This window comes from Streptomyces sp. CB01635, assembly GCF_002803065.1.
GTDB lineage: Bacteria > Actinomycetota > Actinomycetes > Streptomycetales > Streptomycetaceae > Streptomyces.
Genome location: NZ_NNBL01000017.1, coordinates 110097 through 167767, shown reverse-complemented (window position 1 = coordinate 167767; position 57671 = coordinate 110097). Strand labels below are relative to the sequence as shown.

Sequence of the window (57671 nt, the reverse complement as noted above, 5' to 3'; positions counted from 1 at the left end):
GATCGGATTCCTGCTGATGCCGGTGGTCACCCGTGGCCACAGCGCGGCCCTCAAGCTCCAGAGGAGCCTGCTTCCACGCCGCCTGCCGCCGCACGCCGCCATCGACTCGGCGAGCCGCTACCTGCCCGCCGACAGCGGGTCCGGGGTGGGCGGCGACTGGTACGACGTCATCCCTCTCTCCAGTACCCGGGTCGGCCTGGTCGTCGGTGATGTGCTCGGTCACGGCATACGAGCCGCGGCCACCATGGGACGCCTGCGCACGGGGGTGCGTGTCCTGGCCCGGCTGGACCTGAGCCCGGACGAGCTGCTGTCCCGCCTGGCCGACCTGGTCGAGCAGACCACGCACGAGGACGAAACCGGCCGCGGCCCGGGCCACCTGAAGGCGCACGCCGACGCGGCTCTGGGCGTGAGCTGCCTGTACGCGGTGTACGACCCCGTCTCGGGGGAGTGCAGCATGGCGCGAGCCGGGGAGCCGGTGCTGGGGCTCGTCGAACCGCACACGGGCGTCGTCGACTATCCCCAGCTGCCGCCAGGACCGCCGCTGGGAATCGGCGGCCTGCCCTACCAGAGCACGGAACTGGAGCTCGCGCCGGGCACTGTTGTCGCCCTCTTCACGGACGGCCTCCTCCAGGCGGCCGACGACCGCGAAGCCGGGCTCGCGCAGCTCTCACAGGTACTCTCCGACGACCGAAGATCCCTGGAAGAGCTGTGCGACCGGGCGGTGGCCACCATGCTGCCCGGGGCGGTGGACGTGGACGCGACAATGCTCCTGGTCCGCACGCGCCTGCTCGCCCGGAATCGGCTCGCCCAATGGGCACTGGCCCCGGACCCGGCGGCCGTGGCCGCCATCCGCTCCGCCGTCGGGAAGCAGCTCGGCGACTGGGGACTGGACGACGCGGCGTTCACCACGGAGCTCATCGTCAGCGAACTGGTCACCAACGCCATCCGCTACGCAGGTGGCGGCCCGATCCAGGTGCGCCTGATCCGCGACCGGACCCTGACCTGCGAGGTGTCCGACACCGGCCACACCGCGCCCAATCTGCGGCACGCCGCGAGCGACGACGAGGGAGGCCGGGGCCTGTTCATCATCGCCCAGATGACCCACCACTGGGGCACGCGCTACACGTCCACCGGCAAGACCATCTGGACCGAGCAGGACCTGCCGCAGCCGGACCGCCAGTAGCACCCAGGGGGTCCATGGGACGGCCGAGTCGCCGACCGCGGCGCCTGGCGTCGCGGGTCAGGTGCTGACGAGTTTCCGTGTCTTCGCTCCCGTGGCCAGCGCAGCTTGGAGCGCGCGAAGTCCCTGTTCTCGATGATGCGTTGGCGATGCTCTTCGGGCAGTTTGCCGTTGTCGAGGAGCTTCTCGGACACTCCAGTGAGCTCCTTGCGCGGCAGTGTTCCTCCCGCGAGCAGGGCGAGTCCCTCGGCCGCCAAGGCCGCCGCGTCCAGGCCGCTGCTGTTGCGGGTGAAGTGGGGCGAGCCGGCCGTGCGGTCGAGCACGGGCTGCAGCATTGGCCGCAGGCGACGGAAGTCGTCGGCCGCGGCGAAGTGCTGGGTGCTGCGCAGCAGACCGGAGCGGACCACCTGTCGGTCCTCCAGCAGTGCGGTGAGCTCGGACTGTGTGAAGCCGTGGATTCTGCTCCACAGGCCGACATAGGCCCAGTTGGGTTCCTGCGCCTGCAGGGCAACCAGTCGTCCGATCACCTCCAGCGGGGGTGCGATCGGTGCGCCTCAGCAGGAACTGGCGGTCCATCAGCGCCTGGTTCAGGGCCTGGTGGGAGAGTGTGGTCACGGCAGCCGCACCGAGACATTGCCCCGGTAGGAACCTTGCAGCAGGGAGAGGAACGCCTGCGGCACGTCCTCGATCCGGCCCTTGAGGACTGTCGGCGGGTAGACGAAGCGGCCTGGCTCAGCCGGGTGCTGAAGTGCTCGCGCCAGGCGGCGATCTGTTCGGGCGTGTGATGGCAGGAGAAGGGCAGCAGCTCGACGCCTTTGGCCTCGGCCGGCGTGCGGTCGGGCTGCGAAAAGCGCTCCGACGCGTCGCCGAGCTGGCTCGACAGGGAGCCGCACAGGGCGAAGCGCGCCCCGGGCCGCCTGCAGCGCAGCGTCGTACTGCTCACCGCCCACGATGTCGAAGAACACAGAGACCCCTTGGGTGCGAACTCGTTGAGCCGTTGTGCTGCCGGGCCGTCGTGGTGGTCGAACGCGGCGTCGTAGCCGAGCTCGTTCACCAGGTAGTCGGCCTTCGCCGGGCTGCCGGCGCTGCCGATCACGCGTGCCGCGCCGAGGCACTTGGCGATCTGCTCGGCCAGCGAGCCGACCCCGCCCGCGGCGCCGGAGACGAAGACCACGTCGCCTTCGCCGGCGGCCGCCACATCGGCCATCCCGTAGTAGGCGGTCGGTCCCTGGCCGAGGTGGTAGCCGGGGTCGGCGAAGAGGTCACGGTCGAGCTTGAGGTACGAGCCGGCCGGGCCGGCCGAGTACTGGCTCCAGCCGGTCATCGACTGGACCAGGTCGCCGACCTCGAGGTCGGGGCTGTCGGATCGGATGACGGTGCCGATGGCGGTCACCCTCACCCGCTGCCCCGGCTGCCGGGCCGACACCGGGATGGTGCAGTCGGCCCGCATCAGCTCCAGGTTCGTCGCGGCGAGCCCGACCTGGTGGCTGATCAGCTGGAGCCAAACCTCTTGCCAAGCAGAAACTTTAGTGTAAATCATTTCAGCGGTTAGATAGATGCTGGCCGAGGTTCCAGGTCGGTCCCAGAGCTCGACGCGCTCCGCGCGGCAACGACCGAGAGTGGTGCAAACCGGTTGGGCGCGGCCGGGTCCGCGCCCTGAGCCGCCGCTCGCGCCTGCAGTGACGCCGACTGACCGCCCCCGGACTGATCGAGGTCCGGGGGCGGTCCGCGTGCGCGGGGTGGGAACGGGGAGCTTGTGAGGAGAGGACATTCATGCTTGAGGCGCTGGGTCTGAGCACGGCCGAGTCGCAGGTGTACCAACTGCTGGTGGGGTCCGGGCGCTGCCCGGTGGACAGGCTGGAGCAGCGGACCGGCCTGACCGGGGCCCAGCTCGAACAGGCGGTCGCGGCACTGGCCGTGAAGGGGCTGGTCGCCCTCACCGACGACCTGCCCGCGCAGCTGATTCCCGCCCCGCCGGACATCGCCGGGGAGACGCTGTTGCTGGCGCGCATGAACGAACTGCAGTCCGCCAAAGGCGTTCTGCAGCGACTCACCAAGGAGTACCGCGAGGCGCTCCGGCCGGCAGCCCTGGAGGAGATCGCCGAAATCGTGCCGGCCGAGGCGTTGGCACAGCGGTGCGAGCAGCTCCAGCTCCGCGCCCGCCGGGAAGTACTGCGCTTCGACGCCCCGCCCTATCTGCTGATCGAGGAGTTCAACGTCGCGGAGCTGGAGCAACTGGCAGCGGGGGTGCGCTTCCGGACGGTGTACGACCGGGCCGCGATCGAGGGGTACGCGGAGCAGCTGGAGATCCGCCGGTACATGGACGCAGGTGAACAGGCCCGCGTGCTGGCCAGACTCCCGGTCAAGTTGATCATAGTAGACCGGTCCACGGCCATGCTCGCGGTGCGGACGGAAGACGGGCGGCCACCGGGCGCCGTCGTGCAGATCAACCAAGGCCCCCTGCTCGACGCTCTCGTCACACTGTTCGAGCTGGTGTGGGTCACCGCGCTCCCCCTGGATCCGTCAACCGGCGAGACGCACCGCGGCGAACTCTCCGGCTCGGACACCCATCTGCTGCTCCTGCTCCTGTCCGGTCTCACCGACGACGCGATCGCCCGCCTCATGGGGATCGGCAAGCGGACCGTCAACCGCCGGGTACGCGGCCTGATGGATCTGACGGGCGCTTCGAGCCGGATGCAACTCGGGTGGCACGCCTGCGAACACGGCTGGGTCACGGCCGGAGACCTGGACGGGCTGCAGCCGCCGGGCATCGGCCAGGACACATAGGGCCGCATCGGCGGCCCGACGCCGCCCACATTGCGGACCTACGTGGCGGGTGTGCGCCATGTGGCGCGTATCCGCCACACCATCTCTGGAAGACGCACCGGCCGGAGAGCTAGGTTCCGAGCGGCACGCGGAATCGGCCGGACGTTCGGTCGGTCCCCCTCGGCATCAATTGCCCCGCAGCGCCCACCAGTTGAACGTGAAAGGACAACCGATGCAGAAGGCCCGCCCCAGACGGGGGCGCACCGCCCTCGTCAGCGGGATCGCGGTGACAGTCGCCCTGTCACTGACGAGCCAGCTCGGAACCGCGACAGCCGCCACACCCCAGGCGCCTCTCGACCTGAGCAGCCGCCCGACGCTGCAGAAGCAGGCGGCGACGACGGCGGCGGTGACTCTGATCACCGGCGACACGGTCTCGCTGACCACCGAGCCCGACGGCAGGCAGGCGGTCTCCGTCATCTCTGGGGCGGGGACGTCCAAGACGTTCGAAACCGTCAGCGGACAGAACGGCGACCTGTACGTCTACCCGGACGACACCACGGCCGCGGTCGCCTCGGGCACGGTGGACCGTGAACTGTTCAACGTCAGCCGGATGGTCCGGGACGGGTACGGCGACGCGAAGACCGACGAGGTCCCCGCCATCGTCGACTTCCAGGGGAAGCCGACCGCCGCTGCCCTGACGCAGAAGACCGAGGGCCTGCCGGGCAGCGACAACGAGCGGGTCATGCCCCGACTGGGGCTGTCCGCGGTGCATGTCGACAAGCACAGCGCGAAGGGCTTCTGGCAGGCTGTCAAGCCCGTCCACGCACGCAGCAGAGGCGCCCAGGCCGCCACGGTCCCCGGCACTGCCGGGGTCTCCAAGCTGTGGTACGACGGCAAGGCGAAGGTCGCACTGGACAAGAGCGTGCCGCAGATCGGCGCTCCGGAGGCATGGGCCAAGGGGTACGACGGCAAGGGCGTGAAGGTCGCCGTGCTGGACACCGGTGCCGACCTGAACAACGCCGACGTCAAGTCCGAGATCGTCCAGAGCCAGAGCTTCGTCAACGGCCAGACGGTCCAGGACGGTCACGGCCACGGTACCCACGTCGCATCCACCATCGCGGGCAGTGGCGCCAACTCCGACGGCAAGTACAAGGGTGTCGCCCCCGGAGCCGACCTGCTCATCGGTAAGGTGCTCGCCAACAGCGGGCAGGGCCTGGACTCCGGCATCCTGGCCGGCATGGACTGGGCGGTCGGGCAGGGCGCCGACGTCGTCAGCATGAGCCTCGGCGGTACTGACACCCCCGGCGAGGACGTCCTGACCAACGCGGTCAACTCGCTCAGCGCGTCCTCGGGCACCCTCTTCGTCATCGCGGCAGGCAACGACGGCAGGAAGGGTGAGTCGACAATCGGCACCCCCGGCGCCGCCGACGCGGCCCTCACCGTCGGCGCCGTCGACAAGTCCGACGCGCTCGCCGACTTCTCCAGCCGCGGCCCGCGCCTCGGCGACATGGCGATCAAGCCGGAGATCACCGCCCCGGGCGTGGACATCGTCGCCGCCCGCGCGGCCGGCACCACCATGGGCACCCCCGTGGACGCCAACTACACCTCGGCCAACGGCACATCGATGGCCACCCCGCATGTGGCCGGCTCCGCCGCGATCCTCAAGCAGCGCCACCCCGGCTGGACCGGTCAGCGCATCAAGGACGCGCTGACCGCGCACGCCAAGTCCGCCGCCGACCAGACCGTCTACCAGCAGGGCTACGGCCGGGTCGACATCCCCGCCGCCCTCGACCCGTCGCTGGAGCTGTCCGGCACCGCCGACTTCCGCGTCATACCGTGGCAGAAGGGCACCTACCCCACGCGCAGCCGCACCCTGACGCTGCACAACAACGCCGCGACCGACACAGTGATGACCGTGACGGCCGGCGCCAAGGACGCGAGCGGCACCGCGGTCCCGGCCGGCACGCTGTCGCTGTCGGGAGCGGGCCTGTCCGACGGCCGGGTCACCGTCCCGGCCGGCGGCACCGCCGAGGTCACCGTCACGCTCGACAACAACGGCCTGAAGACCGGCCAGTACGGCGGATCGGTCACTGCCACCTCCGACAACGGCGAGTCGGTGCACGCCGCACTCGGCTTCGTCACCTCCGTCGAGCAGCACGACGTCACGCTGAAGGTCACAGACCGCTTCGGGAAGACCCCCAGTGCGCTCAGGTTCACCCTGCACGGGCTGGACAACACCGTGTGGCAGAGCCAGACCATGTACGCCAACGGCACCGCGACCCTGTCGGTACCGCTCGGCAAGTACTCCATCGAGGGCTCGCTCTACTCGGCAGACCCCGCCGGGGGTGCGGTCTCCTACGCGGCCGACCTGTTCACCGTGCCCAACATCGAGGTGAGCGACCGGGACCAGACCTTCACCGTCGACGGCACCACCGCCACCGACCTCAGCGTGAAGATCAAGGGTGAGAAGCGGCCACTGGAGAACGGCCAGGTGACTACGTTCATCGTCCGTGACCCCGGCACCGCAGGCGGTTACTCGAGCTTCGCCGGCATCGGCAACCTGCTCAACCTCACCGACATCAGGCAAGGCGCCATCCCCAGTGACGGCGCCACCAGCGGCGCGCTGCGCCTGGAGACCGCCCTGGCCCGTCGCGAACCGCTGGTCCAACTGGAGGTGACGGGCCCCGGGCACGTGACCATCCCGCTGAAGTCCTCGGTGAACGCGAAGCGCTTCGAGGGCACCAAGCACACCGAGCTGATCGACCTGGGCGCCGGCACCGAGCAGGACTTCGCCGCTGCCGACGTCAAGGGCAAGACCGTTCTGGTCTCCGTGGCCGACGTCACCAAGGCCGACGACCAGGCCACCAGGGCCGCGGCTGGCGGAGCCGTCGCAATGATCGTGGCCCCTGCCGACCCCGGGCCGAGCGGAAGCGGCGTCCCCGCCGGACAGGCCATCCCGGTCGCCCACGCCACCTACGACAACGCCGCAACCCTCAAGGGCTTGCTGGCCAAGGACAAGGTCCGGATCGCCCTGAAGGGCGTCCTCGAGTCGGGCTACAGCTACAACCCGCACTTCACCGACGACCGGGTCCCCGCCGACCTGGCCAAGACCGTCGACGTCAAGGAATTCGCCAAGGTCACCAATACGTTCCACTCCGACGGCGCCCGGCGCCTGGGCGCCGAGAACATGAACATCTGGGGCCCGTTGCAGGTGAGCACCGGCTCCGTCGGCCAGCCCCTCTACCAGGGCACCACCCGCGACGACTACTTCCTCGCGGGCACCGGGGTGACGTACCAGCCGAGCGTGTCGGCCAACTTCAACGACTCGACGTGGCGGATGAACGGCCAGCGCGCCTCCTACCTCACCCCGGGCAAGGCCTACACCCGGAGCTGGTTCGACGCGCCGATGCGCCTGTCCCAGTACGAGTTCGGGCCGTGTGTGTTCTGCCGCGCCGACGTCTGGCAGAACCTTCCGGGCAGCAACGGTGCCGACAACGATCCCACCCACACCCTGTCGGGCCTGACCGGCACCTGGAGTTTCTACCTCAACGGGAAGCCGATCACCGGCTTCGGCCAGCTGGCGCAGGAGAAGGCGGACTACCGGTACGTCCTCGACCAGAAGCTGACCACCGACGTCCCGGGCGTCACCTTGGGCCGCCACATGCGCACGGAGTGGGACTTCAGCCAGGCGGCACCGACCACCATGGCGATCAAGGACTGCGACACGGCGTTCATCCCCACGCCCAAGGTCTGTGAGTCCATGCCCGTGATCCTGCTCGACTACGACCTGCCGCTGAACGTGCTCAACCAGGCACGGGCCGGACTGCCGTACACCTTCACCGTGGACGCGGGTCGCCCCAAGGGCTGGACCGGCTCCACCGCGATGGCCGGCGCCAAGGTCTCCGTCTCGTACGACGACGGCGCCACCTGGAAGGAGGCGAAGGTGCTCCGGAAGGACAGCAACTCCTTCCAGGCCCTGCTGCGGCACCCGAAGCTCGCGGACACCAACGGATACGTGACCCTCAAGACCGAGGCCTGGGACGCGGGCGGCAGCCGCACGACCCAGACCATCACCCGGGCATACGCCCTCAAGTGAGGCGCTGAGCACCTCGTACGACAGAGCGGCCCCCGCCGGGTGGTGACATCCGGCGGGTGGGCCGCTTTCCGGCATCACGGCGAGACTTTCGCGCGCCGGACGCGTCTTGGACACGCAACCCGGCCGGCTGGTCGTCGAAGAGATACAGGGGCCAGAAGTCCGGCTCCGCCATTCGGGCGGCTAGATCGTCGCCAAGCGGGCTATCGCTAGATGGTCGATTCCAAGGGGTCGGTGGTCATGGGCGGTCAGTGGGCGCAGGACGGGCTGCCCTGTGTGGTCGTTGTGGCAGATCGCGGCGGTCAGCGCGAGGACGCGCCGGCCGTCCGGATGGAAGTGAAGCAGCTCACCTGGGCAGCTTCGGAGCGGTAGGCCCGGCCTCGCAGGCCCGAAGCCCGCCGTGAGCCCGTGAGCCCGTGAGCGCGCCCCGAGCGACGCTCGCCTATCCCGCTTGACCTGAGTAGACCTGTCTGTCTAATGTAATCCGCGACTAGACAGACAGGTCTACTCGCACTTCGGACGGGAATGGTCATGACGAATCGCTCGGTCGTCCCGGCGTCCAAACCGGCGCGCACCTCGGATGCGGCGCCCGCCGACGCCGGATCCACTTCCGGATCCGACTCCGCCGGCGTATCCGCGCGGGGCCGGCGGCTGCCGCCGAACGTGGCGCTGTACGTACTCGCCTCGATCACCATCTCGTTGCTGGCGGCCTCCAGCGCGCCGACCCCGCTCTACGCGATTTACCAGGCTGAATGGGGCTTCGACCCGATCACCACCACCGTGGTCTTCGGCGTCTACGCGGTGGCCGTGCTGCTTGGGCTGCTCACCATGGGCAAGCTCTCCGACCACGTCGGCAGGCGGCCGGTGCTGCTGGCCGCGCTCGCGGCGCAGGCCACCTCGATGGTCGTGTTCGCCACCGCCGACGGCGTGTCGGGGCTGGTGATGGCCCGGATCGTCCAGGGACTGTCGACCGGCGCCGCGCTCGGCGCGATCGGGGCGGGGATGATGGACATCGACCGGCCGCGCGGCACGATCACCAACGCGGTCGTCCCGGGCATCGGCACGGCGACCGGCGCGCTGGTCTCCGGCCTCGTCGTCCAGTTCCTGCCCGCCCCCACGCATCTGGTCTACCTCGGGCTGCTGGCGGTCTTCGTCCTCCAGGCCGTCGCCGTCGCGCTGATGGCGGAGACGGTGATCCGCAAGCCGGGGGCGCTGGCCAGCCTGGCGCCGGAGATCAAGCTGCCGCGTGCCGTACGCCGCCCGATGCTGGTGGCCGCGCCGGTGCTGTTCGCCGTCTGGGCTCTGGCCGGGCTGTACGGGTCGCTCGGCCCGTCCCTCGCACGGCAGTTGACCGGTTCCGGGTCCGAAATCCTCGGCGGGCTGAGCCTGTTCGTGCTCGCCGGGGTGGCCGCCGTCTCGGTGCTGGTCCTGCGCAAGGCGGCGACCCGGACGGTGATGCTCACCGGCATCCTCGCGCTGATCGCCGGGGTGGCCCTCACCCTCGTCTCGATCCGCGGCTCCTCCTCCACCGGCTTCTTCGTCGGCACCGCCATCGCGGGCGTCGGCTTCGGCAGCGGGTTCCAGGGCGGCATCCGTACGGTGATGCCGCTGGCCCGGCCGCACGAGAGTTCCGGGGTGCTGTCGCTGCTCTTCATCGTCTCCTACCTGGGCATGGGGGTGCCCGCCGTGATCGCCGGGTTCCTCGTCGTCCACGGGGGCGGACTGACCGCCACCGCGCAGGAGTACGGCGGCGCCGTGATCGTCCTCGCGGCGTTCGCGCTGCTCAGGCTGGAGCGCGGCGGCCGAGACGGGGCGGCGGTCCTACCGGGCGAGCGGGTCGGCGGCAACGCCTGAGGGGCGTCCTCCGGCCGGGACTCGGCCGGGGCATAATGTAGACAGATCTGTCTGAAGGAGTGACCGTCATGGCGAGTGTCCAGAGCACCGCGAAGCCGTCGGCGCGTGAGCGCCTGCTCGCCGCCGCGAACGAACTGTTCTACGCCGAGGGCGTGCAGAGCGTCGGGATCGACCGGGTCATCGAGCACGCGGGCGTGGCCAAGGCGTCGCTGTACAACACCTTCGGCGGCAAGGAGCAGCTCGTCCGGGCGTACCTCGACACCCGGCACGCGGGCACCGCCGACCGGATCACCCGGGCCGTCGCGGAGCGCGACACGCCCCGCGAGCAGATGCTGGCGGTCTTCGAGTCCCAGGGGCGGCAGTTCGACCGGCCCGACTTCCGTGGCTGCGCTTTCATCCGCGCCGGCGCCGAGGCCAGCCCCGGCGGGCTGGTCCAGGAAGCGGCGGACGCCTTCCGTGGCTGGCTGCGCGAACTCTTCACCCGCCTCGCAGACGAGGCCGGCGCCGCCGACCCCGACGCCCTGGGCCACCAGCTCCAACTCCTCTACGACGGCGCTGGCATCTCCGCCCTGATGGACCACGACTCCACGGTGGCCGCGACCTCCCACGCGGCGGCGATCGCCCTGATCGCGGCGGCGACGGGCGCATCCGCCGAGGCATGAGCGGCGCTCGGCACGCGGGTCGGGACCGCGAGCGTGAACCACGCGGTGCGCCAGGGATACTGACGCGGCGTCGGTAGGGCGGCCTGGGCCAACGTACCGGGCCGTCGGCTCCGGTCGGGCCCGATCCGCGGACGGTGCGCCGCAGCCTGCTCGGCCGACGTCTGTCCGCTGGTTTCCCGACGCAGCACCACGAGATGATCGATTCCGAGGGATCGGCTGCGCGCATGGGACGCGTCCAACGTCAGTGTGTGAAGACAGAGTTGGACACCCTCGCGACCGCACTCTATGTGAAGACCGACGACCTGCTGAAGGCATCCCCGCATCTCGCACCATGGCGGCCGGCCGTGGGGATCACCCCGCGGCTCACCGAAGCCGAGCTGGTCACCCTGGCGATGATGCAGGCCATGCTCGGCTTCACCTCCGAGGCCAGATGGCTTCGCCACGCCCGTTCCCACTTGCGGCACCTCTTCCCGTACCTGCCGAAACAGCCCGGCTACAACAAGCGGCTTCGCAAGGGCGCCGGACTGCTTCGGCAGGTCACCCGGCTGCTGGCCACCGATACCTCGGTGTGGAGCGACGACGTGTGGATCGTGGACTCCGCGCCGGTGGAATGCGGACGCTCCCGTGAGACCGTCAAACTCTCCGACCTGGCCGGATGGGCCGAGTACGGCTACTGCGCCAGCCACAGCCGCTTCTTCTGGGGACTGCGGCTGCACCTGGTGTGCACCCTCCAGGGACTGTCGATCGTCTTCGCCCTGACCGGCGCCAAGGCCGACGAACGCGAGACCCTGCTCGATCTCTTCTCCGCCGAGCCCGGCGTCGTCGCCGCGCGTCCTGCCCAGACGCTGATCGGCGACAAGAACTACTTCGGCCGGGCTTCGAAAACGAGCTGGCCGAGCAGGACATCCGGCTACTGCGGCCGGCCCGAAAGGGCGAGCCGGGGCGGCCGGGCGCTCCACTGTTCAAGCTGTTGCGGCAGGTCATCGAGTCGGTCAACGAGACATTCAAGGGCCAGCTCGATCTCGAACAGCACCGAGGGCGCACGCCCGGCGGTGTCGGTGCCCGTGTCTTGCAGCGAATCCTTGCGCTGACCGCCGCGATCTGGCACAACGGCCACACCCGACAGCCCGTCCTACGCTCACTGACGGCCTACGACCACTGACCCCTTGGAATTGATCATCTAGGGCGGCGCCGGTCTCTCTGCCGTGGTGTCAGGAGTTGTCGAGGTGGAAGGCGCCTTCTCTGAACTACGAGGTGACTGGCGCGGTGTTTTCGGCCTTCGGCGGTGCTATCAAGCCGGTTACGAATCAGGACTCGCACCTAGGGTGATTGTGGGCGTCTCGCGACGCCGGTGATGGTGGTCTGATCAGGAGGTGCGAGTACCTCAGCAGTACAGGTCGACTGCCGCCTGGGGCGCCCCGAGCGATGGCTGCGGGCCCCGTTGTCAGAGGCAGTTGGCAAGATCGCGGCCATGAAGAGCATCCCGACAACTCCGCCGCGGCCGTTCGATGTCACTGCGGTCTTCCCTCAACTGGCTCCGCTGGCGCGTACGGCGACGCGGTTGCATCCTCGCCCCGGGGCTCCGTCTCCGCAGGACAGTTCCATCGGGGGACCGCTGCTGTGGCCCGCTGATGAGCCGTGGCCACACTGCGACGGACCTCATGTAGTGGACGGAATAAACCCGGCCCTGTCCCCAACGGACGTGAGGCTGGAACGACGGATCCGTGCCGCCTCGCGCGGCAGGAGCCTGACCCCGCAGGAACGAGAGACCCTTGAGCGCATCCGCCCCCTCGGAAGTATCCGGTGTGGCTGGCGATCGGTCCGTATGAGGGTTCCATAGCGATGCTGCCGGTCGCACAGTTGTACACGCGGGACGTGCCCGATCTGCATACGCCTGAAGGAGCAGACCTGCTCCAGGTTCTGTGGTGCCCCTTCGACCACCCGATCATGCCCAGGACCGCGCTGTTCCGGCGCGATGCGGCCACCGTCATCGACATCCTCACCACGCCCCCCGAACCGCCCGCGATGCAGTTCGACGGCTACCTGCCCGAGCCGTGCCTGCTCAACCCCGAGCAGGTCACCGATTACCCCGACCACCTGGAGCTGAGTGAGGAACTCCAGGCCCAGCTCGGGGACTGGAACGTGTGGCAGACCGCCGACACGCATGCCGACCGCCCCTACGCGTCGTACCTGGAGGAGTCCTTCGACCGCACCTACGCGTCAGGTCAGCAAGAGACCCGTGACCTTGAGCGCGCGTCGTATTTGCCGCAGTATTACGACAATGAGCTGGCCGGCGCCCCCGGCTGGAAAGTCGGCGGCTGGCCCCGCTGGGGCGCCACCGACCCCACTCCCCGGCTCTGCCCCGCCTGCGGCCACGATATGGACGCCCTGCTGACCATCGCCACGTTCGAGGACAACGATGACAGCAGCTGGCTCCCACACGAGGAACCAGTGGATGCACCCTCCACGGGCTCCACCTACTACGATCCCGGGCAGCCCACGGTGGTCCAGATCGCCAGCGGCTACGACCAGCAGCTCTACGTCTGCCCGGCGTCGCCGGAGCACCCCCACGTGGAACTGATGCACTAACCGGCCACACGGCACCGCGTCGGCCCCCTCCCGAACCTTCCATGCCCGAGAAGACAACTGGGCTGATCGGCGCGCAACAGGGCGAGCAGCGAACGTCGCGGACTGTTCCACCAAGCACCGCCTGAAGCGGACGCAGTCACCGTTACGAACTACCGTCACGGTGACGGCTCCGAAGGACGGCGACTCCTTCCCCAGACATCACACAGCAGCGTCGACCTGCACTTCTGAGGTACTCCAACACTCACTCAGGAATGGGATGAGGGGTCCGTCACGTTGCTGGTGCGGGCGACGATTCGTGCCGTGACCGGGAACGTTCGCCGGGTTGGTGGTTGGGGCGGTTGGATGGGCGGTGACGTCGGTTCCGACCGCTGGAGGTGTGGTGGCTGACCTTGTGCGGGTGCGCAGACTGACCGATCAGGAAGGGTAGAAGCTGCAGCAGATCGTCCGCCGGGGAAGTACCAGATCGGTGTGCTATCGGCGGGCGATGATGTTGCTGGCGTCCGCCGGCGGAATCCGCGTCCCGGTGATCGCCCAGCTGGTCCAGGCCGACGAGGACACCGTCCGGGATGTGATCCACCGGTTCAACGAGATCGGCCTGGCCTGCCTGGACCCTCGATGGGCGGGAGGCCGTCCCCGCCTGCTCACCCCTGACGACGAGGGCTTCGTCGTCCAGACGGCCACCACCCGCCCCAACAAGCTCGGCCAGCCCTTCACCCGCTGGTCGATCCGCAAACTCGCCGCCTACCTGCGCCGAGTCCACGGACGCATCATCCGCATCGGCCGGGAAGCCTTACGGTGCCTGCTCCGCGGCCGCAGCATCACCTTCCAGCGCACCAAGACCTGGAAGGAATCGCCCGACCCCGAGCGTGACGCCAAGCTCGACCAGATCGAGCAGATGCTGGCGCGCTTCCCCGACCGGGTGTTCGCCTTCGACGAGTTCGGGCCGCTGGGATCCGGCCCACCGCGGGCTCCTGCTGGGCGAAACAGGGCAAGCCCGACCGGCTGCCGGCGACCTACCGCCGCACCCACGGCGTCACCTACTTCCACGGCTGCTACTCCGTCGGCGACGACCGTCCGTGGGGGGGCAACCGCCGCCGCAAAGGCACCGCCAACACCCTGGCGGCGCTGAAGTCGATCCGCGCCGCCCGACCCGACGGCGCCCCGATCTACATTCTCTTGGACAACCTGTCCGCCCACACCGGCGCGGACATCCGCCGCTGGGCGAAGAAGAACAAGTTCGAGCTGTGCTTCACCCCGACCTACGCCTCCTGGGCCAACCCGATCGAGGCCCACTTCGGACCGGTGCGGCAGTTCATCCTGGCCCACTCCCACCATCGCAGCCATCCCGCGCAGACCCGGGCCCTGCACCGCTGGCGTGATCGGCCGGGGCGTCAAGGGGGTCAGCCGTGGTGCTCACCAGCCGGACGAAGCTGCTTGTCCGGCTTGAGCTTGTCGAGGTCTGCCGGGGTGAGCAGGCCGGCCCATTCTTGGGTCCCGGCGTGGGCCGCGTCCTGGGAACACAGGCCCTGGAGCAGGCGCAGCGGGCCTACGAGGGCAACAGAGCCGTCGGGGAGGCGGTCGCGGACGCCGAAGCTGCCGGAAGCCGAACTGCAGCATCACCACCCGTCGTTCGTGGCCGGAGCGGGTTGAGGCTACGGGCGGCCAGGTGCGGTCCTCGAAGGGGGCCACGTCGTTCGGGCCGGTGTCCGCCGGTGGGGGCTTCGGGCGGATCGAAGTCTTCCTGGGGAGCAGTGACGGGCCTGGTGAGGGTGTGGCTGCCGGGTACGAACGTGGTGAACCCCGCGTCCAGTCACGGGCCGGTGAGAAGTACGCACCTTGATCGCGAGACGGGGCGTGTGCTCGGGGCCGAGGCCGGCCATGGCGCAGACATGCCGCGGTGCCGGCCGTGCCGGGACGGCACGCGGACGGTGCGCTGCTCGTCGAGGAGGGACCCCCTCGCGTCGGCGTGACCCGGGCCACGCATACAGCCCGCCTCTGGAGGCGGTCCGGCCGCCCACTGCGAAGAATGAGAGCCGTCCGCGTCGGTGCCGCAGCCCGCGGCTCCCGCAGCCGTCCACAGAGAGGCTCCGCCCATGCCAGGTCTCTTCCGGCGCCGGAAATCCGATCCACCGGGGCGGACCGCTCCGCGCGCGTCGCATCCGGCCACCGACCGCATGCTGCGTACGCTGCTGCGCCGCCGTAAGAAGGCGCTGACGGCCGAGGACGTGACCGTCGCCGACCGGCCGCAGGTGCGCAAGGCCGTCACCGCGGCCGCTCTGGGCAACACCATGGAGTGGTTCGACTTCGGCGTCTACGCCTACCTGGCGGGCACCCTCGGCAGAGTCTTCTTCCCGTCGAGCTCCCCTGGAGCGCAGGTCGTCTCCACCTTCGCCACCTTCGCCGCGGCTTTCGTCGTGCGCCCCCTGGGCGGGCTCGTCTTCGGGCCCCTCGGCGACCGCGTAGGCCGGCAGAAGGTGCTCGCCGCCACGATGATCATGATGGCGGCCAGCACCTTCGCTGTGGGCTTCCTACCGACCTACTCGGCAGTCGGTTTCCTCGCCCCGGTCCTTTTGCTGGTGTGCCGTCTCGTCCAGGGCTTTTCCACCGGCGGCGAGTACGCGGGCGCCACGACCTACATCGCGGAGTACGCGCCCGACAAGCGCCGGGGCTTCCTCGGCAGCTGGCTCGACTTCGGCACCTTCGTCGGCTACTCGCTCGGCTCCGGTCTGGTGACGGTGCTCACGCTGGCGCTCGGCAGCGACGGCCTCGAGGACTGGGGCTGGCGTATCCCCTTCTTCGTAGCGGGTCCGCTCGGTCTCATCGGCCTGTACATGCGCATGAAGCTGGAGGAGACGCCCGCGTTCAAGCAGGAGGCCGCGTACGCGCACTCGCAGGCGTCGGGGAAGGGGGCGGACGAAGACCCCGTGGAGCAGGCCCGGCAGTCGGGCAAGGGCCGCGTGAGGGAGATCTTCGCGCGCCACTGGGAGGCGGTACTCATCTGTATGGGCCTCGTCCTGCTCTACAACGTCACCAACTACATGGTGACGTCGTACCTGCCGACCTATATGACCGTGACGCTCGGTGAGAGCGACACGACGGCGCAGTTGCTGGTCCTCGGCACGATGCTCCTGGTCGTCCTGTTGATCACAACCGTCGGCAGGACGTCCGACCGGTGGGGACGCAGACCCATGTTCATGGCCGGGAGCATCGCGCTCATCGCGCTGTCCTATCCCGCGTTCCTGCTGATCAGGGAGGGCGGCATCCTGTTTCCGGCGTTCGGGTGCGTGATCCTCGGCATGCTGCTCGTCATGTTCGCGGGAACCGCAGCTGCCACACTGCCGGCCCTGTTTCCCACCCGGATCCGCTACGGCGCCCTGTCGATCGCGTACAACCTGTCCGTGTCGCTCTTCGGCGGCACCACACCCCTGTTCGCCTCAGGCCTCGTCGAGGCGACGGGTAACAACATGGTCCCCGCGTACTACCTGATGGTCGCCGGATTGATCGGCCTCATCTCGACGTTCTTCTTGCACGAGACCGCGGGGCGACCGCTGCGCGGATCTGGCCCCATGGTGGAGACGCCGGAACAGGCCCACAGACTCGTGGCCCGCAGCCGCACCGCCGCCGGACGGCAGGCGCGCGACATCTGGGTGCGCCTGCGCCATCCGCACGCGCGTCACTCGCCGTCGGACGACGAGTGACGCGCCCCGACGAGTTCGGGATCCACGCCTACCAGTGGACATGACACCGCTGCACGCCGGCACGGCCGGGTGGGTGGAATCCCTGGCCCTGGCTCACCACGCGAGACAGTGGGCCAAGACCACCACGAAAATCAAGGGTGACGCCGTTGAAGCATCGGACCTCGACGGATACGAGTCGGTGCCCGAGGTTCAGGGACTTGCCGACACCTGGTGGCGAGGCAAGAGCTCGCTCATCGCCATCTACCTTTGATCTTGGCCAGTGCTCCGCCGTTTACGGCGGGGGTGAAGGCCATCTCAGGGCTGCTCTGACCCGCGCGTTCGCACGGGTCCGCAGTGTTGTCCTCAGCCGGTGGGGCGCTGCTGGTTTTCGATGTACTGCTTGACGACGGTCAGCGGTGCGCCGCCGCAGGATCCGGCGAAGTAGGAGCCGGACCAGAAGTGTCCGCCCCACAGGTAGCGGCGGACGTGGTTGTCGTATTCCTGGCGAAGCCTGCGGGAGCTGACGCCCTTGAGGGAGTTGACCAGTTTGGAGAGCTGGACCTTGGGCGGATAGTGCACGAGCAGATGCACATGGTCCTGCTCGCCGTTGAACTGCTTGAGTTCGGCCTCGAAGTCGGTGCAGACGTCGCGCATGATCTCCTCGGTGCGCGTCAGCATGGCGTCGGTGAATGCCTTACGCCGATACTTGGTGACGAATACCAAGTGGACGTGAAGGTTATAGACGACGTGACGGCCGGTGCGTACATCAGGATTCGGGTTCCATCGTGGTGACATAAGCCAACGGTAGTAGGGTGATTGTCATGGGCGAACTCGTGTGGGAGAAGCGGCAGTTCGGGCACCGCGCCCGGCTGGCGCTGACGCCTGCACAGGTCCGGCTCATGGATGACCAGGTGCACGCGGCACGCGCGATGTGGAATCAGCTCCACGACCTGTGGCAGATGACGCCGAAGTGTCAGCGTGCTCTGACGCGCATGGATCAGGCGTTGCGGCAGGCCCGCAAGGAGATCGACTGGTACGCGGTGCTGCCCGCGCAGGCCGCGCAGGCGGTACTCAAGACGTACTTCCAGGCGTGGCGGAACTGCTGGGACGGGCGTGCGGACGAGCCGAACTTCAAGGCCCGCTTCCGCACGGCATTGTCGGTGGACATCCCGCAGGGCCGGGACTTGCAGATCAAGCGAGTACACCGACGGTGGGGCATGGTCAACATCCCCAAGGTGGGCCGTGTCCGGTTCCGCTGGACCAAGGATCTCCCCGTCGGCAAGCTCGCCAACAAGGAGAACCGGATCACCGGGGCACGGCTGGTCAAAGACGGGCTCGGCTGGCACATCGCCTTCCGTATCCAGACCCTTGAGCTCAAGCCGGAGCCTCACCAGGGTCCCGAGGTTGGTATCGACGCCGGGGTGAACCTGCCGCTTGCGCTGTCCGACGGCAACCACCAGGACCACGACCGGCCGCCCCGACTCCCGGACGGCACCGCCGACCGGGACAAGTGGCTGAACCCGGATGAGAAGGCCAAACTGCTCCGCCTGGAACAGCGGGCCGCGCACCGCAAGAGCTTCCGCAAGCCGAAAGAGCGCAGCTCCAACCGGCTGCACGCCACCTACGACCAGATCAAGCAGCTCCGCGCAAGAGCCACGCGCCGAGCAATCGACTGGCAGCACAAGACCACCACCGCCATCGCCAAGCAGTACGGCACGGTCGTGGTGGAGCAGTTGCAGATCACGAACATGGTCAAGTCCGCCAAGGGAACCATCGAGAACCCGGGGAGGAACGTCGCGCAGAAGTCCGGCCTGAACCGTTCCATCAGCCAGGAGGCGTGGGGCCGCACCGTGACACTGCTGACGTACAAAACCGCTCGCAACGGCGGAACCCTGGTCAAGGTACCCGCCCCGAACACCTCCCTGCGCTGCTCCGCGTGCGGATTCATCACGCCCGGCAGCCGCAAAGACCAGGCCACGTTCGTATGCAAGAACCCGGACTGCGGATGTTCGGCGAATGCCGACTGGAACGCGGCCCGGAACGTCTTGCACCTGTACCGGATCGGCCTCGTGGCGATCCCGGCTGCCGGGAGGGCAGTCGTCAGGCGCATTTGTGGCGTCAAGCCCGCTGCCGCAAGGTAAGCAGGAATCTCCTTCCTGAGCCTGCGAAGGGAGGAGAGCACTTCAAAAGAAGGATCTGGTCTGAGCCATGCGACCAAGTCCGAGCCAGCCGCCCCGGCTTCGGACTGGTCGCCGCCGGGGAGCATGGGAGCGTCATCGGGATCATTGACGGCACTGTCGAAGACGACACCGTCGCCGTTCACCCCGACCACCAGAACCAGGGCCTCGGTCGCGCCCTTCTTGCCGGGGCACGCGCCTGTGTCCGCGCGCTGGGTGTGCCGATTCTGGACGCTTGGACCAGGGACGATCCGGTTGCGCTGGTATCGGGCTATGGGCTTCATCGAGAGCCAGCACTACGTCCGCCGTCTCTTGGCCGTGCTGTTCCTTCAGAATCGTGCTGCCGATGTTGCCGAGCTCGGTTTTGAGTGAAGCCGTGATCTCGGTCTTCGTTTTTCCGTTGGCGAGCAATCGTTGCACGTGGTTCTGGAGGTGAGTGTCGAGGCGGTTCAGGTCCTTGCCTCGGTGTGTGTAGTTGTGCGGCGTCGGGTGGTTCAGCGGAATGCCGTTGTTGTGGTCGACGGACTGCGCTCGGATCATGCCGCCCTGCAGATACATCACCTGCGCTCCCGACACCAGGTGGTCGCAGGCTGCGGATGTCGTGCTCGCTGGAAGCCCGGTCGCGGACGTCTTCGACGGTCAACAAGCCCGCGTACAGGCTCAACCCGATCCCGCCCACGGCCATCGTCTGCCACAGCGGGCGCCAACCCGCACTCATCATGTTCCCTCGTCGATCCCCTTCGAAGCGGCAGCCACGTCGGTCACCGAGCGTAGAGGGGGTGCGTCTGAGCACTGCAGTTGGCCCGACAGATTGCCGAGGCCTGCGGTGCAACACCTACAGAAGCCGGCGCCGCAGGTCGTCGAGCGGAATCGCGCGATCGCCTCTCCGCGCCGCCGCTACCGCCGCACCGAAGTCGGGCCGTTGGCAGACCTTCGCGCCCCGCTGCAGCACCCGCCGCAGGAGGCCACCGGCGCACGGACGTCGCGCTCGGGGCTCGCGGAGCCTGCGTCGCCGTGGGCAGCTCTCATCAGACTCATGCTGCCCCAATGCTGACTTTCCTGACGCTACGTCAGGACCCTGTCGGCGCAGAGGCCCGGTCGACGCCCGACCATCTGAGCTCCCGTTTCAGGGCCCCTGTGGCCGGGTGCCTCAACGCAGGGCGCAGGCGCTCATCCCCATGAAGCGCGTTCCTTGCGGAGCTTTGTCGACTCGAAGGGGCGTTTGTGCGGTCCCCACAGATCGCTGCACCTCCATCCCGTTCCGTCGGCACTCTTCACGAATGGCACTCGTGCCAGGTGAGATCCTCCCAGTCGGAGAGGATGTCGGTCTCGTACTGATCGTTGATCTGCTGCGGGGTGTGGCCGGTGTGACGGGCGAGGTCATGGCACCGGCACCAAGCGCTTCCATCACCGTGCCGTCGGCAAGCTGACCCTCGCCTACGAGATGGCCGCCGAACCCGGCCTCGCCCTGACCATCTACTCCGCCGAACCCGGTTCCCCGTCCGACGAGGGCCTGAGGCTCCTCGCCTCCTGGGCGGCCACCCGCGAGGACAGCGCGCCCGACCCGCAGCCACAGGCGCGCTGACGACGGCCTCGTGCTTCGCGGGGCCTCTGGGTGCCCTACTCGGGATGCGCTGTCCGACTCTGATCGTCGGCGCGGGGGAGGGGCACGACATTGCCTTGAGCGGCGGGCCTGATGCTGCAGGCGAGTTCATCGGTGCGGACGGCGCCAGCGAGAGCGAGGCGGGTGGTGGGAGTGCGCGGCTCTTCGAACTCGTCCTCCTGCCGGGCTACGGTCTTCTCAGGTCGGAGACAGCCTTTCGCAGCCGACGCTCGGTCTCCGGCACGTGCGGTGTCTCCGCACGGACGCGCGCGTAGAACTCGCTGTTCAGGTCGGTGTGTCGCTTGAGCAGAGCCATCCGGTGGAACCCTGATCCCGCGGCCAGGGCGACATCGATGAGGCTCCCGTCGAGCCGGTGCCCGACGCGCCAAGAGCCGGTCCCTCGCCGCACGGATGCGGTCGCCTTCGCCACCTGGTTGTTCGCTCATGTCAGGTCCTGTGCGGTGTGGGCGATGGTGGAGTGGCTGACTGCCGGTGGCGCGTAGCCGTTGGGCTCTGGCTCGTAGGTGACGGCCAACCCGTTGGGCGTTTCTCGGCCCGGCCGTCGTGGTTGGTGCCGCGCTGGCGTAGTGGGAGTTGCAGCAAGCCATTCGTTCGTCGACGTGCACCAGCTGGCCACCAACCTGGTGCTCACCCGCACCTATCTCCTCTTCGTCCTGTCGTCGTTGTGCGTCTACACCGTCCTCTGGGGCATGACTCAGTGGCTCCAGGTCGCCCGGGGCATGTCCTCCAAAGAGGCGGGACTGCTCCTGCTGCCCATGAGCGCGCTCCTCGCCCTGCTTGTTCGACCCATCTCGCGGCGGAACCTGATCCGCAGCACGGCACCGGGCCGCGCAACCGGACGCAGTATCGAGGAGCGGGCGGTCGGTCGGCCCCTTGTGACGGCAGGTTGTACGGGGTGAACCTGGAACCCGAGAAGTTTTGGACGCGAGGACTTCGGCAAACCGTGAACCATGGTGCGATTCGGCTACACGATGATGACGGAGCAGGCTGGTCCGAGGACTCTGGTGGACAACGTCGTCGCGGCGGAGCGGGCAGGGTTCGAATTTTCCGTGACGTCGGATCATTACTCCCCCTGGCTCGCCTCGCAGGGGCACGCACCCTACGCCTGGAGTGTGCTCGGCGCTGCGGCCCAGGCCACCACACGCATTCAGCTCATGACCTTCGTGACCTGTCCGACGATTCGCTATCACCCGGCTGTGGTGGCCCAGAAGGCGGCCACGATGCAGTTGCTCTCCGAGGGCCGATTCCGTCTAGGTCTCGGGTCGGGAGAGAACCTCAACGAACATGTGGTGGGCGAGAGCTGGCCGTCGGCCGGTGTCCGTCTAGACATGCTGGAAGAGGCGGTCGAGATCATCCGCGCTCTCTTCGCCGGCGGTGAGCTGAATCATCACGGCACTCATTTCGACGTGGTGAACGCGAAGCTGTGGGACCTGCCGGCCCAAGCTCCTCCGGTTGGGATCGCGGTCTCCGGGGAACGCTCCTGTTCACTCGCCGGCCGGCTCGCCGACCTGGTCATCGCCACCGAGCCGAAGGCCGAACTGCTGGACGCCTTTGACCGGCACGGAGGGGCAGGCAAGCCGAAGATCGGTCAGCTCCCGGTCTGCTACGACACCGACCGGCACGCCGCGGTGCTCCGTGCCCACGACCAGTTCCGCTGGGCTCTGGGAGGCTGGCCGGTCAATGCCGAGTTGCCGGGCCCGTCCGGCTTCGAAGCCGCGACAACCTACGTCACGCCTGACGACGTCGCTAAAACGATCCCCTGCGGGGACGATGTCGGAGCCTTCGCCGACGCTGTCCGGCCTTACATCGAGGCGGGATTCACCGAAATCGCACTCGTCCAGGTGGGAGGCGACCGGCAGCGCCCCTTCATCGACTGGGCGGAGAAGCATCTGCTGCCCGCACTGCGAGAGCTTTGAACGGGCCAACCCGTGCCTCCGGCCGTTCGCCCGCCCCGACTGCACCGGTGCACCGTTTTTCACGCCCGTGAACCTCTCTTCCCCGGTCCTGGAAGGCAACGCTCATGCCACGCGCAGTTCTGTTCGACGTCGACGGCACCCTCACCGACACCAACCATCTTCACGTCATCGCGTGGTGGGAGGCGTTCCGGCAAGCGGACCACCATGTGGCGATGCGGGAGATCCACCGGGCGATCGGACTCAGCGCAAGCGATCTCATCGCCCGTCTGCTGGGCGACAGCCGTGACGGGGACGAGGACGAGGCCCTCGCAGCCGCCCATGACACGCTGTACGGCACATGGTTCGACCGGCTCCCCGCTCTCGACGGTGCCCAGGACCTGCTGCGCACTCTCGCAGACCGGGGCTGGAAAGTCGTGCTGGCCACCTCTGCCGGGGGAGCGGAACTCAAGGCTCTGCGGCGGGCCATCGACGCGGATGACGTCATCGCCGGCGTGGCCTCGGCCGATGACGTTGCGGCCGGTAAGCCCGCACCCGATCCGGTTCACCAAGCGCTGAAACTCGTCGGAGCGGCCGTCACGGAGGCAGTCTTCGTCGGGGACACGGTATGGGACATGAAGGCAGCCACCGAGGCGGGCGCAAGGCCCGTAGCGCTACTGTCGGGCGGCATCCCCCGCGCGGATCTCGAAGAAGCCGGAGCAGCCGCCGTCTACCAGGACCCTGCAGACCTTCTCTCGCATCTGGATTCCAGTCTGATCGCGGAGTACGAGAACCGCGCCTGACACATTGTCTCGATCGAGACGCTGCTACGAGTGCCGGGGGTGCCTTTATGTTCTTCATCAAGGGTGTGGGCAGGTTCGGCCCGGGGTTCGATCTTCTCCGTGGGCATGAGACTGTCTGGTCGTGCCAGAGATGATGGGAGGGTTGGAGGCGGCCTTGGCTGAGGCGTCGTCTCCCTCGTGGACGCAGCGTGTTCGTGCCGGGCGTGACCTCGCTTCCTTCGCTGATGTCCCTGAGGCTGCCGAAGCGCTGGTGGGGCTGCTGCTTGACGTCGAGGACACGGCGGTGACTCGACAGACGACAGAGGCCCAGGCTCGGGTGGGGACGGTGGGCGCCATAAGGCTCATCGCTTTCGCGGTTGCAGAGGCTGACGACAACCAGGCCGACTGGCTGCAGACCGGTATATATGACGCGCTTGTGGGACCGGACGGTGTGCCGGACATCGCAGCGGCCTGCGGAAAGCTCGCCCTGGACGCGGAAGAAGCTGTCCGTCGGAGTGCCGCAGATATCTCAGCGTGGACAGACGGCACAGGGTGTTGATCTGTGTCAACCTGCCTGTGGGCTGGTTCATGTAGCCGTCGCCTGAGGGTGGCGGGGTTCGTAAGAGGTGCCGTCGCGGAGCATCGCGAACAGCACGCTGATCCGCTGTCGGGCGAGGAGAAGTGCCTGCGTGTGGGTCTTTCTGCGGGACGGGCAGCGGCCCTAGGAGATGCGGGATCGTGCAGGGCGGCGAACGCGGAGAGGAACATCACCCGCTTGAGCTGCCGGTTGCCGCCTCTGGGCGCATGTTCGCCGTCGATCGAGGTCCCCGAGGAGTTCGTCGTCGGGGCGAGGCCGGCGTAGGGGCAGACGCTCCTGACCGTGCCCGACTCGACGGTGAACAACGACGCCTTTGGCAAGTCGCGTTCACAGCGCAGCCCGATGGGCTATCCGCAGGCCCGAGTTGTCGCGGTGGCCGAGTGCTCGTCCCACGCCGTGCTGATGCCGTGATCGGCGGGTTCAAGGAGTCGGAGCGCATCTTCTCCGACGCGCTGGACGCTCACGTCGGGAAGGGCACCCTGTTGCTGGCCGACCGCGGTCTGTGGGGCCTGGCCGGCTGGCACCGGCTGCGAGAGCAAGGCACTCATCTGCTGTGGCGCATTGAGCGGGCGCAAAGCCCGCCGGGTCCAGGACGTCCTGCCCGAGGCAGCTACCTCGCGCGGATCGAGGCGAACAAGCACCGCCTTCGGCGTGCGCGCCACCAGGTTCTTCGAAGAGCGCCTGTCGACAGAGCTGTTGGACGGGTGGCGGCAGGGGCACGGCGCCCCGCGTGAACCTCTGGCCTCGCACACCGTCTCCTGAGCACCCTGCATCCTGCGACCCAGGGGAAGCGGTTTGCCCCGTCGTCCTAAAGGAGGTTGCAGAGCGCGCACTGAGTGCGGGGACTTCAGCAGCGTCACGTGTGTGGGACCCGGAGGGTCTGCGTATTCGGAAAGGGGGGTGCGGGTGGCTTCAACGTATTGGTCGCGTTGCACACCGGAGGCCGGTTCCGCAGGCCGGCTCCGCCACGCGCAGTTCGAGCAGGCCGGGAGGATGCCGGCTTGGCGCGGGGTGACGGGTTGTCACCGCAGGATGCTGACTGCTCGAGCGATGACCAGGAGGGACGTGAGGAGCGCGGAGACGCTCTCCACGGTCATAAGCAGCTTGGCGCGGGGAGACAGGGGCATGGTGTCCGTGGGGCTGAATGCGGTGGAGTTGGTGACGGAGACATAGAGGTAGTCCACCAATGTAGGGACCCAGTCCGAGGTTTTGCTTGCTCCATCGGCTACTTCCTCGACGGCGTCGGCGTTCTCGTCTTGGGAGAAGCGGAAGTCGGCCAGGGGGAGTTGGGCGCGGGAGGTCTGGGTGCGGTTGACCGGGCCGCCGCGGTCCAGTTCCCAGTAGGCGAGTCCGAACACGATGATGTGGGTCAGCCATACCTGAAGGGCGGCGACCAGCAGTCCGCGTCCGTCCTTCACGCCCGCGTAGACGAGTTCGTGAATGAGCAGGCCGAGCGCGACCAGGTTGCTGGCGGCGATGACCGTGACGAGGGTGAGTGACAGAATCCGAAATCCTCTGGTCTGCCGGGTCAGTCGCCGCGGGTTGATGGCGATCAGCGGGACCAGGAGCAGGAATTCCAGAGCCGGCACCACGTAACGGGGCGCGATGAGCAGCCGCTGTGGCAGTAGCAAGTAGAGGGCAATCGCAGCCAGCGTTGCGAGCACGCCCGGCAGTCGTGCTTCGCCACGCCGTTGGTGACGGGGGTGCCGGACGGGGGCGTCAGCACGCCCGTGAGCAGGCAGAGCCACCGCCCCCTTGTCATCGTGCGAGGTGGAACACATCGAGGGCTCCTCTCTCGACAGTCTCGGATGTCAGACTCATCCTGCGGCGTAGCGGCCGTGTCCGTCCCGCTCCGTGGGCGAATCAGTGCAGTCGTCCGTTCTGACCCGAGCCGGTGTGCGCGGTGCCGTCACGGTCTCGGTATACGGCGGAGCGCATGCCGTTGATCCGCACCTTCGCACCGGTGGCCGGCGGGATACCTGGCACCGGTGGCCGGCGGGATACCTGCGACTGAGTCGACTTCAGTAGGGGGGCCGGCGCCGGAGAGATCCACGCGCGATGGTCATCTGCGGAGCACTCCCCAAAGTCGGCCTCCGGATGCATTCAGGGGAATGCCCCTCTGAAGGCTTGCCCTCGGGCGCGCTGGGTATCGCCGTTATGACGAACGCACGGCCACCCAACTGGGTGAGGGTGGTCAGATCCTGATCGACCACTGGGGCGGAGACCTGTGCAGGATGCGCGACCAGGCGGACGGCGACGTGGACGATCTGCGGACTCTGTTGAGAGAACTGCCAGGGATCGGCCGCGTCGGAACGGACATCTTCCTCCGTGAAGTCCAGGACATGTGGCCGGAGTTCAGTCCCTTCGTGGACTCCAAGGCGCCGAGGGCCTCGGTCCTGGACAACGGCGTCGTGGCGGAGTGATTGGATCACGCAGGCTGAAGGCAGCCCGGAAAGCCATGCCGTCATTCCACGCTCTCCAGAGCCGACGAGGGACCCGTCCGAGGAGGGTCCTCGCAGAGGTGCGACAGAAGCCCGCGTCGAACTGGGCATTCTGGGCATTCTTCCGCCCGGGCAGCGAAACCCGGCAGCGCGGAGACTCTAGCTTCCCCAATCACGGTCAGGGACGCGGTCCTACCCGTGGGCCTCATCATCCAGAACTCCCGCTACATGCACAGCAGTTGCGGCTTTCGTGAAGGCGCTGCGCCGGTGTCCAGGACGAGGGCCGGCCACGGCGGGCAGGGCTGACCGGAGAGCGGCCGGGGTTACTCAGTGGCTGCCGTCCAGTACTAGGTACGTACTCGACCTTCACCGCGGAGGGGCCGCCGGCACTGCCAGGAACCCGCCGCATTCCCAGAGGGCAGCTCCGCTCCGACGGCCGCTGTTCAGGCAATTGCGTCGGTTGGTCGGCGTCGGTTCCTGACGCGGAGCAGACAGAAGGCCCCGGCTGAGCTGGGGTCCTTCTGCTCGCGCACGCTGTCCGCAAGGCAACGGCCGGTGCTCGACCTGCCTTCATCGCCCCCGCAGCCGGTTCTCCTCGCGCGCTGGAGAGGGCCGACTGGCGTACCCCCAGGTGCCGTGGGTGGCGGGCTGTGTCAGGCCCGGCTGTGGGCTGGCCGTCCGGGTTCGCCGTGCCGGGAGTCCGGTTCAGGGGCGGGGGCGGGCGGCGGTGTCGAGGTAGAAGGCGTCGATGCTCTGCACGGCCTGCTCGAACTCGTCCAGGTTCACGGGCTTGGTCACGTAGGCGTTGGCATGGCTGCTGTAGGCGTCGGTGACATCGTCCGGGGCGGTGGACGTGCTGAGGACGACCACGGGGATGGTGTGGAGGTCTTCGTCGTTCTTGAGGACCTTGAGCAGGTCGCGGCCGTTCATGCGGGGCATGTTGAGGTCCAGGACGATGAGGTCCGGCCGCGGGTTGCCCGGGCGGCGCAGGTGCTCCAGCGCGGCGACGCCGTCGCTGACCTGGACCAGGTTGCGGGCTCCGCGCCCGGAGAGGGCCTCCTGGATGAGCATGGCGTCCGCGATGTCGTCTTCGACCAGCAGGACGTCGAAGGGACGGGCGGGGGTTGTCATCATCGGACGCTCCGTGGGTTTTTCGTCTGGATGGTCGAAGAGTCCCGGCCAGCGGCGGCGGGCACCCTGGCGGGAAATGCCGCAGGCGGCGCCGACCTGCGGATAGCCCGCGCCCGCGCGGGCAGCGGCGGCGGCAGCGTCCAACTGGAGCCGCTCGGTGGCGTGCTGCAGATGGTCCAGCAGGTAGAGCAGGGCCAGGGCCGGTGCAGGGTCGTCGGCCGCCGCCGGGACGGCCGGCTCCTGCAGCAGCTGGCGGGCCAGACGCTGCGCGAGGCCTGCGACCGCGGCGTCCGCGATCGCTGCTGTCTCCTGCGGGCCAGCCCGCAAATGGAAGTTCTTGCCTGGCATGCCCAGAACTCTAGGCCACCGCAACAATGGTGACAACAACAGTTGTCGGCCCTATAGAGTGTGCGGGCCGCGCTTCCAAGCGGCCACACAGCGGGGGGCGTTGAAGATGAACGGCGATGTACGGCACCCCCGAGGGCGGGGACCCTCCGCGTGGACGACGCGACGCTGGCTGCGGCTGGGGGTGGCCCTTTCCCTGACCGTGCTGGCCGTGCTCGGCACGCTCGGGGCGTGGGTGCTGGGACGCACCACGACGCTCAGCGAGGAGCTCGTGGATGTGCGCTCACCGGCGTTGACCACCGCGATCCGCCTGGAGTCGGCTGTTCTCAACCAGGAGACCGGGATCCGCGGCTACGGCCTCACCGGCAGCAAGGACTTCGTCACCCCCTACAAGCGAGGACTCACCGAGCAAAAGACTTACGCCGCGAACCTGACCGAGCTGCTGGACGGCGACCGGGCACGCCTGGACGATCTCACGGCCGTACAGGACGCCTTGGAGCAATGGCAGGAGCGGTTTGCCCGGCCGATCGCCGCCGAGCCGCCCGGCGCACCCTCGCCTCTGGCGACCGAGCGGGCGGCGGAGGGCAAGGAGACCTTCGACCAGGTCCGTGAGGCGATGGCCGGTCAGCAGGAACGGCTACGCCAGGACCGGGTGCGGGCCAGGGATGATCTGATGGCCACCATGAAGGTGCGGAACTGGGTGTTCGGCGCCATCGGGATTCTCATCGTCATCCTGACCGCCATCATTTTCGAAGGTCTGCGCCGCGGTATCACCCGCCCGCTGGAGCAGCTCGGCGCGGATGCCCGCACCATCGCCGGCGGCGACTTCGACCACCCCATCACCCCGACCGGCCCTGCCGATCTGCGCCGCCTCAGCGGCGAGATCGACTTCATGCGCCGGCGCCTGGTGCGGGAACTGGCCTTCGCAGAAGAGGCCCGGCTGCTCCTGGACGCGCAGACCGGGGATCTGCAGCGCTCCAACGCCGAGCTGGAGCAGTTCGCCTACGTCGCCTCCCATGACCTGCAGGAGCCGCTGCGCAAGGTCTCCAGCTTCACCCAGCTCCTCCAGCGCCGCTACGGCGGTCAACTCGACGAACGGGCCGACCAGTACATCGAGTTCGCCGTCGACGGCGCGAACCGCATGCAGGTCCTTATCAACGACCTTCTCGACTTCTCCCGCGTCGGGCGGCTGCACAACGCCCAGCAGGGCGTCGACCTTGACAAGAAGCTGGAGGAGACCTTGTCCGCGCTGAGCGTCGGCATCGAGGAGGCCGGCGCGACAATCACCCACGATCCGCTGCCGACGCTGATCGCCGACTCCACCCAGATGGGGATGCTCTGGCAGAACCTCATCGGTAACGCTGTGAAGTTCCGCCGTCCCGAAGAGGCGCCGAAGGTCCATGTCACGGCGGCCCGGGAGGGCGAACTGTGGCGGTTCAGCGTCACCGACAACGGCATCGGCATCGCACCGGAGTACGCCGAGAAGGTCTTCGTCATCTTTCAGCGACTGCACACCAAGGACGCCTACTCCGGCAGCGGCATCGGCCTGGCGATGTGCAAGAAGATCGTCGAATTCCACGGCGGCACCATCGCCGTCGATCCCGACCACCAGGACGGCGCGCGCATCACCTTCACTCTGGCCCCCGAACCGCCAGAAACCCCCGGCCCCTCCACCCTGCCGGAGGCCACCCGCGCCGAAGCGGAGCTGCCGTCGTGACCACCACCGTGGCCGCCACCCCCGGCGAGGCCACCGATGAACCGCTGTACCGCATCCTGCTCATCGAGGACGACCAGGGCGATGCCCTGCTCGTCGACGAACTCCTCCAGGACACCGGGCTGCGCTTCGAGCTGGCCACCCGCACCACACTGGCCGAAGCCCGCCCGGATCTGGACGCCGGCGCGATCGACTGCGTGCTCCTGGACCTGCACCTGCCCGACGTGTCCGGCATAGACGCCGTCACCGCCGTCCGTACCCGGGCCCCGCACACCGCCGTCATCGTCCTGACCGGCCTGTCCGAAGCCCAGGCAGGCGCCGAGGCTATGGCCGCCGGCGCCCAGGACTACCTTGTCAAAGGCAAAGTCGAAGCCGAACTCCTGCGCCGCACCGTCCGCTACGCCGTCTACCGCAGCCAGACCGAACGCGCCAGCGCCCAGGCCCAGGCCGCCCGGCTGCGCGCCGAGGAAAACGCCCGCCTCGAGCGCGGACTGCTGCCCCAGCCCATCCTCGACACCTCCACGGTGCGCGTCACCACCCGCTACCTGCCCAGCGCCGCCATGGCCCTGCTCGGCGGCGACTTCCTCGACGTCGTCGAAGGAGACGACGGCCTGCTGCACGCCGTCGTCGGCGACGTCAGTGGACACGGCCCCGACGCCGCCGCACTCGGCGTCTGCCTGCGCATCGCCTGGCGCTCCCTCATCCTCGGCGGACACCGCGGCCAAGACCTGCTCCACCTGATGGAACGCATCCTGCTCGCCGAACGCGGCAGCCAGCCCCTCTTCGCCACCTGCACCCTGCTCACCCTCGACCAGCACACCGCCACCGCCACCCTCCTCCTCGCCGGCCACCACGAACCCCTGCTCACCACGGCCGACGGAACCCACGAAGTGGCGGCCACCCACGGCATCGCCCTCGGTATCGCCCCGGGGCGACGCACCTGGCCCTCCACCGTCATGCCCCTCCCGGCCACCGCCGCCCTGACCCTCTACACCGACGGCCTCACCGAAGGCCACAACGGAACCACCGGCCAGCGACTCGGCGTCGAAGGACTCCTCGCCCTCATCGAGCAGCTACCGCAGACCGACCCGGCCGCCCATGTCGACCGCCTCATCAAGGAAACACACGCCCTGAACGCCGGACGCCACTCCGACGACCTCGCCGTGCTCCGCCTCGACTGGAGTCAGACGCCTGCCCGCAGCGCTCGCAACTGACAACCCCGGGGGCGCTATCGAAGCGATGAGAAGCGGTGCGACGGTCCGCAGCCGCACGGGGGGACCGGGCAGGCAGTGCAGATGTCGCCCGGCTGGCGCGAGGACAGCGGTCCCCTGTGGCCACTTCGTCGGCGGCGGTCCCTGGCAGGACGGGCCGGCCTTGTGCGCCGCCGACCGGGAGGCCCTGCAGGACGCCGAGCGGGAGGAGGTGGCCGAGTCGCGGCCCGCTACGCCGCCCGCTCCAAGGAGCTGGGGAGCCAGCCGTAGGGATCCTGTCGGAAGAAGGGGACGGGCAGCAGCGCCATGGGATCGTGGAGACGAGGGTGCGCGGCTGCAGGTGGCCGGGCATCAACGGCCACGCCTGCGCGGCGATGTCGACGAGATCCGAGCGGTACTGCGGCAGCTCGCTCGGCACGCGCTGAAGGGTGGCGAGGAACTTTGCGGCCTCGGCTGTTGTGTACGGGTGCTGCTGCTCAGCCTCCACCACGTGTCCGCCCTGCTGCGCACGCGGCATAGTTGGACGGCATTACGGCCGACCTAGGGTCCGGCTATGGGGGATCCGTCGGCCCCCTTACCGTTGGGCGAGAACTGCCCCGCGGCGCTGCCGCTACCATCTGTGCTGACGCCGATAACGCTGACCAGCACTCTTGTCCAATACTGTGTGTGCAGGTCATTCTGAGCGTCCCCGCGCATGTTTTCGACGGCGTGGACTCAAGTGATTGAAGGATGCATGTCCGAGTCTCAGCAGAACCTCCGTCGTGGCACGCAAGACGGGCAGCCGCAGTGGCAGAACCTGTTCGTCGCACCCGCGTACCCCGAGGGCTACGCCGAAGAGGCTGAGCAGGAATGGGCGGAAGATCAGGCAGTCCCGATCCAGCGCCGTCCTCGTGCTCGCGGAGGCCGGCCTGCTCACCGACGTACCGCCTAATTCAGCCCGCCCTTGAGGTCTACTGGGCGAGTGGGCGTCAGGTGCGCGTGATCCACCCACCGGCAGGGGGCGTTTTCGCCGTGGACCGGGTACACGAGCAATATGCACACTCACAGCTCTATCGTTTTGGCCGTCGAGGGCGGCAGCTCGCTGCTCTTCCTTATCGTCGGCATCATCGTGGTCCTCGGCCTGCTCGCCATGTTCGTCAGTGGCCGGCGCCGCGCAGCCCGGCGAACCGAGCCCAGTACACCCGCCCCCGGCACCGCCCCCGGCAGCGAGGAAGCCCAGCACGGCACCACCTGGCAGACTCCCGACGACGACCCCGAACAGGGACACCCCCACCGCTGACTTGCTCCGCAAGAGGTCATCAGCATCGAAGGGGGGCCGCCTGGCCCAGCACGCTGCGTCAAGGTCGGCTGCCGGGGCACAAAGCCCCCGGATGTACTGACGGACAGGCCAGCCCCCGGCAGTCGCCACACATGCACCGCATACGCCCAGGTCGTCCAGTCGCTGATCGCATGCCCGGCCCGGTACCGAACTGCCAGGCTGGCCTTGCTCGTTCACGAGAGCGCGAGGGTGGGGTTGTCAGTGGCCTCGGTCATGTTGCTGACAAGAGCCGAAGGGGGTGGGCCGGGTGATTCGTGCGTACAAGTTCGTCATGCGGCCCACCGTGCGGCAGACTCAGGTGCTCGGTGAGATGCTGCGTGATCACTGCTCGCTCTACAACGGTGCGTTGCAGGAGCGCCGTGACGCTTACCGGCACGCCTCGAAGACGAGCATCAAGTACGGGCAGCAGTCCGTGCAGCTGAAGGACATCCGGGCGTTCGACCCGGAGCGTCAGGGCCGTTGGTCGTTCAGCTCGCAACAGGCCACGCTCCGGCGGTTGGACAAGGCGTTTTCCGCGTTCTTTCGCCGGGTCAAGTCTGGTGCCAAGCCGGGTCGGGACCTCGTTCGTCTGTGACTACCTGGCCGACGTCGAGATGCGCCAGGAGATCCACGAGGGGTTGTAGGTGGGGGAGAGCTGAAACTCCGCGAACAAGGGCTTCTTCTACGGTAGGGATGGCGACCTGGCCGGTGCCGACAAGGAATGCCAGGAGGTCAGCATGCTCGCGCTGTACCTGCTTCAGTCCGCGGACCCATGTGAACCATACGGCCGGTTCGAGCTGGACATGAACAGACACCTTGAACGGGACTTGGCTACACCGCTCACATATCCTGGGCCGCGTGACGAAACAACTCCGGCGCCGGCATGAAGCGCATCGTCGCCTGGGCGTAGAAGGGCTGTCAGGTCGTGAGCTGTATGTCGCCCGCCGCTGTGCCCCGTGTGGGCGCCGGGTCGGGAGGCCGGTGGCCAGTTGCTGTTGTGCCGCGGTCAGGGCCGCCTCGATGGTGAGGGTGCCGGTGGAGACGCAGAGGCTGTAGGTGACGTCGTCCAGCTCGCGTCAGGTCGGGGCAGTGCCGTTCTCCGTCTCCTGGGCAAGGAGTGTCTTGTACTGCCCGAGAAGGCTCCGCAGTAGAGCGGGGTGGGGCACCGGCACGGATTCTCCTACTGGGTGCGATGGGGCCTGCGTTGTGTCCGGGGCAAGGCCACCTCACGGGTCGGCCCGGCGGAGTTTCAGGCGAACATGCCGGCGCGGAGCTGGGTGAGGACGCGGGTGAGAAGTCGTGAGACGTGCATCTGGGAGATGCCGAGTTCCGCGCCGATCTGAGACTGGGTCATCTCCTGGCCAAAGCGCATCTCGATGATGCGCCGGTCACGGGTCTCGAGTTTTTCCAGCAGCGGGGCCAGGGTGTGCAGGTTGTCAATGGCCTCCATGGCGGGGTCGACTTCGCCGATCACGTCGGCATAGGAGTGCATGGCGCCGACGCTGTCGCCGCCGTCGGCTGGCATGTCCAGAGAGCCGGCGGTGTAGCCGTTGGAGGCGACGATCCCCTCGATGACCTCGTCCTGGCTCAGCTGGCTGCAGGTGCTCGGCGAGCTCCTTGACAGTCGGGTCACGGTCCTGGTCGGCGGCGAGCTGCTCGTTGGCCTGCGCGATGTCCACACGCAGTTCCTGGAGGCGGCGGGGAACGTGGACGGCCCAACTAGTGTCGCGGAAGAAGCGCTTGATCTCCCCGACGATGCACGGAACGGCGAAGGTGGCGAACTCGACCTCGCGAGACAGATCAAACCGGTCGATCGCCTTGATCAGGCCGACAGTGCCGACCTGGACAATGTCCTCCATCTCGCCGCTGCCGCTGCCGCGGTTGCGGAACCGGCGCGCGGCGAACCAGACCAGGGAGAGGTTCATCTCGATGAGGGTGTTGCGCGCGTACTGGTGCGCGTGAGTCCCCTCTTCCAGGACCTCGAGCTGGTCGAGAAACAGCTTCGACAGAGCCCGTGCATCCTTGGGCGCCACCTTGCCCGGGTCCTCGAACCAGGGCAGCTCACCGGTGCCGACGGCCGGTGCCCCCGGCAGCGCCGCTGCGTCGGTCTGCACGGTATTGGTGGTAGGCGCATGAGTCGCTGCCATGCCCGTCCCTCCCCTTGGTAGTGCACTGCTTTTGGACCGGCTTCCCCGGCAGGGCGCGCGCACGCCTGTCTCTGGCAGGAACCCAGCAGGGTGACGGAGGCTCGGTGGGAGCTTCCCTCGTCGGGTGGGGCTCCAGCACTCGGTCTCAGAACGGCATGCGGCCTCGGGCGCTGCGGCCGGCGGAGTCGCTGCGGCCCACGGCCTTGGAGCTGTTGCGGAAGGGCTTGCTGAAGATCCGGCCCAGGATGCCGGGGGCTCTGCCGCTGGCGCGTGATCCGACTCTCAAGATGCGCCGGGTGCCGCGTTCGGGGTGCCTGGAGAGACGGGGCACGAAGACGGCAAGAACAGCAAGAACGATACAGACTGCGATATTGCCGACAACTAGCATGAAGGGCTCCGCGGATCGAGGTGCCTTCGCCGCCTGCCCTGACGCATGGACGCATCGCCGCCGCGTTCGCCCAGAACTGGGCCGAGTGCCGCGACCCTCTTCGACGACCGCGAACGGTTCATCGAACACCGCCCGCAGGGGAATTCGATCGTGCAGGTGGTGCGAGGCTCACCCAGCTTCGACTGGCAGGACATGCAGCCCCTGATCCGCGGCATCCTGGAATCAGCTGAGGACCGCTTCCAGCTGGCCACCGCCTACCTCTCCCCGACGCCCACTTCATCGAGCCGCTCTGCGCCGCCGCACGACGCGGCGTGAAGGTGGAGATCCTGCTGCCAGGCCCGCAGACCGACAAGCGGGTCTGCCAGCTGGCTGGCCAGCACTTCTACGGGGCTCTCACCGCCTGCGGGGTGAAGATCTTCCAGTGCCAGCCCACGATGATGCACGCCAAGGTCATCACCGTCGACCACGTCGCCGCCCTGATCGGATCGACGAACTTCAACCGTCGCTCCCTCGACCACGACGAAGAGGTCATGCCCGGCGTCCTGGACCAGGAGTTCACCGCAACGTTGGACGAGCACTTCGACCAGGACATTAGCCGTGAGCGAACAAATCCGGGAGGGCAGTTGGAAGAAGCGCTCGCTCACGCAGCGCACCCGTGAGACAGCTGTCCTGCCCATCCGCCGGTATCTGTAATAAGCCCGGGCGAATTCCGCACCAGGTGCGACCTTGCTTTGAAGCGAATACCACTTCCCGCGTAAGGCCTCAGCAAACAAACCTGATTTTGAGGCATGGTGGGATTCCGGCTGGGCACATGAGTGCTCGGAGGTTGATAATCATGGTTCCCATCATTCTTGTTCTTCTGCTCGCCTTGATCCTCTTCGGTGCCGGTTTCGCGTTGAAGGCCCTGTGGTGGATCGCCATCATCGTGCTGGTGGTGTGGCTGCTCGGCTTCGTGATCCGTCCGGCTGCAAGCGCCGGCAAGCGACGAGGCCGCTGGTACCGCTGGTAAACCAGCCTGAACAGCACAACTTCATGCGGGTGGGCCGCGACGATCCTTCGTCGTGGCCCACCCGCATGTCGGCTGCCGATCACATCGAAGCTCCTGTGCGAAGCAAGTAATGAGAAGTAATGGTGCGCACAATCAAGGGCATACGGGATACGTGGCCGGATGTGCTGTCAGGAACCATGACCTCCAGGACGGCGCGTCCGGCCACACATATTGTCGCGCCGTGTAAATGTGTGGAGTCCGATACTCAGGGCATGCGGTCTTCCGAGAGCGCGTCACCGCATTTCTGGGTACGCCAATCCGACTCCACCGCTTCATCTGTGGAGCAGTAGATTTGATGAGGGAGCCGTTATATGAGCGACAGCATCTGGGGCTACCAGCCGACCGCCGGCCACACAGCGGGGACTGACCTGATCGGTTACAAGGTCGAGGCCACCGACGGCAGCATCGGCAAGGTCGACAAGCACTCGGACGACGTCAACTCCGCGTACCTCGTCGTCGACACCGGTGTCTGGATCTTCGGTAGGCACGTCCTGCTGCCCGCCGGCACCGTACGCACAGTCGACCAGGCCGAGCGGAAGGTCTTCGTCGACCTCACCAAGGATCAGATCAAGGGTTCCCCCGAGTTCGACAGGGACAAGCACGTCGGTGACGCCGGGTACCACGAGCAGGTCGGCAGCTACTACACCAGCCGCCGCCCCTGACCCCACAGCACCACCCCACCAGCGGGGGCCGGCCGGAGTGTCTCCGGCCGGCCCCCGCTTTTCGTGCACCAGCCGGGCACATCCAAGGCAGGCGCGGCCATGGCCACCCTCGCCGTCAGCCGCTGCAACCAACTCCCCTTCGGCGAGCTCCGCGCCGAACAGGCCGACACCATTCCCGGGACCCGCGGCTACGTCGGCGGCACTACCGACCCGACCGGCCTCAACCACCTCGGCGCCCGCAAATACGACCCCAGTCTGGCCGACGCCGTCGACGAACACGCCCGCTGGGCCAGCCGGGCCGCTTCCAAGAACCCGCGACACGGCTGATGTTGGAGCAGGATGGCTTCCACGGACGCGAGTGGACCGGACCCAACCCGGGGGGCGGGTTCATAGGCGCGCGTATGAACCCGTCTTGAGGCTCAGCCTGGTTTTGCCCTTCCGGGAAGCAAGCCCCGGGCGGGTTTCGTGTTGGGCGTCCAGAAGTGCCGCCGCGGCGGCACGGCCGTCAACCAAAGCACGGGCCTGCCAGGAGCTGGGCGGGCCGAGGGACTTTGGCCCCCTCACCCCCCGCTGCAATAAGTGCAGGTCAGGAAAGGTGCCGACACTGTTTGCGGGGCTGACGGGGCTGAAGGTTGCAGTTGTGAGCTACGTAGAGGCAGGGAAAGCAACTTGCGCGTGCTGCCAAGCTCTACCCCGGCGCTGGCCCTGCCGCCCGACGACACCGAGGCAGGCGCGAGCTCGTCACTCCAGGAGCTCGACCTGCTCATGGCCACCGATCGAGGTCTGCCGGGCTACGCCCGGGCGGCGCGGACGAGCCGGTTGTACTCCAGATCGGACTGCCTCATGGCCTCGACGAAGAGGTCGATGCCGCCAAGCTGATTTCTGAGGGCGACGTACACCGCGGCGTGCGCTGCCATCCGCTCGGAACTGATGCCCTGGGGCGACCAGGAAATCAGGACAATGGCCGCTCTGCGACTGCCATCCCGGTCGGCGAAGCAGAGCTCATAGGCCACGAGCCGTGGATCGGACGGCAGGGATTTGAGGAGCTCGTCGTGGGTCAGGTTCCCCTCGTAGTCCAGGATGAGGGTGTCCAGGCTGTCGTTGAGCCGGTACAGGACGGTGGTGATGTGCCGGTTGCATTTGAGTTCGTTGAAGGCGTCGATGCAGCGGTCTTCCACTGAGATAGCACTGGTCACGACGACACCTTCCAATCATGGGCTGGACGCTCGGAGAGCTCAACGAACCCTTGACCGGGAGGTTGTGGATTGGGGCCGTTCGGCAGCACACAGGACACGGTCTCAGCTTGATCTTTAACCTGTACGGCCGCAGTGCTGGTCGCGTGTCTCGGCGCGCTTGACGGTCTTCCCCGGCGCGTGGCGCGGGGCTCTCGTGCGGTTCCTCGATCCGCGGGGTGTCCCGGGCCGGGGTGGGAGGGTTTAGCGCACGACAATCCCTCGGACAGAACGGCCCTACTGCGCATGGTGAAGAAGACGCAGCACAATCACCAGGCCGCACGGCTACCCGGCGACGTCCAACTCTGGCTCGCCGACAGCGGGTAGGCTCCGCCGCACTCCGCTGGTGCGGCTCTCGCGGCCCCACAATCGCGACTTCATGTCCAAGGTTGTGTTTCGTTCAGCGTGCTCTTGCGAGGAACCCCGGGGGTTCACCCCCGGGAGGAATCGCATCCGGTGATAGCGATGCGGAGCATCGCCGTCACAACGGGCGCGGAGCGCCCGCAAGAAACCGGGCCGGAGCGCCCGGGTGAGGAATGCGCGCTGTTCGAATGCCGGTACGTCAGGCGGCAGGTAACGTCACGGTCGTGAAGTTGACCGTGCAGGTGAAACTCCTGCCGACGCCCGTGCAGGCGTCCGCACTTGAGGAAACCCTGCATGCCTGCAACGAGGCCGCGACCTGGGTGTCGTCCGTGGCGTTCGAGAAGGACATCAAGAGCAACTTCGCCCTGCGCGAGCACACCTACACCCAGGTCAAGGACCGATGGGGGCTCGGAGCTCAGGCGGCCCAGCACGTCATCAAGAAGACCTGCGACGCCTACCGCACGCTGCGGGCGAACCTAACGGCAGGGAATCTCGGCAAGCCCTCCTCCAAGCGCTTCCGGCGGGCGGTCGAAAAGCCGATCGCCTTCCGGTTGGAGGGTGCCCAGCCGTATGACGACCGGATGCTGTCCTGGCAGTACACCGGGCGCACGGTGTCGATCTGGACCCTGTCGGGCCGGATGAAAGAGGTGGCGTTCACCGCCGCCCCCGAGCATTTGGCCCGCCTGGCTCTGTGCCGCAAGGGCGAGTCCGATCTGCTGTTCCGCGACGGTATGTGGTTCCTGACCGCCACCTGCGAGGTTCCCGAGGCCGAACTCACCACCGGCGTCACGGAGTTTCTCGGGGTCGATCTGGGGATCGTGAACATCGCGACCACCTCGGACGGTCAGATCATGGCCGGACGCCGGCTGAATCGCGGGCGTCTGCGCGAGCGCACCCTGCGTACGAAACTCCAGCGTAAGAACACCCCGTCCGTCAAACGGCGCCTGAAGAATCGGCGTCGTAAGGAGGCGCGGCGGGCGCGGGACATCAACCACAAGATCGCGAAACATGTGGTGGCCGAGGCAGAACGCACCGGACGCGGAATCGCCCTGGAAGTCCTCACAGGGATCCGCGCGCGGGTACGGCTTCGCAAGCCCCAACGGGCCACCCACTCCTCCTGGGCATTTGCCCAGCTCGCAGATTTCATCGCGTACAAGGCCCGCAGAGCGGGGGTGCCGGTGGTGCACGTCGATCCGGCGTACACCTCCCGCACCTGCGCCGAATGCGGGCACATCGACAAGGCGAACCGGGCCAGTCAGGCCCGTTTCGTATGCCGGTCCTGCGGTGTCGTTGCACACGCGGACTGGAACGGCTCCCGCAACATCCGCCACCGTGCGGAAGAGTTGTGGCGATGCGGGGCGCAGTCAACCGCCCCAGACCCACCCCCGAACACCGGGCGTGGGACAGGACGCAAACGCAGCACCACAGCCAGTGGTGCCCGTTGTGCAAGCCCGGGACTTTGAGTCCCGGGTGGTTGACTCAATCGTGCCTACTGGTAAAGCATGGTTCAGTCGATGCTAGAGGCAGAGCGAAGGTACGAGGTCCCGTCGTCCTCCGATATGAAGTTCCCCCGTGATCATGGACAGCGGATGGTTACGCTGCGGGGGGCGAGGTCTTGGGTCACCAGGGCTCTGGTTTCGAGCGGGGTGACATAGCCGTACTCGGGATGCTTGCGCAGTCGGGTGCGGTTGTACTCGATCTTGCGCAGTCCGGTCGTGTTGTTCGTGATGCTGACCTGCCCCGTCGGCATCACCCCGCGCGGCCCGACAGCGGGCATCCCGCATGGTGGACAGCGCTCGGCTCGGTGCGCGCGATCGGAATTCCCTGTCAACGTCCACGTGGGCATGGACATTTACCCGGAGCCCGCTCCCGGTGAAAGGGAATCCCGATAGGTGCTTCGCCAATGCCGACTCGACCACCTGCCGGCGGCCTGGTTGAATCACGGCTATGTCCGACGAACGGCAAGAACTCACACGGCGACGTCACGTCGACCTGTCGCGTGTCTCGAGTGCCGTCTGTCGCCGCGCCGTCGCGTAACGCCCCGCGCCGCCTTCCCAACCTTCTCGACACTTCTTCCGCCTCCCGGCCCGTTGCTGCCCGGAGGCGGCCCGTCGATGTCGCCGTAAGGCCCCGCACCGCCGAAGGCTGAACGCCAGGGTTGACCATCCGCCCCTTTTTGCGCGCGCTGACACGCGTCCGCCGCTTTCCGGAGGCCTTCCCATGCCCTCATCCGTTACCCCGCACATCTCCGTATCGGCCCCGGCCGACCTGCTCCACCGGATCCGTGCCGTCGCCGCAAGCTTGGAGGCGGCACGTGAACTCCCTTACAAAAGTGTCCAGTTGGTCCGCGACAGCGGCCTGGGCGCACTCCGCGTTCCCCGTGAGTACGGTGGCGCAGGCGGCTCTCTCGTCGACCTCTTCCGCCTCGTGATCGATCTGGCCGAGGCCGACTCGAACGTGGCGCAGGCATTGCGCCCGCACTTCGGTTTCGTGGAGCTGCTGATCAGCCAGGGCACCGCGGCCGAGCGGGCCCGCTGGTACCCGACGGTCGTCGCCGGTGAGCTGTTCGGCAACGCCGCGTCCGAGCGGGGCACCGCGCACCCCGGCGAGATCCGCACCCGCCTCACGCGGGACGGCGACGCGTACCGCGTGGACGGCACGAAGTTCTACTCGACCGGCGCGCTCTTCGCCGACCACGTCGTCGTGATCGCGCTCGACGACGCGGAGCGCCGGGTACGGGTCGTGCTTCCGCGCTCGCGCGAGGGCGTCGAGCTCGTCGACGACTGGGACGCGCTCGGCCAGCGCACCACCGCCTCCGGCACGACGCGGCTGCGGCAGGTGGCCGCGTACGGCGACGAGGTCACGGTCGACGCGACGGGCTGGCAGCGCCGCACCCATATGGGCCCGTACTACCAGTTGTTCCTGGCCGCAGTGCACGCGGGGATAGCGAAGGCGGCCCTGGCGGACGCGCTCTCGTACGCGAGAGAGAAGGCGCGCGCCGTGCAGCACGCCGGAGTGGAGCGGGCGGTCGACGATCCACTGGTGCAGCACACCGTCGGTGAGATCGCGGCCGGGGCGCTGGCCGCCGAGGCGGTTGTCCTGCACGCCGCCTCGGTGATCGACGCGGCGCTCGCGGTCCCCGCCGACGACGGCATCACGGGAGACCAGGACGCGCTGCACTCGGCGGCCGCCACGGTCGCGCAAGCTCAAGTGACTGCCGCTCGGGCCGCGTTGAGCGCCGGCGAACGGCTCTACGACGTCGGCGGGGCGTCGGCCACGCTCCGCGAACACCACCTGGACCGGCACTGGCGCAACGCCCGCACCGTCGCCTCGCACAACCCGGTCGCGCACAAGGCGCGGGTGTGCGGCGACTGGCTGCTGAACGGCACCCCGCCTCCGCTCAACGGCTTCTTCTGACCCACCGCAGGCAGACCACCCCGGAGTCCCCGTGAAACCGCCCTACCGTCTCCTCCTCGCCCTCCCCCTCCTGCTTCTCGCCACCGCCTGCGGGGCCGGCGAGGCCGCCACGTCCGTCACCGCCCGCCCCGCCGCGGGCGGCACCCTCACCTACGCCACCGACCGCGAGCCCACCTGCCTCGACCCGCATGTGGCGGGCGACATGCCGCAGGCGTACGTCGCCCAGCAGGTCCTCGACTCGCTTGTCGCGCTTGACGCAGAGGGCGAGGCCAAGCCGTGGCTGGCCGCGTCCTGGGACATCTCTGAGGACGGCCGGACCTACACCTTCCATCTGCGCGACGACGTCCGGTTCACCGACGGCACCCGCTTCGACGCGGTGGCCGTCAAGGCCAACTTCGACCACATGGTCGATCCCGACACCCAGTCCGGGACAGCGGGCGGATATCTGGCGCCCTATCAAAGAACTGACGTGGTGGACGAGTTCACGGCCCGTGTGCACCTCGACCGGCCGTACTCACCCTTCCTCAACATGCTCGCGCAGGCGTTCCTCGCCATGGAGTCGCCCAAGGCCCTCGCCCGCGGAAAGGAGGCGAACTGCGCGGCACCCGTCGGCACCGGCCCGTTCATCGTGAAGAAGTGGAACCGGCAGTCGGACGTCGTCCTGGTGCGCAACCCGCACTACAACTCCCCGCCGCCGTACGCGAAGCACTCCGGCCCCGCGTACGCGGAGAAGATCGTCTGGCGGTTCATACCGGAACCCGCGACCCGGTTCGCAGCCGTCCAGTCGGGGCAGGTCGACGTGATCGACGCGCTGCCGCCGGAGGACCAGCGGACCGCCGAACACGACGACCGCCTGAAGGTGGTCGTGCGCGACCGGCCGGGCAATCCGACGAACCTCGCCCTGAACACCTCCCGCGCCCCCTTCGACGATATCCGCGTCCGCAAGGCGTTCCTGTACTCGGCCGATGTCGCCGACGGCCTCAAGAGTGTCTTCTTCGGCCAGTACCGGCGGGCGGGCGGCCCGCTCAGCTATGTGACGCCGCACTACTCGGACGCGTACGAGAACGCCTGGCCGTACGACCCGGAGAAGGCCAACACTTTGCTGGATCAGGCGGGTTGGGGAAAGCGCGACGGTGACGGCTACCGCGTCAAGGGCACCGGGCGGCTGACCGCCGAGGTGCTCCTCAAGTCCGACATCAGCCCGAACCAGCTGGCGGTGATGGAGCAGATCCAGGCCACCGCCAAGGACGTCGGCTTCCAGCTGAAGCTGCTACGGCTCGACGCGGCGACGGTCAACACCCGTTACCTGGCGGGGAAGTACGACCTGCGCGACGGCTACTGGAACACCAACACACCCGACGTGCTGCACACCGTCTTCGGCAGCGAATACGCCGTGCAGAACGGCATCCACTCCAACGCGACATACGCCAAGGACCCCGCCCTCGACCGACTGTTCCGTACCGCACAGGCCACCACGGACCCGGACGAGCAGCAGAAGCTCTACGGCGCGGCGCAGCGGCTGATCTCCGCGGGCGCCTACCAGCTGACCCTCTACCCGCAGACGACCCGTCTCGCCGCTCACGACGGATCGGTGCGCGGCGCCGCTCTCGAACCGGCCCTGTCCCTGCCCTACCTCTACGACGCGTGGGTGAGCTCCCGATGACAACGACCCCGACAGCTGTGGCAACTCCCTTGTACCGCCGAATTCTTGTCCGGGTAGCGGGCGCCGCACTCGTGCTGTGGGCGGCGGCGACAGTCACGTTTCTCGCACTGCATCTGGTGCCGGGCGACCCGGTGCTCGTCCTGCTCGGCGGCGGTTCCGGAGCCAATCCGACACCGGAGACGATCGCCGCGACGCGCCACGCGTACGGACTCGACCAGCCGCTGTACGTGCAGTACGCGCAGCACATCGGCCGGCTGCTCACCGGCGACCTGGGGGTGTCGACCTCCCTGAAGGAGTCCGTCGGTACCGTCATCACCGAGCAGTTGCCGTCGACGCTCCAACTCACCGCTCTGGCCCTGCTGTTCGCATGGCTGATCACCGGGGCTGTGGTCCTCCTGTCGACCGGCAGGGGGACTATCGGCCGGGCCCTCGGCTCGGGGCTCGAGACGATCGCCGCCGGGTTGCCGCACTTCTGGCTCGGTGTGGTGCTCCTGTACGTGTTCGCGTTCCGTCTCGGCTGGTTCCCGGTCGCGGGCGGCACCGGACTCACCGGGCTCGTCCTGCCCGCGCTGACCCTCGCCGTACCGCTCGCCGGGTATCTCGGCCAGGTGACGCGCGGCGCGCTCCTCACGACCCTCGACCAGCCGTTCATCACGTCGGCGCGGCTGCGCGGCATGAGCCCGGGAGCGGTCCGCGCCCGGCGCGCGCTGCGGCACGCGCTGCTGCCGCCGCTGACCCTGTCCGGCTGGGCGGTCGGCGCGCTCTTCTCCAGCGAGGTCGTCGTGGAGGCGGTCTTCGCGCGCCAGGGCGTCGGCCGGGCGCTCCTGAACGCCGTGATCGCCCGCGACCTGCCGCTGGTCACCGGGATCGTGCTGCTCATCGCCACGGTGTACGTCCTCGTCAACCTCGCCGTCGACCTGCTGTACGCGGTGGTCGACCCGCGCGTCCGCACCCCTCGGGAGATCTGACCGTGACCGCACTGACCGCCGCCCTGGCCCCGGCCCGCAGGCGGCCCAGGCTCCGTCCGGGGCTGTTCGCCGCCGGGCTCTTCCTGACCCTGGTCGTCGTTGCCGCACTCGTCCCCAGCCTGCTCACCTCGTACGCCCCGGACGCGATCAGGCCCGCCGACTTCTTCCGGTCCCCCTCTGCCGCGCACTGGTTCGGCACGGACCAGAACGGCCGCGACGTGTACACACGCGTCGTGTACGGTGCCGGCCAGTCCCTCCTCATCGGGCTGGGCGCCACGGCGATCTCGCTCGGCCTCGGCATCGTGCTCGGCCTGGGCGCGGCGCTCGGCGGGCGCCGCGCGGACTTCGCCGTCGGCCGGGTCCTCGAAGTCCTCTTCGCCTTCCCGGGGCTGCTGCTCGCGCTGCTCTTCATCGCCGTGTTCGGCACGGGCGCGGTGACCGCGGCGATCGCCGTCGGCATCGGTGAGGCCGCCGGGTACGCGCGACTCATCCGCTCCCAGGCCGCCACCGTCGTCCGCTCCGGCTACGTCGAGGCGGCGCGCGGCCTCGGGCACTCCCCGGCGCGCGTCGTACGGCGCACGGTGCTGCCCAACGTGCTGCGCCCGCTCGCCGCCCTCGCCACGCTCGGCATCGGCCAGTCCGTGGTGTGGGCGTCGTCGCTCTCCTTCCTGGGCCTGGGCGCGCAGCCGCCGGCCGCGGAGTGGGGCGCGATGCTCGCGGACGGGCGCACCTTCCTCCAGTACGCCTGGTGGACGTCGTTCTTCCCGGGCCTGTTCATCGTCCTGACCACCTTGTCCACGACCGTTCTCGGGCGCCGTCTGCAGGCGTGGCTCGACACGAGGAGCAGCTGATGACCACCGATCCCCCTGAGAACTCCGACGTGCTGCTCTCCGCGCGGAACCTGACCGTCGGGTTCGGCGACCGGGACGTCGTACGCGGCATCTCCCTCACCGTGCGCCGCGGCGAGACCGTCGCCCTCGTCGGCGAGTCCGGTTCCGGCAAGAGCGTCACCGCCCGCACCCTGGTCGGCCTGACCGGTGCCGGTGCTCGGGTGGCGGCCGACGAGCTGACCTGGCGGGGCGAGGACGTCCGCGGCTGGCGCGAACGGCGCTGGCGCCGCGTCCGCGGCCGGGGCATCGGGTTCGTGCTCCAGGACGCGCTCGTCTCGCTCGACCCACTGCGCCCGGTCGGCAAGGAGATCGAGGACGGACTGCGGCTGCACGGCCACGGCGACCGGGCCACGCGCCGGGCCCGCGTCCTCGAGGTGATGGCGCAGGTCGGCATCCCGGATCCCGAACTGCGCGCCGCCCAGCGCCCGCACGAGCTGTCCGGCGGGCTGCGCCAGCGCGCGCTGATCGCCGCCGCACTCGCGCTCGACCCGCCGCTGCTCATCGCTGACGAGCCGACGACGGCACTGGACGCGACGGTGCAAGCGCAGATCCTCGACCTGCTGGCGGCGGCCCGCAGCCGGGAGCGGGGTCTGCTGTTCATCACGCACGACCTGGGAGTCGTACGGCGGCTCGCGGACCGGGTGGCGGTGATGCGCGGCGGCGAGATCGTGGAGGAGGGGAGCGTCCGCGACGTTCTCGAAGACCCTCAACACTCCTATACCCAGGGTCTGTTGGCGGCCGACCCGGCGCTCCACCCGAAGGGGGCGCGGCTCACCCCGGCCCGGACGGCCGCGCCCGCGCCCAACCGCCGCCCGCACGAGGTCGTCCTCACCGCCGACGGGCTCCACAAGGCGTACGGCGGCCGGGACGCGGTACGCGACGTGTCCTTCGCGCTCGCGGCGGGCCGCACCCTCGGCATCGTGGGCGAGTCGGGGTCCGGCAAGTCGACGACGGCCCGGATCGCGCTCGGCCTGACCCGGCCCGACACGGGCACAATCACCCTGCACGGCGAGCCCTGGAGCGCGCTGCCCGAACGGGAACGGCGCCCGCGCCGGCACGGCATCCAGCTCGTGCACCAGGACCCGCTGTCCGCGTTCGACCCGCGCTGGACCGTGCGCCGCTCGCTGATCGACGCCGTACGACTGCGGCGCCCGGGGCATCCGCTCTCGACGCCCGACGAGGCCGCACGCCGGGTGACCGAACTCGCCGCGCAGGTCGGCCTCCCGGACGACACCCTCGACCGGCATCCACTTTCGCTCTCCGGCGGCCAGCGTCAACGGGCCGCCCTGGCACGGGCATTGGCACCGAACCCCGCCGTCCTGGTCCTCGACGAACCGGTGTCCGCGCTCGACGTCTCCGTGCAGGCCCAGGTCCTCGACCTGCTCGCCGACCTCCAGGACTCCCTCGGCCTGGCCTATCTGTTCATCTCCCACGACCTCGGCGTCGTCCGACACGTCAGCGACGACGTTCTCGTGATGAAGGACGGCCGCGTGGTGGAGTCGGGGCTCGCCGAGGACCTCTTCGCCGCCCCTCGACACCCCTACACACGAGCCCTGCTGGCCGCCGTTCACCCGCACCCCACCGCCACCACCGGAGCCACCCGATGACCAACGCCTCCGCACCCCGCCCCCTGCGCTTCAACGCCTTCGCCATGAACTGCGTTTCGCACATCAACCACGGCCAGTGGGTGCGCGACGACACCAGCCAGACCTCCTACACCGACCTGGAGACCTGGACGGAGCTCGCGCGGACCCTGGAGCGCGGCTACTTCGACGCGCTCTTCCTCGCCGATGTCATCGGCACGTACGACACATACCGTGGCTCCCGCGACACGGCGGTCCGCGAAGGGCTCCAGATCCCGGTCAACGACCCGTCGCTGCTCGTCGCGGCGATCGCCCACGCCACCGAACACCTGGGCCTCGCCTTCACCCAGTCGGTGCTCCAGGAACCCCCGTACAACTTCGCCCGCCGACTCTCCACCCTCGACCACCTCACCAAGGGCCGCGTCGCGTGGAACATCGTCACGTCGTACCTGGAGTCGGCGGCGAAAGGACTCGGCCTGGACGGGTTGCCGCTGCACGACGAGCGCTACGAGCGCGCCGAAGAGTACACGGACGTGCTCTACCAGCTCCTGGAGGGGAGTTGGGAGGAGGGCGCCGTCGTCCGCGACCGCGAGCGGCGCGTGTACGCCGACCCGGCCCGCATCCACGACGTCCACCACGAGGGCCGCTTCTACCGCGTGAACGGCCCCCACCTCTCGGAGCCGTCACCGCAGCGCACGCCGATCCTGTTCCAGGCCGGATCGTCCGAGCGGGGACGGGAGTTCGCGGCCCGGAACGCGGAGGCCGTCTTCCTCGGGGCCGTGTCGCCGGAGGGCGCGCGGACGCAGGTGGAGGACGTGCGGGCTCGGGCGGTGGCGTACGGCAGGGACGGTGGCGACATCCTGTTCTTCCAAGGGCTGACGCTGATCGTGGGCAGCACCGAGGAGGAGGCGGAGCGCAAGCTCGCCGACTACCGGGAGCACACGAGCCTCGACGGGTTCGCCGCGCACATGTCGGGCTCGCTCCAACTCGACCTGTCTCAGGTCGACTTCGACGCCCCGGTCGGCGAGATCGACACGAACGGGGTGCAGGGGTTCGTACGCTCGCTGGTCGAGGGGGCGCCGGACAAGACGTGGACGTTCGGCGAGGTGCTGCGAGCGCGCGCCTGGACACGGCCGATCGCCGGGGTGCCGGAGCGGATCGCCGACGAGCTGGAGCGGTGGCGGGACGCGGGCGTCGACGGCATCAACCTCGCGTACGTCACCAGCCCGGGCACCTTCACGGACTTCTCCGACAACCTGGCGCCGGTGCTGCAGAAGCGGGGCCTGCTGAAGACGGCGTACGAGGAGGGCACGCTGCGGCAGAAGCTGTTCGGGCGCGGCGACCGGCTGCCCGCGTCGCACCCGGCGGCTCGCCACCGGCGAGGTTAGAAAACGGCGAACGGCCCCGGGAGTGGCACTCCCGGGGCCGTTCGCCGCGTCCAGGTGAATTACGAGGCGAACGGAACCGCCGCCGGAGTCCGGTCGAGGCCCGCCGCGTCCGGGTGGTGCCACAGCCCGCGTTCGGCGAGCACCGGGAGCACGCCCTCGCCGAACCAGTACGCCTCCTCCACGTGCGGATAGCCGGAGAGCACGAACTCGTCGATGCCCAGGGCGTGATATTCGGCGATACGGTCGGCGATCTCGGTGTGCGAGCCGACGAGGGCGGTGCCGGCGCCGCCTCGCACGAGGCCGACGCCGGCCCACAGGTTCGGGTAGATCTCCAGGCCGTCGGCGCTGCCGCCGTGCAGCGCGAGCATCCGCTTCTGCCCCTCCGATCCCGAACGGGCGAGCCCCGCCTGGACGTTCGCGATGATCTTCGGGTCGATGCCGGACAGCAGCCGGTGCGCCTGAGCCCATGCCTCCTGCGCCGTGTCGCGCGCGATGACGTGCAGCCGGATGCCGAAGCGGATGTCCCGGCCCTCCGCCTTCGCCAGCGTCCGGATCCAGTCGATCTTCTCGGCGACCTGCGCAGGCGGCTCGCCCCAGGTGAGGTACACGTCGCTGTGGCGCGCGGCGACCGGGCCCGCCGCCTTCGACGAGCCGCCGAAGTAGACGGGCGGCACCGGGTCGGGCAGCCGGGTCAGTCGGGCCTCGGCGACCCGCTCGTGCTCCCCGTCGAAGTCGACGGTCTCGCCGCGCCACAGGGCACGGGTGATGTGCAGGAACTCGTCGGTGCGGGCGTAGCGGGCCTCCTTGTCGAGGAAGTCGCCGTACGCGCGCTGCTCGTGGTCCTCGCCACCCGTGACGACGTTCAGGAGCAGCCGCCCGCCCGAATGACGCTGATAGGTGGCGGCCATCTGCGCGGCGAGCGCGGGTGCGACCAGCCCTGGCCGGAACGCCACGAGGAACTTCAGGCGCTCCGTCTGCTCGACGAGCATCGCCGTGGTCAGCCAGGCGTCCTCGCACCAGGCGCCGGTCGGTGTGAGCGCCCCGTCGAAGCCCAGCTGCTCGGCTGTACGGGCGACTTGGCCGAGGTAGGCGAGCGAGGCGGGGCGGTCGCCGCCGGCCGAGCCGGTGGGGACGCCGTGGCCGCCGCCGACGATGTGGCGGCTGTCGCCGTTGGTGGGCAGGAACCAGTGGAAGGTCAGAGACATGGGAGTCCTTAGGCAGGGCGGGGGTCAGACCAGGCCGTTGGCGGGCGGCGGGGTGTCGTTGAGCTCCCAGCCGCCGAGGTAGCGGAGCTTGAGACGGCGGGGGTCGTGCAGGGTGTGGGTGCGAGCGTTGCGCCAGTGCCGGTGCAGGTTGAGATCCCGGTCGGCGGCGCGGGTGCCGATCAGTTCGAAGATGCCGCTGGAGACCTTCAGGGAGACCTCGTCGGAGTGGGCGCGGGCCGCGGCGACGGCGGCCGAAGCCTCCGCCGCGGTAAGGGTGTTTAGGTCGGCGCGGGCCGCGTCCACGGCGTCTCCCGCCTCGCGCAGCAGGGCGCGGGCGGTGCGCACGCCCAGCGCCAGTTCCCCGAAGAGATCGATGATCGCCTCCTCGTCGGCGGCCCGGTCCAGGCCGGTCTCCTTGCGGGGCCGGGCCAGTTCGTGGATGAGCCGCTTCCCGTCGCGCAGCGCGGCGACCGCGATGCCGGTGTCGATGGCGGCGTGCAGGTACTGCCCGAACGCGCCGAACACCTCGTCCTTCTCGAAGATCGTGTACACCGGCACGATCCGCTCGGCGGGCACCCGGACCTGCTCGAAGCGGACGGTGCCGCTGCCGGTGGTGCGCTGCCCCATGCCGTTCCAGTCGTCCTCGACGGTGACACCGGGCTCGTCGGCGGGCACCCAGGCCGCGTGTACCCGGCCCTCCTCGTCGGCGGCGTAGACGGGGATCCAGTGCGCGAACAGGGTGCCGGTGGCGTAGTACTTGGTGCCGTTCAGGATCCGGCTGCCGTCGGGCTGCCGCGCGAAGCCGATCTCGAAGTCCCGTGCGGTGCGCGAGCCGCGCTCGGACAGGGCGTTGGCGAAGTGGCGGCCGCGGAGGATCTCCTCGTAGAAGAACGCCTGCTGCTCCGGTGTCCCGGCACTGGCCAGGACATTGACGAAGAAGAAGTGGTTCTGCGGGATCTGCCCGATGCTCGCGTCGCCCGCGACCAGCTCAGTGAACACCTCGCCGAGCGTGCGCGTGGAGAGGCCGGGCCCGCCGTACGCCTTCGGCACGCTCAGGGTGAACAGGCCCGCTCCGCTCAGGGTGCGGATCTCCTCGTACGGAAGGATGCGCTCGGCGTCGCGCCGGGCATCCTCGGTGCTGAACCGGGCAGCCAACTGCCGCACAACGACCAGTACCTCGGCTTCCGTGCTGTCCGGGCCGAACGGTGTGACACGGGTGGTGTGGGTGGCGCGGTTCATGGCGTGGGCCTTTCCGCGGAGTGAGGGACGGTGAGGTGAAAGGGAAAGCCGATAGCCATGGGTCAGGCGGCGGCGAGCCGGGAGCCGGCGGGCAGGGCGGCGCGGAACCGTTCGACGACCGGGGCGAGCGCGTCGTGTGCCTCGGGCGCGAGCGTGACGGTGCGGTCGGCGTCGACCGTGATGTGTCGGTCGAGGACGAACCACCCCTGCGCGACGTCGGCGCCCAGCGAGGTGAGTACGGGGCGCAGCGCGTAGTCGACGGCGAGGACGTGTGCGGGGGAACCGCCGGTGGCCAGCGGCAGCACGGCCTTGTCACGCAGCGCGTACTGCGGCAACAGGTCGAGGAAGGTCTTCAGGACTCCCGAGTACGCGGCCTTGTACACGGGGCTGGCGACGATCAGCGCGTCGGCGCGCGCCACGAGCTCGACGGCCCGCGCGACCTCGGGGTCCTTGGCGTCGGCTGACAGCAGCGCCTCGGCGGGCAGGCTGCGCACGTCGAAGTGGCGGACCTCGTGGCCGTCCTCGGCGAACTGCCGCCCCAGGTGCGCGACGAGATGGGCGGTACGGGAGGCGCCGGGGGCGGAGGCGCTGCCGGTGAGGGTGAGGAGAAAGGCCACAGTAAGTCCTTGCAGGATGAGTGAGTCGGGCTGCGGAACGGGCGCGACAGGGACGGGCCGCGAATGCGACGCGGCGGCCGCGGCTGGGGAGCTGGTCGCACACATGGCAGTCCTCGACCGCCGGGCAGGCGGGAGGAGTTCGGGTGCGAGAGGCCGCGAAAGGGCTCAGCTGGAAAGGCAACAGGCGGCACTACAGACCCGCGCGAGGTCGACGTGACGTCGCCGCGTGAGTTCCTGTCGCCCTGCATCCATGCCCCGATTCAAGCAGCCGTTCGGCCGGTCCGTCGAGTCGGTAATCACGAGACCCTGATAGGGTTTCCCTTACACGTTGGGGGTAGCAAGGAGATCCGGGTGCGGACCGAACAGCTGGAGTACATCGAGGCGGTGACCCGGCTCGGCTCGCTGCGCCGCGCGGCGTCCGAACTGCACATCTCCCAGCCCGCGTTGAGCGAGACGGTGCGCAACCTGGAGCGTGAACTGGGCGTCGCACTGCTCGACCGGCACCGCTCGGGTGCCAAGGTCAGCGACGAGGGGCGGGAGCTGCTGCCCCACATCATCGGTGTCCTGGAATCTGTGGACCGACTGCGCCGCGCGGCGCACGACCAGCACCACAGCAGCCGGATGGTACGGGTCGGCACGGTGAACGCGGCGACGGTTCCGCTCCTCGTGCCCGCTGTCCGCGACTTCCGCGCCGAACACCCAGCGACGCAGGTCGAAATGGTCGGCTCGCAACAGGACGACATCCACCGGGGTCTGCGCGAGGGCCGCTTCGACCTCGGTCTGGTCAACTACCTCGACGGCGACGACACTCCGCCCGACCTGCACACGACCGAGTTGCTGCGCGGCCGCCCGGTGGTGTGCCTGCGCGCCGACGACCCACTGGCCGAGCGGAGCGCCCTCGCCCCCGCCGACCTGGCGGGGGTCCCGTTGATCGGGATGCGCACGGGTTATGTCATGCACCGCTACGCCCACCGGCTGTTCAGCGGCAGCGCCCCGCAGTTCGCCTACTCCACGGACGGCGCCGAACTCGGCAAGGTCCTGGTCGCCGAGGGCCTGGGCGTCACGTTGCTGCCCGACTTCAGCGTGGCGGGCGACCCGCTGGAGCGGGCGGGCCTGATCACGTACCGACCGCTTCTTGATGAGACGACACGCGTGCTGGTGGTGTTGCAGCGCCGCACGGGCGACGTGCCGAGGGCCGTGCGGGCCTTGCACGCGTCATTGCGGGCCCAGGCGGGCTCCCTCGGCAGCGCGATCACTCGCGAATAGCCCGCCCCTGATGCGCCGGCTCCGCGGGCGCCCGGCGGAACCTACCCGTAGGCCTCCCGCCCAGCTCGATCCGACGCGCAAAGAGCGGACTGGTGGAGCTGTCGGCGGTGACTACGTTGACCATGGGCGTACCTTTCCGACCCGCGCTGCAACGCGGGCACACCCAAACACAGCCCTGAGCCCCGCACGCCTCCTCCCGAGCCGACGCGCCTCGTCCTCAATCGTCCCGCCTCGGATCGCTCTCGCGCCCCGGTTCGTCCTCCGTCGCGCCCCCCGTGCGCAGCCGGAAGCCAACCCCCCCATTCCGTGGTGAGCGAGGCGGCCAGTTCACGGCCCAACTTACGGCGTATGCGGTGGACATGGAGGTCCACCGAGCGGCTGCGGCTGCCGGCCCAGTCGCCGATGTCGGCCCGCAACTGCTCCCGTGAGACCACACCGCCGCTTGCCCGTAGCAGCGTGGCCATCACCTTGAACTCCAGGCGGGTCAGCGGTACTGGCCGGCCGTTGACCACCATTCCCTGACCGCCGTGATCCAGCACTATCGCCCCGCCGGGCACCCCGACGTACGAACCGGTCATCGTGACGCTGTGGACCACCGGGCACCCCGCCCGTTGCCAGGCGTCGAATCCGCCAATCACATCAGTGGTGCGGCGCAGCCCCAGCACATGGAGGCCGACCGCGGCCATGCTGGAGACATCGCCCCGGCTGTCCATGAGGATGACCCGCAGATCGTGATCGACCGCTTCCTCGATGCGCCATTTGCTGCACGGGTCGAGCCGCCACTCCAGGTCGTTGCGGTCCAGGAGCAGAGAGCCGGGGATCTCACCTCCAAGCCGCCTCGTTGGCTCAAGGCGCAGGTCCACCAGCAGCGCCCCGTGGGCCAGTTCGGTGACGGCCCGTTCGGGTGTGAGTCGGTCCAGCCGGGACCTGGCGGAGTGAACCAGGTCTTCTACGGAGGGAGGGCCGTCCTGGGGGGTGCGGAGATCGCCTTGATCGATGGCCACCCGACCAGCGTAGGCACCCAAGTGCCGGCCAGGGGAGGGTAATCGACGTGACGTCATGCAGCTGTCTCGAAGCTGAAACAGCTGGACCGTTGCGGGCGTCCGGGCGGGCTCGGTAGGAATGACGGGTGACGACGACAGCGACCACTCTTCTGACGCGCAGGCTCCATGTGGACCTGCTGCGTGTGGTCGCGTGCCGGTGTACGGCTGACTGATCCGGTAGGCCACGCGCGCCTGCGCAAGCCGCTCGCGCGTCGCAGCGCCCCGGCGCTGCGCGTCTCCCGGCACGCTCATTTCCGCAGTATCGGCCCGGTGGGCCGATGGCACATCAGTGTCGGCTCGGTGCCGGTGGCACACCTACGTATCGCCGGCCGTCGCTCCATGCTGCCCGCCGGTGCCCGCCGGTGCCCGCCGGTGCCCGCCGGTGCCCGCCGACTGATTCCGTACGCGGCGTCCCCTCACCCGCTCATCTCCCTCCCCTGGAGACATCGCCATGCCTGGACCGCTCACCGGGAACGACCCCGGTACCACCGTCGGCGCCCCGCCGCGCGTCTGGCGGGAGGTCCTGCCCGGCACCTCCCGCCGCGGCTTCCTGGCCGCCGTCGGAGCCGGTTCGCTGGCCGCGCTGCTCGCCGCCTGCGCACCCGGCGACACCAAGTCCGGCGGCAGCAAGCCCAACGGGCCCGCGAAGAGGGGCGGCACCCTACGCGACGGCACGCCCCCGCCGCCCACCTTCGTGGACCCGGTCACCGCGTACGACGGCTCGGCGGTCGCCATCATTCAGCTCGTCGCCGACTATCTGGTCTGGTTGGACAAGGACTTCGGACTCCAGCCCCGGCTCGCCACCGAGTGGACGTCCGACAAGGACGCCAAGAAGTGGACGTTCACCGCCAACTACGCTCAGCCGTGGCCCACCCGACGTGACTCCCTGCAGCGAAGGGCTGGCAGCCGTTCGCCGCCAGGCCGGACCTGCCCAGGTCGACGCCGAGGACCGGCCGTCGCCCCGGAAACGCGGCCCGCGCGTTCCCCGGGGCGATAGGCAGCCGCTCCCCGGCCGAGTGGGTTGTGCTCGGCAATCACGAAGCGGGTATTGCTGAAGAAAGTGCCTGGACAGCGGCAGTTGACTTCTGCGGCCGGGCCGTCAAAGTTCATGCCTCTGCAATGAATCCTCGGTCGTCTGCCTGCTAGACATGGGCAGGTGAGCCAAAGCCCTCAAGCGCTCTACCGCAGGTTGTACGTGGATCTGGCACGGGTGGATGCCTGCGCGTGTCGATGCTTTTGACGTTCCCTCACCATCCCTCGAGATGTGAGGAGACCACCCCCGTCCTTCCTGTACGGCGCCCGGTCCGTCGCAACTCGATGCCCGCTCACGCATCACGAAAGGCCCCTGTTCCGTGGCGTATCCGATCGACGTTCGTGGCGACGGAGCCGCGATCACCCCGAACACACGACATCTGGACAACGCCGTTTGGGCCGCCCTGACCGGACCACACATCCACTTCGCCGAGAGGCTGGGCAGGGCTGCCCGCTACCCGGCGGACATGTACGGGTTCGCCGCGCTCGCCGATCCCGCGGACCCCGCCGCCTGGGCGGACCTGCACACGCTCGCCGGACCGTCGACGACCGTGCGTGTGAAGGGGGTTGACCGGGTTCCGTCGGGGTGGGAGGTGGTCGGTGGCGGGCGCGGAGTCCAGCTGGTCGATGTGTCCCTCCGGCCCGAGCACGCGCCGGAGGCGGTGCGGCTTGGGCCCGGCGACGTACCGGAGATCCTTGAGCTGGTCGCCCGCACCCGACCGGGGCCGTTCCTCGCACGGACCGTGGAGCTCGGCACCTACCTGGGCATCAGGCAACAGGGGAGGCTGATCGCGCTGGCCGGTGAACGGCTGCGGCTGCCCGGCTGGACGGAGATCAGCGCGGTCTGCACCGACCCGGCCCACCGCGGGCAGGGCCTCGCGACGCGACTGGTACGCGCGGTCGCGGCGGGCATCAGAGAACGCGGGGAGACACCGTTCCTGCATGCCGCGGCCACCAACAAGACGGCGATCCGCCTGTACCAGTCGATCGGCTTCACCCTGCGCACTCGCACCCGGATCCTTCAGGTGCGCACGCCAGGAACAGGCAGCGGGCCGAGGCCTTTGTGATTGACGACGACCGGCGGCGCACGGCGCCGTCCCGATCGGCCCGGCGGGCGGAGGTGTGGTCCCTACGACGCGCGCGCCCCTTTTGAGTTCGCCGTGAACTTGGCGCTATGCCCAGTGCGGTGCGCTTGCCGAATACCTCATCCATGCTGGTCAGGCCGCATGTTGGTATTCGTGGAGGGTGCCGCCTAGTCGTGCTCGCTGTCGTATGTCCAAATTTGCGATCCGGCCCGGGTCCCGTGGGGTCAAGGGGAGTCAGGAGATTACCCGGAGCCGGCTGGGGGACCGGCGGCGGAGTTGGTCGACGGCCTGGGCCGTCCTCTCGTCCGCGGGGAGGAAGACGACCAGTTGCTGAGCGCCCGAGGAGAGTTCGAGCGTCTCGCGGAGCAGCAGCAGCTCGCATCCGGACGGGTGGTTGAGGCGGAGGGCTCCACGTTGCGGAACCACGTGACGGTTCAGGCGGCGCGTGAAGTCGGGGCTGGCGATGGGGGCTAGTTCTCGGGTGAGCCACTCGGAGTTCTCGACGGACGGCGCGAGCCACAGGTCGAAGACCTGCTCGTCCGCGACGTCGTCCCAGTCGGCGAAGAACGTCCGGGCGCGAGGGTCGGTGAAGAGGTAGCGGGTGAGGTTCGGGGTGTCGGCGTCGAGCAGTCCGGTTCCGCTGGTCACGGACTCGTAGCCGCCGGTGTGGGCGAGGATGTCGCCCAGCCGGTTGGTCACGATGGCGATCCCCGGTTCAAGGAGGCGGAGTGTCTCCAGGACCGACGGACGGACGTCGCGGCGCGGCGGTGCGGGCCGGGTGTGAGCGGAACATTCGCCGCCAGTGATCTTTGCGAGGTAGCGCAGGTGGTTGCGTTCCGACGGGTCGAGGTTGAGCGCATCGGCCAGCGCGTTCACCACCGCCACAGAAGGATTACGGTCACGGCCCTGTTCGATGCGGGTCAGGTATTCGACGCTGATGCCGGCCCGCGCGGCGAGATCCAGGCGTCGTAGACCCGGTGACCGGCGGCGGCCGCGATCCGGTAGGCCCAGCGATTCCGGCTGGGTGCTGTCGCGCTTGGCCCGGATGAAGTCCCCTAACGGCGTACCCATGTTGGGAGCATAGGGTGCTGCCCGCTGATCGCGGAGTGCTCAGGCTGGCCCTGTGGGGGCCAGCCTGAATACGGTCTGGCTGGAGCCACGGAGCGGCCTGATCGTGGTGGGCATGGAAAAGATTAAGCACAAGCTGGTGATCATCGTCGGAAGCGTCCGGGATGGACGTTTCGGCCCCGTTGTGGCCTCGTGGGTCGTCGAACAGGCAGGCATTCACGGTGGTTTCGATGTGGAAGTCGTCGATCTGGCCGAGATCGACATCCCGTTGGCGCTGCCTGCGGCATCGCCGAAGTTCGCCGGCGATGACTACCCCCGTCCGGCAGGGATGGCGGCACTGACGTCGGCTCTGGAGAACGCTGACGCGTTCATCGTGGTCACCCCGGAGTACAACCACAGCTATCCCGCGTCGTTGAAGGCGGCCATCGACTGGCATTTCACCCAGTGGACGGCCAAGCCCGTCGCCTTCGTCAGCTACGGCGGTGCAGCAGGTGGTCGGCACGCGGTGCTGCACCTGGAGAACGTGCTGACCGAGTTGCACGCGGTGACGATTCGCGATGGTCTGGCCTTTCCGAACTACTTCACGGCGTGGCAGGACGGCCATCCCCTCGCCCCTGAGGCCCCCGGGTACGCCAAGACGCTGCTCGACCAATTGGCCTGGTGGGCTGCCGCGCTCCGGTCTGCGCGCAACGCCGCTCCCTACCCGGCGTGAGCGTAGCGACGATGGAGTACCTCCCGCTCGGGCGCACCGCTCTGCTGGTCAGCATCCATGACCGAGTTCATGCATGGCATCCGGATGCTCGTGAGAATGGTTCGGATGCCGGCGCCGGCGAGGACCTCGTCGATGACGGCGGGGTACTTCGCGTCGCGGTCGCGGATGACGAACTTGGCCTTGGTGCCAGCGTCTTCCGGGTCCATGGCCATGTTCTTGATCGCCTGAGTGACCCAGGACGCGGTCGCTGACCCCGGCTGGGAACGGGTGACCTGGGCGGATGAATCATCGGCAGGCGCAGCGCCGGCGCAGCCACTGCGGGAAGACGCTGGTCAGAGGCTCTTACCCGGATTGAGGATCCCCTGCGGGTCGAAGGCATCCTTCAGCCGTCGCTGCAACGCATGCGCCGCGGGCCCTAGTTCGTCCGCCACCCACTGCCGTTTCAGGACACCCACCCCGTGCTCGCCTGTGAGCGTGCCGCCCAGCCGCAGGGCCAGCGCGAAGATCTCTCCGGCCGCCTCCCAGGCGGCGTCCGGGAGCCCCGGCAGCGAAGGGTCCACGACGATGATCGGATGGAGGTTTCCATCCGCCGCGTGCGCGATGGTGAAGACGGGCACGTCGT

Annotated in this window: 49 protein-coding genes and 8 pseudogenes (2 of these 57 cut by a window edge); 39 read left to right on the top strand and 18 right to left on the bottom strand. The window is 68.7% G+C overall.

The window, feature by feature from the left end; genetic code table 11:
• Nucleotides 1-1183 carry the end of an amino acid permease gene (locus CG723_RS48085; RefSeq protein WP_234374638.1) on the top strand. 1367 nt of this gene lie to the left of the window's left edge, so 1183 of the gene's 2550 nt are visible here — the last part of the coding sequence; its start codon lies off the left edge, out of view; it ends in the stop codon at nt 1181-1183.
• Here CG723_RS48085 and CG723_RS47095 read toward each other — a convergent pair.
• Nucleotides 1120-1707, bottom strand: a complete 588-nt coding sequence (locus tag CG723_RS47095; protein ID WP_199841971.1) for a DNA glycosylase AlkZ-like family protein — start codon at nt 1705-1707, stop codon at nt 1120-1122. The two genes, CG723_RS48085 and CG723_RS47095, sit on opposite strands and share 64 nt — an antisense overlap.
• Nucleotides 1704-2720, bottom strand: a complete 1017-nt coding sequence (locus tag CG723_RS31945) for a zinc-binding dehydrogenase (protein WP_199841970.1) — start codon at nt 2718-2720, stop codon at nt 1704-1706. Before CG723_RS31945 ends, CG723_RS47095 begins: the two co-directional genes overlap by 4 nt.
• Before the next feature lie 233 nt (nt 2721-2953).
• On the opposite strand from CG723_RS31945, the gene CG723_RS31940 reads away from it, so the two are divergent.
• The 9 genes and pseudogenes from CG723_RS31940 (at nt 2954) to CG723_RS31900 (ending at nt 17092) form a co-directional block, all read left to right on the top strand.
• Nucleotides 2954-3967, top strand: a complete 1014-nt coding sequence (locus CG723_RS31940) for a helix-turn-helix transcriptional regulator (RefSeq protein WP_100596968.1) — start codon at nt 2954-2956, stop codon at nt 3965-3967.
• 211 nt (nt 3968-4178) lie between these two features.
• Nucleotides 4179-8042: a S8 family peptidase gene (locus tag CG723_RS31935; protein ID WP_159032608.1), complete on the top strand. Its 3864-nt coding sequence runs from the start codon at nt 4179-4181 to the stop codon at nt 8040-8042.
• A gap of 528 nt (nt 8043-8570) precedes the next feature.
• Nucleotides 8571-9893 (top strand): MFS transporter, encoded by a 1323-nt coding sequence (locus CG723_RS31930; RefSeq protein WP_100596966.1) that lies wholly within the window; start codon nt 8571-8573, stop codon nt 9891-9893.
• A gap of 68 nt (nt 9894-9961) precedes the next feature.
• Entirely contained in the window at nt 9962-10555 is a 594-nt protein-coding gene (locus tag CG723_RS31925; RefSeq protein WP_100596965.1) for a TetR/AcrR family transcriptional regulator, read from the top strand.
• A gap of 248 nt (nt 10556-10803) precedes the next feature.
• A pseudogene (locus tag CG723_RS31920) lies at nt 10804-11717 on the top strand (IS982 family transposase).
• A gap of 713 nt (nt 11718-12430) precedes the next feature.
• Entirely contained in the window at nt 12431-13144 is a 714-nt protein-coding gene (locus CG723_RS48080; protein ID WP_234374637.1) for a non-ribosomal peptide synthetase, read from the top strand.
• 430 nt (nt 13145-13574) lie between these two features.
• Nucleotides 13575-14536, top strand: a pseudogene (locus CG723_RS31910) (IS630 family transposase); the annotation flags it as partial.
• 782 nt (nt 14537-15318) lie between these two features.
• Complete coding sequence (gene proP, locus CG723_RS31905; RefSeq protein ID WP_199841977.1) at nt 15319-16842, top strand: glycine betaine/L-proline transporter ProP; 1524 nt, start codon at nt 15319-15321, stop codon at nt 16840-16842.
• Nucleotides 16843-16882: 40 nt separating this feature from the next.
• The gene (locus tag CG723_RS31900; protein ID WP_442802610.1) at nt 16883-17092 is read left to right on the top strand and encodes a hypothetical protein; all 210 of its coding nucleotides are present in this window, start codon (nt 16883-16885) and stop codon (nt 17090-17092) included.
• Between the two features lie 92 nt (nt 17093-17184).
• On the opposite strand, the gene tnpA is transcribed toward CG723_RS31900, so the two are convergent.
• Entirely contained in the window at nt 17185-17616 is a 432-nt protein-coding gene (gene tnpA / locus CG723_RS31895; protein ID WP_100596963.1) for an IS200/IS605 family transposase, read from the bottom strand.
• 26 nt (nt 17617-17642) lie between these two features.
• Here tnpA and CG723_RS31890 point away from each other — a divergent pair, with 26 nt between their 5' ends.
• The 7 genes and pseudogenes from CG723_RS31890 (at nt 17643) to CG723_RS31850 (ending at nt 23855) form a co-directional block, all read left to right on the top strand.
• Nucleotides 17643-18962 carry an RNA-guided endonuclease InsQ/TnpB family protein gene (locus tag CG723_RS31890; protein ID WP_199841969.1) on the top strand — a complete coding sequence of 440 codons (1320 nt, stop codon included), beginning with the start codon at nt 17643-17645 and terminating at the stop codon, nt 18960-18962.
• On the top strand, nt 18932-19366 hold the full coding sequence (locus CG723_RS31885; protein ID WP_234374636.1) for a GNAT family N-acetyltransferase: 435 nt from the start codon (nt 18932-18934) through the stop codon (nt 19364-19366). Before CG723_RS31890 ends, CG723_RS31885 begins: the two co-directional genes overlap by 31 nt.
• 1007 nt (nt 19367-20373) lie before the next feature.
• Nucleotides 20374-20583, top strand: a pseudogene (locus tag CG723_RS31875) (MmyB family transcriptional regulator); the annotation flags it as partial.
• A gap of 638 nt (nt 20584-21221) precedes the next feature.
• The gene (locus CG723_RS31865; RefSeq protein ID WP_100596961.1) at nt 21222-21521 is read left to right on the top strand and encodes a hypothetical protein; all 300 of its coding nucleotides are present in this window, start codon (nt 21222-21224) and stop codon (nt 21519-21521) included.
• Between the two features lie 51 nt (nt 21522-21572).
• The gene (locus tag CG723_RS31860; RefSeq protein ID WP_100596960.1) at nt 21573-22538 is read left to right on the top strand and encodes an LLM class F420-dependent oxidoreductase; all 966 of its coding nucleotides are present in this window, start codon (nt 21573-21575) and stop codon (nt 22536-22538) included.
• Between the two features lie 104 nt (nt 22539-22642).
• Nucleotides 22643-23317: an HAD family hydrolase gene (locus tag CG723_RS31855; RefSeq protein WP_100596959.1), complete on the top strand. Its 675-nt coding sequence runs from the start codon at nt 22643-22645 to the stop codon at nt 23315-23317.
• A gap of 130 nt (nt 23318-23447) precedes the next feature.
• Nucleotides 23448-23855 carry a hypothetical protein gene (locus tag CG723_RS31850; RefSeq protein ID WP_234374642.1) on the top strand — a complete coding sequence of 136 codons (408 nt, stop codon included), beginning with the start codon at nt 23448-23450 and terminating at the stop codon, nt 23853-23855.
• A 27-nt stretch (nt 23856-23882) separates the two neighbouring features.
• Here CG723_RS31850 and CG723_RS31845 read toward each other — a convergent pair.
• Nucleotides 23883-24160, bottom strand: a pseudogene (locus CG723_RS31845) (transposase); the annotation flags it as partial.
• A gap of 16 nt (nt 24161-24176) precedes the next feature.
• On the opposite strand from CG723_RS31845, the gene CG723_RS48750 reads away from it, so the two are divergent.
• Nucleotides 24177-24305: a hypothetical protein gene (locus CG723_RS48750; protein WP_267893748.1), complete on the top strand. Its 129-nt coding sequence runs from the start codon at nt 24177-24179 to the stop codon at nt 24303-24305.
• Nucleotides 24306-24916: 611 nt separating this feature from the next.
• Here the strand turns inward: CG723_RS48750 and CG723_RS31835 are convergent.
• On the bottom strand, nt 24917-25558 hold the full coding sequence (locus CG723_RS31835) for a hypothetical protein (RefSeq protein ID WP_199841968.1): 642 nt from the start codon (nt 25556-25558) through the stop codon (nt 24917-24919).
• 465 nt (nt 25559-26023) lie between these two features.
• Between CG723_RS31835 and CG723_RS48075 the strand changes: the two are divergent.
• Nucleotides 26024-26275, top strand: a pseudogene (locus CG723_RS48075) (endonuclease); the annotation flags it as partial.
• A 765-nt stretch (nt 26276-27040) separates the two neighbouring features.
• Here CG723_RS48075 and CG723_RS31825 read toward each other — a convergent pair.
• Complete coding sequence (locus tag CG723_RS31825) at nt 27041-27814, bottom strand: response regulator (protein ID WP_199841966.1); 774 nt, start codon at nt 27812-27814, stop codon at nt 27041-27043.
• Nucleotides 27815-27920: 106 nt separating this feature from the next.
• Here CG723_RS31825 and CG723_RS31820 point away from each other — a divergent pair, with 106 nt between their 5' ends.
• The 4 genes and pseudogenes from CG723_RS31820 to CG723_RS31805 all read left to right on the top strand — a co-directional run.
• A complete protein-coding gene (locus CG723_RS31820) occupies nt 27921-29528 on the top strand; it encodes a sensor histidine kinase (RefSeq protein WP_100596958.1) in 1608 nt (535 codons plus the stop codon).
• The gene (locus CG723_RS31815; protein ID WP_100596957.1) at nt 29525-30739 is read left to right on the top strand and encodes a PP2C family protein-serine/threonine phosphatase; all 1215 of its coding nucleotides are present in this window, start codon (nt 29525-29527) and stop codon (nt 30737-30739) included. Before CG723_RS31820 ends, CG723_RS31815 begins: the two co-directional genes overlap by 4 nt.
• Before the next feature lie 1030 nt (nt 30740-31769).
• Nucleotides 31770-32015, top strand: coding sequence for a DUF6479 family protein (locus tag CG723_RS31810; protein WP_159032607.1), 246 nt, complete (start codon nt 31770-31772; stop codon nt 32013-32015).
• Between the two features lie 286 nt (nt 32016-32301).
• Nucleotides 32302-32607 (top strand): annotated as a pseudogene (locus tag CG723_RS31805) (helix-turn-helix domain-containing protein); the annotation flags it as partial.
• Here the strand turns inward: CG723_RS31805 and CG723_RS47085 are convergent.
• The 3 genes and pseudogenes from CG723_RS47085 to CG723_RS31790 form a co-directional block, all read right to left on the bottom strand.
• Nucleotides 32585-33103, bottom strand: coding sequence for a DUF5133 domain-containing protein (locus tag CG723_RS47085; protein ID WP_234374641.1), 519 nt, complete (start codon nt 33101-33103; stop codon nt 32585-32587). The pseudogene CG723_RS31805 and the gene CG723_RS47085 sit on opposite strands and share 23 nt — an antisense overlap.
• A gap of 179 nt (nt 33104-33282) precedes the next feature.
• A pseudogene (locus tag CG723_RS31795) lies at nt 33283-34180 on the bottom strand (RNA polymerase sigma factor SigF).
• 145 nt (nt 34181-34325) lie between these two features.
• A complete protein-coding gene (locus tag CG723_RS31790; protein WP_100596955.1) occupies nt 34326-34568 on the bottom strand; it encodes a DUF6411 family protein in 243 nt (80 codons plus the stop codon).
• Between the two features lie 53 nt (nt 34569-34621).
• Here CG723_RS31790 and CG723_RS31785 point away from each other — a divergent pair.
• The 4 genes and pseudogenes from CG723_RS31785 to CG723_RS31770 all read left to right on the top strand — a co-directional run.
• Nucleotides 34622-35261 (top strand): annotated as a pseudogene (locus CG723_RS31785) (phospholipase D-like domain-containing protein); the annotation flags it as partial.
• A gap of 142 nt (nt 35262-35403) precedes the next feature.
• Nucleotides 35404-35577 carry a hydrophobic protein gene (locus CG723_RS31780; RefSeq protein WP_100596954.1) on the top strand — a complete coding sequence of 58 codons (174 nt, stop codon included), beginning with the start codon at nt 35404-35406 and terminating at the stop codon, nt 35575-35577.
• Between the two features lie 350 nt (nt 35578-35927).
• Nucleotides 35928-36278 carry a PRC-barrel domain-containing protein gene (locus CG723_RS31775; RefSeq protein WP_100596953.1) on the top strand — a complete coding sequence of 117 codons (351 nt, stop codon included), beginning with the start codon at nt 35928-35930 and terminating at the stop codon, nt 36276-36278.
• Nucleotides 36279-36377: 99 nt separating this feature from the next.
• On the top strand, nt 36378-36605 hold the full coding sequence (locus CG723_RS31770) for a hypothetical protein (protein WP_159032606.1): 228 nt from the start codon (nt 36378-36380) through the stop codon (nt 36603-36605).
• A 464-nt stretch (nt 36606-37069) separates the two neighbouring features.
• Here the strand turns inward: CG723_RS31770 and CG723_RS31765 are convergent, their stop codons facing one another.
• On the bottom strand, nt 37070-37474 hold the full coding sequence (locus CG723_RS31765) for a cofilin family protein (protein ID WP_159032605.1): 405 nt from the start codon (nt 37472-37474) through the stop codon (nt 37070-37072).
• A 623-nt stretch (nt 37475-38097) separates the two neighbouring features.
• On the opposite strand from CG723_RS31765, the gene CG723_RS31760 reads away from it, so the two are divergent.
• Complete coding sequence (locus CG723_RS31760) at nt 38098-39336, top strand: RNA-guided endonuclease InsQ/TnpB family protein (protein ID WP_100596982.1); 1239 nt, start codon at nt 38098-38100, stop codon at nt 39334-39336.
• Between the two features lie 113 nt (nt 39337-39449).
• Here CG723_RS31760 and CG723_RS46530 read toward each other — a convergent pair whose 3' ends face one another.
• The gene (locus CG723_RS46530) at nt 39450-39650 is read right to left on the bottom strand and encodes a hypothetical protein (protein ID WP_159032604.1); all 201 of its coding nucleotides are present in this window, start codon (nt 39648-39650) and stop codon (nt 39450-39452) included.
• A gap of 170 nt (nt 39651-39820) precedes the next feature.
• Between CG723_RS46530 and CG723_RS49360 the strand changes: the two genes are divergently transcribed.
• From CG723_RS49360 to CG723_RS31735, 7 genes are all read left to right on the top strand, one after another.
• The gene (locus tag CG723_RS49360) at nt 39821-39910 is read left to right on the top strand and encodes a putative leader peptide (RefSeq protein ID WP_351257587.1); all 90 of its coding nucleotides are present in this window, start codon (nt 39821-39823) and stop codon (nt 39908-39910) included.
• Nucleotides 39911-40093: 183 nt separating this feature from the next.
• Nucleotides 40094-41290, top strand: coding sequence for an acyl-CoA dehydrogenase family protein (locus CG723_RS31755; RefSeq protein ID WP_100596950.1), 1197 nt, complete (start codon nt 40094-40096; stop codon nt 41288-41290).
• A 31-nt stretch (nt 41291-41321) separates the two neighbouring features.
• Nucleotides 41322-42953 carry an ABC transporter substrate-binding protein gene (locus CG723_RS31750; RefSeq protein WP_199841965.1) on the top strand — a complete coding sequence of 544 codons (1632 nt, stop codon included), beginning with the start codon at nt 41322-41324 and terminating at the stop codon, nt 42951-42953.
• 17 nt (nt 42954-42970) lie between these two features.
• Nucleotides 42971-43921: an ABC transporter permease gene (locus tag CG723_RS47080; RefSeq protein ID WP_234374635.1), complete on the top strand. Its 951-nt coding sequence runs from the start codon at nt 42971-42973 to the stop codon at nt 43919-43921.
• A gap of 2 nt (nt 43922-43923) precedes the next feature.
• The gene (locus CG723_RS47075; protein ID WP_234374634.1) at nt 43924-44772 is read left to right on the top strand and encodes an ABC transporter permease; all 849 of its coding nucleotides are present in this window, start codon (nt 43924-43926) and stop codon (nt 44770-44772) included.
• On the top strand, nt 44772-46418 hold the full coding sequence (locus CG723_RS31740; RefSeq protein ID WP_100596949.1) for a dipeptide ABC transporter ATP-binding protein: 1647 nt from the start codon (nt 44772-44774) through the stop codon (nt 46416-46418). The genes CG723_RS47075 and CG723_RS31740 overlap by 1 nt, the downstream gene beginning before the upstream one ends.
• Nucleotides 46415-47782 (top strand): LLM class flavin-dependent oxidoreductase, encoded by a 1368-nt coding sequence (locus CG723_RS31735; protein WP_100596948.1) that lies wholly within the window; start codon nt 46415-46417, stop codon nt 47780-47782. Before CG723_RS31740 ends, CG723_RS31735 begins: the two co-directional genes overlap by 4 nt.
• Before the next feature lie 59 nt (nt 47783-47841).
• On the opposite strand, the gene CG723_RS31730 is transcribed toward CG723_RS31735, so the two are convergent.
• The 3 genes from CG723_RS31730 to ssuE form a co-directional block, all read right to left on the bottom strand.
• A complete protein-coding gene (locus CG723_RS31730; protein ID WP_100596947.1) occupies nt 47842-48987 on the bottom strand; it encodes an LLM class flavin-dependent oxidoreductase in 1146 nt (381 codons plus the stop codon).
• Between the two features lie 24 nt (nt 48988-49011).
• Nucleotides 49012-50226, bottom strand: coding sequence for an SfnB family sulfur acquisition oxidoreductase (locus tag CG723_RS31725; protein ID WP_100596946.1), 1215 nt, complete (start codon nt 50224-50226; stop codon nt 49012-49014).
• Nucleotides 50227-50288: 62 nt separating this feature from the next.
• Nucleotides 50289-50843: an NADPH-dependent FMN reductase gene (gene ssuE / locus CG723_RS31720; RefSeq protein WP_100596945.1), complete on the bottom strand. Its 555-nt coding sequence runs from the start codon at nt 50841-50843 to the stop codon at nt 50289-50291.
• Nucleotides 50844-51194: 351 nt separating this feature from the next.
• Between ssuE and CG723_RS31715 the strand changes: the two genes are divergently transcribed.
• Nucleotides 51195-52109, top strand: a complete 915-nt coding sequence (locus tag CG723_RS31715) for a LysR family transcriptional regulator (protein WP_100596944.1) — start codon at nt 51195-51197, stop codon at nt 52107-52109.
• Between the two features lie 41 nt (nt 52110-52150).
• Here CG723_RS31715 and CG723_RS46525 read toward each other — a convergent pair whose 3' ends face one another.
• Complete coding sequence (locus CG723_RS46525; RefSeq protein WP_234374633.1) at nt 52151-53113, bottom strand: winged helix-turn-helix domain-containing protein; 963 nt, start codon at nt 53111-53113, stop codon at nt 52151-52153.
• 490 nt (nt 53114-53603) lie between these two features.
• Here CG723_RS46525 and CG723_RS47070 point away from each other — a divergent pair, with 490 nt between their 5' ends.
• Both CG723_RS47070 and CG723_RS31700 read left to right on the top strand, forming a co-directional pair.
• The gene (locus tag CG723_RS47070; RefSeq protein WP_100596943.1) at nt 53604-54149 is read left to right on the top strand and encodes a twin-arginine translocation signal domain-containing protein; all 546 of its coding nucleotides are present in this window, start codon (nt 53604-53606) and stop codon (nt 54147-54149) included.
• Between the two features lie 355 nt (nt 54150-54504).
• Entirely contained in the window at nt 54505-55251 is a 747-nt protein-coding gene (locus tag CG723_RS31700; protein ID WP_100596942.1) for a GNAT family N-acetyltransferase, read from the top strand.
• Between the two features lie 252 nt (nt 55252-55503).
• On the opposite strand, the gene CG723_RS31695 is transcribed toward CG723_RS31700, so the two are convergent.
• A complete protein-coding gene (locus tag CG723_RS31695; RefSeq protein WP_100596941.1) occupies nt 55504-56340 on the bottom strand; it encodes a helix-turn-helix domain-containing protein in 837 nt (278 codons plus the stop codon).
• A gap of 112 nt (nt 56341-56452) precedes the next feature.
• On the opposite strand from CG723_RS31695, the gene CG723_RS31690 reads away from it, so the two are divergent.
• Complete coding sequence (locus tag CG723_RS31690) at nt 56453-57049, top strand: NADPH-dependent FMN reductase (protein ID WP_100596979.1); 597 nt, start codon at nt 56453-56455, stop codon at nt 57047-57049.
• Here CG723_RS31690 and CG723_RS31685 read toward each other — a convergent pair.
• Together CG723_RS31685 and CG723_RS31680 are read right to left on the bottom strand one after the other, a co-directional pair.
• Entirely contained in the window at nt 57037-57255 is a 219-nt protein-coding gene (locus CG723_RS31685; protein WP_100596940.1) for a hypothetical protein, read from the bottom strand. The two genes, CG723_RS31690 and CG723_RS31685, sit on opposite strands and share 13 nt — an antisense overlap.
• Nucleotides 57256-57381: 126 nt before the next feature.
• A protein-coding gene (locus CG723_RS31680) for an FAD-binding oxidoreductase (protein WP_100596939.1) crosses the window boundary here: on the bottom strand, nt 57382-57671 show its end. Its footprint extends 1102 nt past the window's final position; the window shows 290 of its 1392 coding nt (coding positions 1103-1392); its start codon lies beyond the right edge, outside the window — the gene reads right to left on this strand; it ends in the stop codon at nt 57382-57384.

Bases quoted from the DNA above. Each gene is read 5' to 3' on its own strand.
- CG723_RS31945 (WP_199841970.1), bottom strand. From the start codon at position 2,720: ATGATTTACACTAAAGTTTCTGCTTGGCAAGAGGTTTGGCTCCAGCTG.
- CG723_RS31940 (WP_100596968.1), top strand. From the start codon at position 2,954: ATGCTTGAGGCGCTGGGTCTGAGCACGGCCGAGTCGCAGGTGTACCAA.
- CG723_RS31935 (WP_159032608.1), top strand. From the start codon at position 4,179: ATGCAGAAGGCCCGCCCCAGACGGGGGCGCACCGCCCTCGTCAGCGGG.
- CG723_RS31930 (WP_100596966.1), top strand. From the start codon at position 8,571: ATGACGAATCGCTCGGTCGTCCCGGCGTCCAAACCGGCGCGCACCTCG.
- CG723_RS31925 (WP_100596965.1), top strand. From the start codon at position 9,962: ATGGCGAGTGTCCAGAGCACCGCGAAGCCGTCGGCGCGTGAGCGCCTG.
- proP (WP_199841977.1), top strand. From the start codon at position 15,319: ATGCTGCGTACGCTGCTGCGCCGCCGTAAGAAGGCGCTGACGGCCGAG.
- CG723_RS31900 (WP_442802610.1), top strand. From the start codon at position 16,883: ATGACACCGCTGCACGCCGGCACGGCCGGGTGGGTGGAATCCCTGGCC.
- tnpA (WP_100596963.1), bottom strand. From the start codon at position 17,616: ATGTCACCACGATGGAACCCGAATCCTGATGTACGCACCGGCCGTCAC.
- CG723_RS31890 (WP_199841969.1), top strand. From the start codon at position 17,643: ATGGGCGAACTCGTGTGGGAGAAGCGGCAGTTCGGGCACCGCGCCCGG.
- CG723_RS31860 (WP_100596960.1), top strand. From the start codon at position 21,573: ATGGTGCGATTCGGCTACACGATGATGACGGAGCAGGCTGGTCCGAGG.
- CG723_RS31855 (WP_100596959.1), top strand. From the start codon at position 22,643: ATGCCACGCGCAGTTCTGTTCGACGTCGACGGCACCCTCACCGACACC.
- CG723_RS31850 (WP_234374642.1), top strand. From the start codon at position 23,448: ATGATGGGAGGGTTGGAGGCGGCCTTGGCTGAGGCGTCGTCTCCCTCG.
- CG723_RS31825 (WP_199841966.1), bottom strand. From the start codon at position 27,814: ATGCCAGGCAAGAACTTCCATTTGCGGGCTGGCCCGCAGGAGACAGCA.
- CG723_RS31820 (WP_100596958.1), top strand. From the start codon at position 27,921: ATGAACGGCGATGTACGGCACCCCCGAGGGCGGGGACCCTCCGCGTGG.
- CG723_RS31810 (WP_159032607.1), top strand. From the start codon at position 31,770: ATGCACACTCACAGCTCTATCGTTTTGGCCGTCGAGGGCGGCAGCTCG.
- CG723_RS31790 (WP_100596955.1), bottom strand. From the start codon at position 34,568: ATGCTAGTTGTCGGCAATATCGCAGTCTGTATCGTTCTTGCTGTTCTT.
- CG723_RS31780 (WP_100596954.1), top strand. From the start codon at position 35,404: ATGGTTCCCATCATTCTTGTTCTTCTGCTCGCCTTGATCCTCTTCGGT.
- CG723_RS31775 (WP_100596953.1), top strand. From the start codon at position 35,928: ATGAGCGACAGCATCTGGGGCTACCAGCCGACCGCCGGCCACACAGCG.
- CG723_RS31770 (WP_159032606.1), top strand. From the start codon at position 36,378: ATGGCCACCCTCGCCGTCAGCCGCTGCAACCAACTCCCCTTCGGCGAG.
- CG723_RS46530 (WP_159032604.1), bottom strand. From the start codon at position 39,650: ATGCCCGCTGTCGGGCCGCGCGGGGTGATGCCGACGGGGCAGGTCAGC.
- CG723_RS49360 (WP_351257587.1), top strand. From the start codon at position 39,821: ATGTCCGACGAACGGCAAGAACTCACACGGCGACGTCACGTCGACCTG.
- CG723_RS31755 (WP_100596950.1), top strand. From the start codon at position 40,094: ATGCCCTCATCCGTTACCCCGCACATCTCCGTATCGGCCCCGGCCGAC.
- CG723_RS31740 (WP_100596949.1), top strand. From the start codon at position 44,772: ATGACCACCGATCCCCCTGAGAACTCCGACGTGCTGCTCTCCGCGCGG.
- CG723_RS31735 (WP_100596948.1), top strand. From the start codon at position 46,415: ATGACCAACGCCTCCGCACCCCGCCCCCTGCGCTTCAACGCCTTCGCC.
- CG723_RS31730 (WP_100596947.1), bottom strand. From the start codon at position 48,987: ATGTCTCTGACCTTCCACTGGTTCCTGCCCACCAACGGCGACAGCCGC.
- CG723_RS31725 (WP_100596946.1), bottom strand. From the start codon at position 50,226: ATGAACCGCGCCACCCACACCACCCGTGTCACACCGTTCGGCCCGGAC.
- CG723_RS47070 (WP_100596943.1), top strand. From the start codon at position 53,604: ATGCCTGGACCGCTCACCGGGAACGACCCCGGTACCACCGTCGGCGCC.
- CG723_RS31695 (WP_100596941.1), bottom strand. From the start codon at position 56,340: ATGGGTACGCCGTTAGGGGACTTCATCCGGGCCAAGCGCGACAGCACC.
- CG723_RS31690 (WP_100596979.1), top strand. From the start codon at position 56,453: ATGGAAAAGATTAAGCACAAGCTGGTGATCATCGTCGGAAGCGTCCGG.
- CG723_RS31685 (WP_100596940.1), bottom strand. From the start codon at position 57,255: ATGGACCCGGAAGACGCTGGCACCAAGGCCAAGTTCGTCATCCGCGAC.